The 57,671-nt window shown below is 70.8% G+C and carries 49 protein-coding genes and 1 pseudogene (1 of these 50 cut by a window edge); 39 read left to right on the top strand and 11 right to left on the bottom strand.

Going from position 1 to position 57,671, the window contains the following annotated elements; genetic code table 11:
• Position 1: 1 nt before the first annotated feature.
• From ACFZBB_RS02720 to ACFZBB_RS02710, 3 genes are all read left to right on the top strand, one after another.
• Complete coding sequence (locus ACFZBB_RS02720; protein ID WP_188280320.1) at positions 2–1,291, top strand: citrate synthase; 1,290 nt, start codon at positions 2–4, stop codon at positions 1,289–1,291.
• A 425-nt stretch (positions 1,292–1,716) separates the two neighbouring features.
• Positions 1,717–2,463, top strand: coding sequence for an SDR family oxidoreductase (locus tag ACFZBB_RS02715; protein WP_355337035.1), 747 nt, complete (start codon positions 1,717–1,719; stop codon positions 2,461–2,463).
• A gap of 234 nt (positions 2,464–2,697) precedes the next feature.
• The gene (locus tag ACFZBB_RS02710) at positions 2,698–3,579 is read left to right on the top strand and encodes a VTT domain-containing protein (protein ID WP_391117049.1); all 882 of its coding nucleotides are present in this window, start codon (positions 2,698–2,700) and stop codon (positions 3,577–3,579) included.
• Between the two features lie 27 nt (positions 3,580–3,606).
• Here the strand turns inward: ACFZBB_RS02710 and ACFZBB_RS02705 are convergent, their stop codons facing one another.
• Positions 3,607–4,320, bottom strand: a complete 714-nt coding sequence (locus ACFZBB_RS02705) for a TetR family transcriptional regulator (protein WP_391117047.1) — start codon at positions 4,318–4,320, stop codon at positions 3,607–3,609.
• 115 nt (positions 4,321–4,435) lie between these two features.
• On the opposite strand from ACFZBB_RS02705, the gene ACFZBB_RS02700 reads away from it, so the two are divergent.
• Positions 4,436–6,658 carry an MMPL family transporter gene (locus ACFZBB_RS02700; protein ID WP_391117045.1) on the top strand — a complete coding sequence of 741 codons (2,223 nt, stop codon included), beginning with the start codon at positions 4,436–4,438 and terminating at the stop codon, positions 6,656–6,658.
• Between the two features lie 3 nt (positions 6,659–6,661).
• Here the strand turns inward: ACFZBB_RS02700 and ACFZBB_RS02695 are convergent, their stop codons facing one another.
• Positions 6,662–6,865, bottom strand: a complete 204-nt coding sequence (locus ACFZBB_RS02695) for an AlpA family transcriptional regulator (protein WP_188280324.1) — start codon at positions 6,863–6,865, stop codon at positions 6,662–6,664.
• A gap of 294 nt (positions 6,866–7,159) precedes the next feature.
• Between ACFZBB_RS02695 and ACFZBB_RS02690 the strand changes: the two genes are divergently transcribed.
• From ACFZBB_RS02690 to ACFZBB_RS02680, 3 genes are read left to right on the top strand one after another with little or no spacing between them, the layout of a single operon-like run.
• Positions 7,160–7,744, top strand: a complete 585-nt coding sequence (locus tag ACFZBB_RS02690) for an ECF RNA polymerase sigma factor SigK (protein ID WP_391117043.1) — start codon at positions 7,160–7,162, stop codon at positions 7,742–7,744.
• Positions 7,741–8,511 (top strand): anti-sigma factor domain-containing protein, encoded by a 771-nt coding sequence (locus tag ACFZBB_RS02685; RefSeq protein ID WP_391117041.1) that lies wholly within the window; start codon positions 7,741–7,743, stop codon positions 8,509–8,511. Before ACFZBB_RS02690 ends, ACFZBB_RS02685 begins: the two co-directional genes overlap by 4 nt.
• Entirely contained in the window at positions 8,504–9,904 is a 1,401-nt protein-coding gene (locus ACFZBB_RS02680) for an FAD-binding domain-containing protein (RefSeq protein ID WP_391117039.1), read from the top strand. The genes ACFZBB_RS02685 and ACFZBB_RS02680 overlap by 8 nt, the downstream gene beginning before the upstream one ends.
• A 317-nt stretch (positions 9,905–10,221) precedes the next feature.
• On the opposite strand, the pseudogene ACFZBB_RS02675 reads toward ACFZBB_RS02680, so the two are convergent.
• Positions 10,222–11,087: pseudogene (locus ACFZBB_RS02675) on the bottom strand (FAD-dependent oxidoreductase); the annotation flags it as partial.
• A gap of 13 nt (positions 11,088–11,100) precedes the next feature.
• Positions 11,101–11,271 (bottom strand): hypothetical protein, encoded by a 171-nt coding sequence (locus ACFZBB_RS02670; protein ID WP_391117037.1) that lies wholly within the window; start codon positions 11,269–11,271, stop codon positions 11,101–11,103.
• 77 nt (positions 11,272–11,348) lie between these two features.
• On the opposite strand from ACFZBB_RS02670, the gene ACFZBB_RS02665 reads away from it, so the two are divergent.
• Both ACFZBB_RS02665 and ACFZBB_RS02660 read left to right on the top strand, forming a co-directional pair.
• Positions 11,349–13,118 carry a molybdopterin-dependent oxidoreductase gene (locus ACFZBB_RS02665; protein ID WP_391117034.1) on the top strand — a complete coding sequence of 590 codons (1,770 nt, stop codon included), beginning with the start codon at positions 11,349–11,351 and terminating at the stop codon, positions 13,116–13,118.
• 168 nt (positions 13,119–13,286) lie between these two features.
• Complete coding sequence (locus ACFZBB_RS02660) at positions 13,287–13,952, top strand: fasciclin domain-containing protein (RefSeq protein ID WP_391117032.1); 666 nt, start codon at positions 13,287–13,289, stop codon at positions 13,950–13,952.
• 24 nt (positions 13,953–13,976) lie between these two features.
• Here ACFZBB_RS02660 and ACFZBB_RS02655 read toward each other — a convergent pair whose 3' ends face one another.
• The 4 genes from ACFZBB_RS02655 to ACFZBB_RS02640 form a co-directional block, all read right to left on the bottom strand.
• Positions 13,977–14,822, bottom strand: a complete 846-nt coding sequence (locus ACFZBB_RS02655; protein WP_391117030.1) for a ketose-bisphosphate aldolase — start codon at positions 14,820–14,822, stop codon at positions 13,977–13,979.
• Between the two features lie 101 nt (positions 14,823–14,923).
• Positions 14,924–15,865, bottom strand: a complete 942-nt coding sequence (locus tag ACFZBB_RS02650) for an SIS domain-containing protein (RefSeq protein WP_391117028.1) — start codon at positions 15,863–15,865, stop codon at positions 14,924–14,926.
• Between the two features lie 394 nt (positions 15,866–16,259).
• On the bottom strand, positions 16,260–16,472 hold the full coding sequence (locus ACFZBB_RS02645) for a MerR family transcriptional regulator (RefSeq protein ID WP_188280336.1): 213 nt from the start codon (positions 16,470–16,472) through the stop codon (positions 16,260–16,262).
• A complete protein-coding gene (locus ACFZBB_RS02640) occupies positions 16,469–17,044 on the bottom strand; it encodes a hypothetical protein (RefSeq protein ID WP_391117026.1) in 576 nt (191 codons plus the stop codon). The genes ACFZBB_RS02645 and ACFZBB_RS02640 overlap by 4 nt, the downstream gene beginning before the upstream one ends.
• Positions 17,045–18,621: 1,577 nt before the next feature.
• Here ACFZBB_RS02640 and fabD point away from each other — a divergent pair.
• The 20 genes from fabD to ACFZBB_RS02540 all read left to right on the top strand — a co-directional run bounded on the left by fabD (position 18,622) and on the right by ACFZBB_RS02540 (position 41,315).
• Complete coding sequence (gene fabD, locus ACFZBB_RS02635; RefSeq protein ID WP_391117022.1) at positions 18,622–19,578, top strand: ACP S-malonyltransferase; 957 nt, start codon at positions 18,622–18,624, stop codon at positions 19,576–19,578.
• A 78-nt stretch (positions 19,579–19,656) separates the two neighbouring features.
• Positions 19,657–20,454, top strand: a complete 798-nt coding sequence (locus ACFZBB_RS02630; RefSeq protein ID WP_355337063.1) for a response regulator transcription factor — start codon at positions 19,657–19,659, stop codon at positions 20,452–20,454.
• Positions 20,451–21,353, top strand: coding sequence for a hypothetical protein (locus ACFZBB_RS02625; protein ID WP_391117020.1), 903 nt, complete (start codon positions 20,451–20,453; stop codon positions 21,351–21,353). Before ACFZBB_RS02630 ends, ACFZBB_RS02625 begins: the two co-directional genes overlap by 4 nt.
• 62 nt (positions 21,354–21,415) lie before the next feature.
• On the top strand, positions 21,416–21,745 hold the full coding sequence (locus tag ACFZBB_RS02620; RefSeq protein WP_355337067.1) for a TcmI family type II polyketide cyclase: 330 nt from the start codon (positions 21,416–21,418) through the stop codon (positions 21,743–21,745).
• A gap of 61 nt (positions 21,746–21,806) precedes the next feature.
• Positions 21,807–23,063, top strand: a complete 1,257-nt coding sequence (locus ACFZBB_RS02615) for a beta-ketoacyl synthase (protein ID WP_188280342.1) — start codon at positions 21,807–21,809, stop codon at positions 23,061–23,063.
• Positions 23,060–24,349 carry a beta-ketoacyl synthase N-terminal-like domain-containing protein gene (locus ACFZBB_RS02610; RefSeq protein WP_391117018.1) on the top strand — a complete coding sequence of 430 codons (1,290 nt, stop codon included), beginning with the start codon at positions 23,060–23,062 and terminating at the stop codon, positions 24,347–24,349. Before ACFZBB_RS02615 ends, ACFZBB_RS02610 begins: the two co-directional genes overlap by 4 nt.
• 44 nt (positions 24,350–24,393) lie before the next feature.
• Positions 24,394–24,663, top strand: a complete 270-nt coding sequence (locus ACFZBB_RS02605; protein ID WP_355337071.1) for an acyl carrier protein — start codon at positions 24,394–24,396, stop codon at positions 24,661–24,663.
• Between the two features lie 207 nt (positions 24,664–24,870).
• Entirely contained in the window at positions 24,871–25,656 is a 786-nt protein-coding gene (gene fabG, locus ACFZBB_RS02600; RefSeq protein WP_188280345.1) for a 3-oxoacyl-ACP reductase FabG, read from the top strand.
• Between the two features lie 54 nt (positions 25,657–25,710).
• Complete coding sequence (locus tag ACFZBB_RS02595; protein WP_355337074.1) at positions 25,711–26,658, top strand: aromatase/cyclase; 948 nt, start codon at positions 25,711–25,713, stop codon at positions 26,656–26,658.
• A 1-nt stretch (position 26,659) separates the two neighbouring features.
• Entirely contained in the window at positions 26,660–29,938 is a 3,279-nt protein-coding gene (locus ACFZBB_RS02590; protein ID WP_391117016.1) for an FAD-dependent monooxygenase, read from the top strand.
• 79 nt (positions 29,939–30,017) lie between these two features.
• Positions 30,018–30,698, top strand: a complete 681-nt coding sequence (locus ACFZBB_RS02585) for a nitroreductase/quinone reductase family protein (RefSeq protein WP_391117013.1) — start codon at positions 30,018–30,020, stop codon at positions 30,696–30,698.
• Entirely contained in the window at positions 30,695–30,937 is a 243-nt protein-coding gene (locus tag ACFZBB_RS02580; RefSeq protein ID WP_355337080.1) for a hypothetical protein, read from the top strand. Before ACFZBB_RS02585 ends, ACFZBB_RS02580 begins: the two co-directional genes overlap by 4 nt.
• 49 nt (positions 30,938–30,986) lie before the next feature.
• Positions 30,987–31,802: a dienelactone hydrolase family protein gene (locus ACFZBB_RS02575; protein ID WP_391117011.1), complete on the top strand. Its 816-nt coding sequence runs from the start codon at positions 30,987–30,989 to the stop codon at positions 31,800–31,802.
• 174 nt (positions 31,803–31,976) lie between these two features.
• Complete coding sequence (locus ACFZBB_RS02570) at positions 31,977–33,638, top strand: DHA2 family efflux MFS transporter permease subunit (protein ID WP_391117009.1); 1,662 nt, start codon at positions 31,977–31,979, stop codon at positions 33,636–33,638.
• A gap of 421 nt (positions 33,639–34,059) precedes the next feature.
• Positions 34,060–35,757 carry a tryptophan 7-halogenase gene (locus ACFZBB_RS02565; RefSeq protein WP_391117007.1) on the top strand — a complete coding sequence of 566 codons (1,698 nt, stop codon included), beginning with the start codon at positions 34,060–34,062 and terminating at the stop codon, positions 35,755–35,757.
• A 43-nt stretch (positions 35,758–35,800) separates the two neighbouring features.
• A complete protein-coding gene (locus ACFZBB_RS02560) occupies positions 35,801–37,309 on the top strand; it encodes an FAD-binding protein (RefSeq protein ID WP_391117005.1) in 1,509 nt (502 codons plus the stop codon).
• 139 nt (positions 37,310–37,448) lie between these two features.
• Positions 37,449–38,807 carry a cation:proton antiporter gene (locus tag ACFZBB_RS02555; RefSeq protein ID WP_391117003.1) on the top strand — a complete coding sequence of 453 codons (1,359 nt, stop codon included), beginning with the start codon at positions 37,449–37,451 and terminating at the stop codon, positions 38,805–38,807.
• A complete protein-coding gene (locus ACFZBB_RS02550) occupies positions 38,804–39,352 on the top strand; it encodes a flavin reductase (protein WP_391117001.1) in 549 nt (182 codons plus the stop codon). Before ACFZBB_RS02555 ends, ACFZBB_RS02550 begins: the two co-directional genes overlap by 4 nt.
• Before the next feature lie 65 nt (positions 39,353–39,417).
• Positions 39,418–39,792, top strand: a complete 375-nt coding sequence (locus tag ACFZBB_RS02545) for an antibiotic biosynthesis monooxygenase (RefSeq protein WP_391116998.1) — start codon at positions 39,418–39,420, stop codon at positions 39,790–39,792.
• Positions 39,793–39,839: 47 nt separating this feature from the next.
• On the top strand, positions 39,840–41,315 hold the full coding sequence (locus tag ACFZBB_RS02540) for a cation:proton antiporter (RefSeq protein ID WP_391116996.1): 1,476 nt from the start codon (positions 39,840–39,842) through the stop codon (positions 41,313–41,315).
• 38 nt (positions 41,316–41,353) lie between these two features.
• Here the strand turns inward: ACFZBB_RS02540 and sigJ are convergent, their stop codons facing one another.
• The gene (sigJ, locus tag ACFZBB_RS02535; RefSeq protein WP_391116994.1) at positions 41,354–42,418 is read right to left on the bottom strand and encodes an RNA polymerase sigma factor SigJ; all 1,065 of its coding nucleotides are present in this window, start codon (positions 42,416–42,418) and stop codon (positions 41,354–41,356) included.
• 171 nt (positions 42,419–42,589) lie between these two features.
• Between sigJ and ACFZBB_RS02530 the strand changes: the two genes are divergently transcribed.
• Complete coding sequence (locus tag ACFZBB_RS02530; protein WP_391116992.1) at positions 42,590–43,003, top strand: nitroreductase family deazaflavin-dependent oxidoreductase; 414 nt, start codon at positions 42,590–42,592, stop codon at positions 43,001–43,003.
• Positions 43,004–43,042: 39 nt separating this feature from the next.
• Positions 43,043–43,402, top strand: coding sequence for a hypothetical protein (locus ACFZBB_RS02525; RefSeq protein WP_391116990.1), 360 nt, complete (start codon positions 43,043–43,045; stop codon positions 43,400–43,402).
• A 43-nt stretch (positions 43,403–43,445) separates the two neighbouring features.
• On the opposite strand, the gene ACFZBB_RS02520 is transcribed toward ACFZBB_RS02525, so the two are convergent.
• A complete protein-coding gene (locus ACFZBB_RS02520; protein ID WP_355337104.1) occupies positions 43,446–43,937 on the bottom strand; it encodes a MarR family transcriptional regulator in 492 nt (163 codons plus the stop codon).
• A gap of 574 nt (positions 43,938–44,511) precedes the next feature.
• On the opposite strand from ACFZBB_RS02520, the gene pstC reads away from it, so the two are divergent.
• From pstC to ACFZBB_RS02485, 7 genes are all read left to right on the top strand, one after another.
• Positions 44,512–45,537 (top strand): phosphate ABC transporter permease subunit PstC, encoded by a 1,026-nt coding sequence (gene pstC / locus ACFZBB_RS02515; protein WP_355337106.1) that lies wholly within the window; start codon positions 44,512–44,514, stop codon positions 45,535–45,537.
• Between the two features lie 4 nt (positions 45,538–45,541).
• On the top strand, positions 45,542–46,828 hold the full coding sequence (gene pstA, locus ACFZBB_RS02510) for a phosphate ABC transporter permease PstA (RefSeq protein WP_391116988.1): 1,287 nt from the start codon (positions 45,542–45,544) through the stop codon (positions 46,826–46,828).
• Positions 46,828–48,624 (top strand): substrate-binding domain-containing protein, encoded by a 1,797-nt coding sequence (locus tag ACFZBB_RS02505; RefSeq protein WP_391116986.1) that lies wholly within the window; start codon positions 46,828–46,830, stop codon positions 48,622–48,624. Before pstA ends, ACFZBB_RS02505 begins: the two co-directional genes overlap by 1 nt.
• The gene (locus ACFZBB_RS02500; protein WP_391116984.1) at positions 48,621–51,377 is read left to right on the top strand and encodes a hypothetical protein; all 2,757 of its coding nucleotides are present in this window, start codon (positions 48,621–48,623) and stop codon (positions 51,375–51,377) included. The genes ACFZBB_RS02505 and ACFZBB_RS02500 overlap by 4 nt, the downstream gene beginning before the upstream one ends.
• Before the next feature lie 193 nt (positions 51,378–51,570).
• On the top strand, positions 51,571–53,823 hold the full coding sequence (locus tag ACFZBB_RS02495) for an Ig-like domain repeat protein (protein ID WP_391116982.1): 2,253 nt from the start codon (positions 51,571–51,573) through the stop codon (positions 53,821–53,823).
• Between the two features lie 284 nt (positions 53,824–54,107).
• Positions 54,108–55,106, top strand: a complete 999-nt coding sequence (locus ACFZBB_RS02490) for a sortase domain-bontaining protein (RefSeq protein WP_391116980.1) — start codon at positions 54,108–54,110, stop codon at positions 55,104–55,106.
• A gap of 109 nt (positions 55,107–55,215) precedes the next feature.
• Positions 55,216–56,007, top strand: a complete 792-nt coding sequence (locus ACFZBB_RS02485; protein WP_391117504.1) for an ATP-binding cassette domain-containing protein — start codon at positions 55,216–55,218, stop codon at positions 56,005–56,007.
• A 21-nt stretch (positions 56,008–56,028) separates the two neighbouring features.
• On the opposite strand, the gene ACFZBB_RS02480 is transcribed toward ACFZBB_RS02485, so the two are convergent.
• On the bottom strand, positions 56,029–56,880 hold the full coding sequence (locus tag ACFZBB_RS02480; protein WP_391117501.1) for a sigma-70 family RNA polymerase sigma factor: 852 nt from the start codon (positions 56,878–56,880) through the stop codon (positions 56,029–56,031).
• Positions 56,881–57,236: 356 nt separating this feature from the next.
• Here ACFZBB_RS02480 and ACFZBB_RS02475 point away from each other — a divergent pair, with 356 nt between their 5' ends.
• Positions 57,237–57,671: the 5' portion of a carboxymuconolactone decarboxylase family protein gene (locus ACFZBB_RS02475; RefSeq protein WP_391116978.1), read on the top strand. Its footprint extends 18 nt past the window's final position; the window shows 435 of its 453 coding nt (coding positions 1–435); the start codon lies at positions 57,237–57,239; its stop codon lies off the right edge, out of view.

Here is a 57,671-nt window from a genome sequence, read left to right as displayed (position 1 = left end):
CGTGAGCGACAAGTCTGTAGTACTGCGGTATGGGGACGGCGAGTACAGCTACCCGGTGGTTGACAGCACCGTCGGTGACAACGGCTTCGACATCGGCAAGCTGCGCGCCGACACCGGGCTGGTCACCCTGGACAGCGGTTACGGCAACACTGCGGCCTACAAGTCCGCGATCACCTTCCTCGATGGTGAGGAAGGCATCCTGCGCTACCGCGGTTACCCGATCGAGCAGCTCGCCGAGCGCGGAAGCTTCCTGGAGACCGCCTACCTGCTGATCAACGGCGAACTGCCGACGGTCGACGAGCTGGCGGAGTTCAAGGGTGAGATCACCCAGCACACCCTTTTGCACGAGGACGTCAAACGGTTCTACGACGGCTTCCCCCGTGACGCCCACCCGATGGCGATGCTGTCGTCCGTGGTGAGCGCGCTGTCGACCTTCTACCAGGACAGCCACAACCCGTTCGATCCCGAGCAGCGCCACCTCTCCACGATCCGGCTGCTCGCCAAGCTGCCGACCATCGCGGCGTACGCGTACAAGAAGTCCGTCGGTCAGCCGGTGGTCTACCCGCGCAACGACCTCGGCTATGTCGAGAACTTCCTGCGCATGACGTTCTCCGTGCCGGCCGAGGAGTACGAGCTCGACCCGGTCGTGGTCAGCGCCCTCGACAAGCTCTTCATCCTGCACGCCGACCACGAGCAGAACTGTTCGACGTCGACGGTCCGGCTGGTCGGCTCCTCGCAGGCGAACCAGTTCGCCTCGATCTCGGCCGGTATCAGCGCGCTGTGGGGCCCGCTGCACGGCGGCGCCAACCAGTCGGTGCTGGAGATGCTGGAGGGCATCCAGGCTGACGGCGGCGACGTGGACGCCTTCATCCGCAAGGTGAAGAACAAGGAAGACGGTGTGAAGCTCATGGGCTTCGGACATCGCGTCTACAAGAACTTCGACCCCCGGGCGAAGATCATCAAGTCGGCGGCGCACGACGTCCTGTCGGCGCTCGGCAAGTCCGACGAGCTGTTGGACATCGCGCTCAAGCTCGAAGAGCACGCGCTCGGCGACGACTACTTCGTCTCGCGCAAGCTGTACCCGAACGTGGACTTCTACACCGGCCTGATCTACCGGGCCATGGGCTTCCCGACCAGCATGTTCACCGTGCTGTTCGCCATCGGGCGGCTGCCCGGCTGGATCGCCCAGTGGCACGAGATGATCAAGGAGCCCGGCTCCCGCATCGGCCGTCCGCGGCAGATCTACACGGGCGTCGAGATCCGCGACTACGTGCCCGTCGAGGGCCGCTGAACCACGGGCTGAGCCTGGCCGCACCACGCATGAAGAAGCGCCCCGCGCTGGATCCCCCCACGGGTCCGGCACGGGGCGCTCCCGTTCCCGGAACGGATCCCCCCACGGGTCCGACCGGGCGTCTTTCGGCGGCTGCGCCGTGCCGGGACGACTGCGGCCCGGGAGGGCCGCTCAAAGCTCCCCGGACATCGCCCCGGCGACGCATTCCCGGGCCGTCCCCCAAGACAGCCCGTTCCGCAGCCCCCCACCGGCTCCGCCGGGAGCGCGGTGCTCAAGACATAAGACCCACGAACCACCGTAATGGTTACGTTCCAAGCCCTGTGATCTACGTCTCTTCGAATGGGGGCGTTTTCGCAGGCTACCCCGCTCGCGGGCGGTATGGGGCGATCCCGTAGCGTGCTGTCTCCTCATGAGGGGCGGAGTACATGGCACAGAACGGGACAGCGGGCCGCAGCGTCGTCGTGACCGGCGGGGGTACGGGCATCGGTCGGGCGATCTCGATCCGCTTCGCCGAGGAGGGCCACCACGTCACGATCGTCGGCCGTCGCCGTGAGGTCCTGCACGCCACCGCGGAGGAGCTTCGCCGGGAGCGCGGGCTGGACGTCACCCCGGTCGCCTGCGACCTGGCCGACCCCGACGATGTCGAGGCGGCGCTCCGGCACCTGCCCGAGCAGGTCGACGTCCTGGTGAACAACGCGGGCAGCCGGGAGCTGGCGATCGGCGCGGGCCCGCACGGTGTGCTCGCCCGCTGGCGCGGCGACTTCGAGCGCAATGTGCTGACCGCGGTGCTGCTGACCGAATCGCTGCGGGACCGCTTCACCGACAGCGGCCGGGTGGTCACGGTCACCTCGGTGGCCGCGCTGCGCGGCGGCGGCTCCTACGGGGCCTCCAAGGCCGCCCTGCACGCCTGGAACCACTCGCTGGCCGCCCAGCTCGGCCCGCAGGGCGTCACGTGCAACATCGTGGCGCCCGGCACCGTGGCGGGCACCGAATTCTTCGGCTCGCGGCTCAACGACGCCGAGCTGACCCGGCGGGCCGGGCGCACGCTCGTGGGCCGGGTCGGCCATCCCGCCGATGTGGCGGCGGCCGTGCTTTTCCTCGCGTCCCCCGAGGCCGGCTTCATCACCGGCGAGATCCTTCAGTGCAACGGCGGCGAACTGCTCGGCCGGTGACCCGGTGACCCGGTGACCGGGTGGTCCCTGTGCTCCGGAGGTCCGGTGCTTCGGGGCATTCCGCGTTCCGTGACAGGCGCGCCCGTACTCCCTGAGGAGTAGCCCGACTGGACCCTCAGGATGAATTCTCCCGGGAGCCCCCGAGGAATCCCCTGATCCACGGGAAACCCCCTTGCCCCGTCCCACCGGCCGCTGTCAGTTTTGAAGCCCGGGGGCGGGAAGAGGGGCGGTGGAATGGACGTTGCACTGAACGTGTCGTCACTGGACTTCACCTCGGGTCTCGCTGAGTACCTGCGAGGTGGACACGTCTTCTGGGCATACGCGGTACTGGCCCTCACCACGGCCCCGCCGCTCGTGCCCAACGCCGTGCTGCTCGTGACCGGCGGAGTGATGGCGGCCGAGGGGCGGCTGGACCTCGCCCTCGTGCTGCTGGTGGTGGCGGGCAGCGCGGTCCTCGGCGACATGCTGATCCACCGCACCGGCCGGGCGCTCAGCGGCCGGGTGCTGGCCCGCATGGAGCGCAACGAGCGCCGGGCGGCGCTGCTCAGATGGGCCGCCCTGCGGATACAGCGGCATGGTGTGCCCTTTGTGATCGGTGTGCGCTTTCTGCCCAGCGGCCGAGTGATAGGCGGTCTCGCGGCGGGCGTCGTGCGCTATCCCGCCCGGCGTTACGCGGTGGGCGCGGGCGTCGCGGAGGCCGTCTGGGCCAGCTATTCCGTCGGAGCCGGTTATTTCAGCGGAAAAGCCGCTTCCAACTCCTTCTTCGCCCTCTCCTTGGGGCTCGGTATATCGATGCTCGTCGCCGGTATCGGCACGCTGGTGCAGTGGATCTCGCGGGCGCGTGAGCGCCGTGATCCGCGCCTGGTGGGGGAGCGCGAGGCGAGCCGGCCTCCCTCGATGGTGGTACGGGCGTCCTTCGCGGGTGACGCGGCGGCCATACCGGGACCCTCCGGCGGTGGTGGTACGGGGTCGGCCGGTGGCCTGCCCGCGGGACCAGGGGCAGCGGCCACCACCACATCTGCATCCGTCACAGGCGCCACTGTCGCGCGCACAAGTCCGCCACCGGGCAGGGACCGGGGCGGATTTCCCTGTTTCTCGGCCGGCCGCGGCAAGTAACCGTCGGCGGCGTCCCCGGACCCGGAGTCAGCGCGCGGCGGTATCCGTGCTGTTTTCGGGGCTCTTGCCCAGGGCGGCGCCCTTGTCCGGGGCGGCGGCCGTGCCCTGACCGGTGACCGCGCCGGTGCCCAGGTAGGGCGCCAGATAGCGGTAGAGCATCCCCTTCATCTCCCGCGCGTACGCGTCCCGTTCCTCGCCCTCGTGCTGGACGACGAGGTCGAGTCCTGCCTTGAACATCGCGAAGGACATCTGCGCCACAAGCGTGCGTTCCGCTGTGGACAGCGTCGGCTGACGGACGCCGAGCAGTTCGGTGAGGCGCGCGAGCAGTGACGCGTGCAGCTCGTCGTGGCCCTCGGCGACCTTGCCGGGAGTGTCCGGGCCCTTGATCAGGGCGAGGAAGGCCGGGTTGGCGCAGTTGAACTCGATGAAGGGACCGGCGACGGCGTCGATCATCTCGTCCAGCGGCAGCAGGGCGTTCTCGACGGTGAAGACCCGGCCGTGGGTGGCTTCCATCTCCTTGGTGAGCTGGCTGCCCAACTCGACGGCGATGGCCTCCTTGTTCGGGAAGAACTGGTAGAGCGTGCCCGGCGACACTCCTGCCTCGCGGGCGATCGCGTTGGTGCTGGACGCCGTGTAGCCCAGCGCGCAGAACACGCTGGCGGCGGCCTGGAGGAGCTGTGTGACACGCCGCTCGCCGCGGGCCTGCCGACGGCGCGGCTGCCGCTCTTCCGCCTCGGACACGGTGACTCCCCAGGGGTATTGACAAATGCGAGCGGTCACTCGCATTCTTGAAACGCGAGCGACAGTTCGCATTTGCGATTCTACGTCGCACTACGGGGAGAGGACACCTTTTGTCATGGCTGATGTCAACCACGACTCCGAGGTCGGGGGCTGGACGCGGGCCGTCACGGCCCGGCCCAGGCTGACGCTGCTGCTCGCCCTCCTCTTCACCGCGCTCGCGGTCGTCGCCGGGCGAGGCGTGGCCGACCGGCTGGCGAGCGGCGGCTGGGAAGCGCCCGACTCCGAGTCCTCGTACGCGACCGCGGCGCTCGCTGACCACTTCCCCGCCTCCCAACCCAATCTGGTCCTGCTGGTCGACGCCAAGGGCGCGGGAGTCGACAGCCCCGCCGTGGCTGCGAAGGGGCAGGAGCTGGCCCGCAAGCTCGCCGCCGATCCGGCGGTCACCGGCGTCACCTCCTACTGGGGCACCCACGCGCCGGTGCTGCGCGCCAAGGTCGACGGCTCGGCGATGATCACCGCCCGCCTCAAGGGCGACGACGACGCGGTGGCCGCCGCCGTCAAACGGATCGCCCCCGCCTACCGCGGGGAGCACGGACCGGTCGACGTGAGCGTCGGCGGCTCGGCCGCCGTCCGGCACGAGTTGCAGAGCACCATCCAGGACGACCTGGTCAAGGCCGAGATGATCGCCCTGCCCGTCACCCTGATACTGCTCGTCATGGTCTTCGGCAGTGCTATCGCCGCACTGCTGCCACTGGGCGTCGGCATCATCGCGATCCTCGGCACCAACGCGGTGCTGCGCGCCATCACCTCGTTCACCGACGTCTCGGTCTTCGCACAGAATCTCACCACCGCGCTCGGCCTCGGCCTCGCGATCGACTACGCCCTGTTCATCGTCCGCAGATTCCGCGAGGAGCTGGCGACCGGACTCACCTCGCGCGCGGCGGTCGGCGTGACCCTGCGCACCGCGGGCCGCACCGTCCTCTTCTCGGCCCTGACCGTCGCCGCCTCGCTCGCCGCGATGCTCGTCTTCCCGCAGTACTTCCTGCGGTCCTTCGCCTACGCGGGGATCGCCGTGGTGCTGCTGGCCGCCGCCGCGGCGTTGATCGCGCTGCCCGCCTGCCTGGTCCTGCTCGGAGACCGGGTCAACGCGCTGGATCTGCGCAAGGCGCTGCGCCGCAGGCCCGCGAGCGACCCCGGCGCGGGATACGCCGCCTTCGCCCGGCTGGTGATGCGCAGGGCGCCGCTCTTCGCGATCGGCGCGGTCGCGGGCCTGCTGCTGCTCGGACTGCCCTTCCTCCAAGTGCGCTTCGGCGCCGCGGACGACCGGCAGTTGCCTTCGGCCGCCGAGTCCCATGTGGTGCAGCAGCACATCCGCCAGGAGTTCCCCGGCAGTCCCGACGGCGCCATCACCGTGCTGGCCGAAGGCGCCGACCGGTCCCAACTGGCCGGATACGAGAAGCGGGTGGCCGCCCTGCCCGGCGTGGTCCGGGTCGAGGGGCCGGTCGTCGCCCAGGACTCAGGCGCCGCCTATATGACGGTGCTGTCCACGAGCGAGGCGGTGGACGCCGGCGCCCAGCACCTGGTCGGCGCGATCCGCGCCGTGCCCACGGACTTCAAGGCCTCGGTGACCGGCCAGGCCGCCGTCCTGGTGGACACCAAGGACACCATCGGCCAACGGCTGCCATGGGCGGCCGGGATCATCGCCCTGGTCACCTTGCTGCTGGTCTTCCTGCTCACCGGCAGCGTGATCATCCCGCTCCAGGCGGTGCTGCTCAACGCGCTGAGTCTCACCGCGATGTTCGGCGCGGTGGTGTGGGTCTTCCAGGACGGCCATCTGTCCGGACTGCTGGGCTTCACGGCCACCGGCAGCATCGAGACGACCCTGCCGGTGCTGATGTTCTGCGTGGCCTTCGGACTCTCCATGGACTACGGGGTGTTCCTGCTCTCGCGGATCAAGGAGGAGTACGACCGGGGCGGCGACCACCAGGCCTCCATCGAGTTCGGGCTCAAGCGGACCGGCGGACTGATCACGGCGGCGGCGGTGATCCTGGCCGTGGTGATGGTCGCGATCGGCACCTCGCGGGTGGCCAACACCAAGATGCTGGGGCTCGGCATCGCGCTCGCGGTGCTCATGGACGCGATGGTGGTGCGCACCCTGCTGGTCCCCGCGGTGATGCGGCTGACCGGGCGGGCCACATGGTGGGCGCCGCCGATGCTGCGCCGCTTCCACGACCGGTTCGGCATATCGGAGGGCGGCGGCCAGGCGGCGCCGGAGGGCACGAAGGCCCCGCACTCCTCGCAGGAGGGGCGGGACCCCGAGCCGGCCACGCGGAACTGAGGCTCAGTCCGGATCCCGGCGGCCGCGGTTTCCCGGCCGCCGGGCACTCCAGGCCCTGACGGTATCGGCGTACCAGAAGGGCTTGCCGCCCTCGACGACATCGGGCGGCGGGAGATGTCCGTGCTTCCGGTAGGAGCGGACAGTGTCGACCTGTACGCGGATGTGCGCGGCGATCTCGGCGTACGACCACAGGGTCCGGTCGGTCATCCCAGGTACCTCCGTACGGCGGGGCTGCTGTTGATCAGCACCTTCGTCTGGCCAACGACAGGTGAGCGTCACCGCATGGGCTTGTTGATCTTCTGTGACACGGAACCCGCGTAACGGTGACAAACGTGGCGAACGGGTAACGACCGCGCAGGTCGTCCGGACCGTCGCGGTGAAAGGGGGCACGATGGCGGGCTGAGACCGGAGGGATTCCGCGAGCGGGCAATCCGCCCACCCCTCGGCTCCGAATACCGGTCGGAGACTTGCGCGGGTGAGTCGGGACGGGATGGATCGCAGATGAGGGAAGCCGTACGGCTGGACGGCGTCGCAGGCGTCGGCCCCGACCTCCAGGAGTTGCTGGTCGCGGTCGCCCGCGGCGACGAGGCGGCGTTCGCCAGGGTCTACGACGCGGTGGCCGGGCCCGTGCTGGGGCTGGTGCGCTCGGTGCTGCGCGACCCCGCGCAGTCGGAGGAGGTCGCCCAGGAGGTGCTGGTCGAGGTCTGGCAGACCGCGACCCGCTTCCAGGCATCCCGTGGCAGCGCCATGACCTGGGTGATGACGCTGGCCCACCGTCGCGCGGTGGACCGGGTGCGTTCCGCGCAGGCGTCCTCCGACCGGGAGCACAAGGCCGCGCTGCTTGAGCACACCCCCGCCTTCGACGAGGTCGCGGAACAGGTCGAGTCACGGCTGGAGCGCGAGCAGGTGCGACGCTGTATGCGGACGCTCACCGAATTGCAGCGCCAGTCGGTGACACTCGCCTACTACCAGGGATTCACCTACCGGGAGGTCGCCGAGTTGCTCGCGGCTCCGCTGGGGACCGTCAAGACCCGACTGCGGGACGGACTCATCCGCCTGCGCGACTGCTTGGGAGTGAGCGCATGACGACCGCCGATCTGCATACCCTCACCGGTGCGTACGCGGTGCACGCGCTGCCCGACGGCGAGCGGGAGGAATTCGAACGGCACATCGCCGACTGCTCGGCCTGTGCGCAGGAGGTCCGCGAGCTGTCCGCGACGGCCACCCGGCTGGCGCTGGCCGCGTCGGCCGTGCCGCCGCCGCACATGCGCGAGCAGGTGCTGCGCCGGGTCGCCGCCGTGCGGCAGGAGCCGCCGGTCGTCACGCGGCAGGAGGGGCGCGGTCTCGCCGGATGGATGGCCGGGGCGCGGCGGCTGCCGCGTTACGCGCTGGCCGCGTGCATGGCAGGAGTGGTCGGGCTCGGCGGGGTGGCCGTCTGGCAGCACCAGGCCGCCGACGACGCGAGGCAGCGGGCGAACCAGGCCGAGCAGCGGGCGGGCGAGCTCTCCCAGGTGCTCTCGGCACCCGACGCGGCGAGCACCACACGGAAGCTCAGCACCGGCACGACCGCGACCGTGGTGGTCTCCCGCAGCCTGGGCAAGGCGGCCTTCCTGGCCGCCGGTATGCCGACGCCGGCGGCCGGGAAGACGTACGAGCTGTGGTTCGACGACGGCGGGAAGATGCGGCCGGCGGGTCTGATGGACCCGTCAGCCACCGACCAGGCCGTGGTGCTGGACGGGCGGATCGACAACGCCTCCGGGGTGGGCGTGACGGTCGAACCGGCCGGCGGCTCGCAGCAGCCCACGAGTGCCCCGCTGGCCCTGGTGACGTTCCCGGCGGCGGCCCGTGCCTGAGACGTCGCGGACCGGGTCGTCCATCGCGCTGTTCACCGCGGACCTGCGGTTGCACGACAACCCCGTGCTGGCCGCGGCGGTGGCGGCGGCCGAGAGCGTGGTCCCGCTGTTCGTGGTGGACGAGGGCATCGCGCGGGCCGGATTCGCGGTGCCCAACAGGGCGGCGTTCCTCGCCGACTGCCTGGCCGACCTGGACGCGGGCCTGCGGGCCCGCGGCGGGCGGCTGGTCGTGCGGCGCGGCGACGTCGTCGAGGAGGTCGTCCGGGCCGTCGGCGACAGCGGGGCGCGGCAGGTGCACATCGCGGCCGGGGTGAGCGGTTACGCCCTGCGCCGCGAGGACCGGCTGCGCAAGGCCCTGGCGGAGGCGGGCTGCGAAGTGGTGGTGCACGAGGCCGTGGTCACCGCAGCCCCGCCCGGCGCCGTCACCCCCGTGGGCCGCGACCACTTCGCCGTCTTCACACCGTACTTCCGGCGCTGGGACGCCGAGCCCCAGCGCCGCGTGCTGGACGCGCCGCGCAAGGTCACCGTGCCCGAGGACCTGAAGTCCGCCGCGCTGCCCCCCGCCACCGAGCTGACCGGGCCAGGCGGCGGGCAGCCGTCGCCTGGCCTGCCGCCCGGCGGGGAGACGGCGGCCCGCAAGCTGGCGGGCAGTTGGTGGCGCTCGGGCCTGGAGGGTTACGCGGACCAGCACGACGACCTGGCGGGCGACGCGACCTCCCGGCTCTCGCCGTATCTGCACTTCGGGTGCGTGTCCGCGACCGAACTCGTCCACCGGGCGCGGTCGGTGAGCGGCCGGGGCGCGGAGGCGTTCATCCGGCAGCTGGCCTGGCGCGACTTCCACCATCAGGTGCTCGCCGCGCGGCCGGACGCGGCGCACCGCGACTACCGCTCCCGGCACGACCGTTGGCGCACCGCGCCCGAGGAGGTCACCGCCTGGCGCGAGGGCCGCACCGGCTACCCCATCGTGGACGCCGCGATGCGCCAACTGCTGCACGAGGGCTGGATGCACAACAGGGGCAGGCTGCTCGTGGCGAGCTTCCTGACCAAGACGCTGTACGTGGACTGGCGGATCGGCGCCCGGCACTTCCTGGACCTGCTGGTCGACGGCGACATTCCCAACAACCAGCTCAACTGGCAGTGGTCGGCGGGCACCGGCACCGACACCCGGCCCAACCGGGTGCTCAACCCGCTGCTCCAGGCGGCCCGTTTCGACCCGGACGGCGACTACGTACGGCGCTGGGTTCCGGAACTGGCCGAGTTGGAGGGGGCGGCGGTGCACCAGCCGTGGAAGCTGTCGGGTCTGGAACGGGCGCGGTTCGACTACCCGGACCCGATCGTGGCCCTCAGCGAGGGGCACGCCCGCTTCTCGCGGGCCCGCGGCCTGGACGACTGACCGCGGACGCGCGAACCGACCGAACCCACCGAACCCACCGAACCGAGCCGAACCGGCCCACTCACCACGACCGGTGCCCCCAGCGGCCCGGCTGCCGCCGATTACGTCCGCCCGTCAACACCGCCCTTTCGCGGCGGCCACGGAAAGAAACCACTCGTCCGGGCGACGTATGCGGCATAGCCGGGCCGCTGCGCCATGTGCCGTTCCAGCAGCGGCTTCCCGCTGCCCCGCAGGAGCAGGAAGCTGATGGTCAGTGGCCCGAGTACGGCCAGCACGACCGCGCCCGCCGCCGACGACCAGCGGGCGCCGCCGGGGACGCGGCGCAGCGCGGTCACCCGGCTGGAGGTGTGCACGGCGGACACCTCCTTGCCCACCCGCTCGACGTACGTACGGGAGCCGCCGGTGATCGTGCGCCAGTTAGGGGAGTCGCCGACGCTGAGCAGGCCGTGGTGGTCGAGGAAGCGGAAGAGGGAGCGGGCCGGGAAGTCCAGCGCGGTCGCGGGGGAGCAGGACCAGACGGCGGACACCAGCGGGGTCATGAAGTGCTGGACGAAGTAGGGGGAGTAGTGGCCGTCTGCGAGGAATTTCCGCAACGTGCGGTCGGTGGCGGCAGCGCGAGAGCCCGAGTCCGTTCCCGTATCCGAGCCCGTATCCGCAGACGAACCCGAGCCCGCACCCGTATCCGAACCCGAACCGGCATAAGGGCCCGTTCCCGTATCCGAACCCGCACCCGCTTCGCCGCTCTCCGCGAGCAGGCGGCGGGCCCCGTGGTGGAAGGCGGTGACCTCGGTCAGCCTCCGCAGATAGCGGCCCCGCAGCGCGTTGCGCGGCTGCGGGAAGAGCTCGCGCGGACCGCGGGCCCCGGCGTACTCCAGGCCGCAGCCTCGCACCGCCCCGACATGCTCATCTCGGACTCCTGCGTGGCGATGTCCAGCTCGCGCAGCAGCCGCAGCAGATTCGGACAGGTGCGGGCGTTGTGCACGATGAAGCCGGTGTCGACGCTCAGGGACCGGCGGTCGGGGTCGGCCACGTCGTGGGTGTCCGCGTGCCCGCCGAGCCGGTCGTCCGCCTCGTACAGGGACTCGTACAGGGACACGTCGCTCGCGCGGTGCAGCACATGGGCGGCGGTAAGGCCCGCCACTCCGCTGCCTGTCACCGCGATCCGACGTCGTTCGGCCGTCATGCGATCCCCTCGGTCAGTGCTCGATGTCCAGTGACACCCCGTGGTGCCCGGTGGCGCCCCGTGCCCGGTCGGTGTCCGGCGCGGCCGGGACGGCGACCGGCACCGGTGCGCCCTCACTGATCATTCGTGGCCGCCGCCGTCGCGGATTGGTGCGGGAGCGGAACGTTCCGGCGGTGATCTTCACGGCCCCCACCTGCGGCGGAACCCGTCGGTCCGGGGGACGCGGAATCCCGGACCAATCCGCCGGGCGAGTGGCCACGAATGCGGGATGTGACCGACCAGGAGACCATCAGCCCCGACCGTGCGCTGGAGCCACATCAGCCACACGGCCCGAGTGCTGCCAGCCGGCTGCTGAGGGTCGTACTCGGCGCACTGAGCGGTCTGTTGGCCGCGGCTGTGTCACTCGGTTTCGCCGAACTCGTCGCCGTGGCGGCCCGTCCCGAGGCCAGTCCGGTGACGGCGGTCGGCGGCGCGGTCATCGACCGCACACCGGCGTCCCTGAAGGACTACGCGGTACGGAACTTCGGCACCAACGACAAGCTGGTGCTGCAACTGGGCATCGTCGCGATCCTGGCCCTCTTCGCCTTCGTGCTCGGCGTGTTCGCGCTGCGCTTCCGGCGCACGGGCTGCGCGGGCGTGCTGGCCTTCGGCGTCATCGGGGCGGTCGCCGCCTGGAGCCGTCCCGACTACCACCGGCTGGACGCGCTGCCGTCGATCGTCGGCGCGCTGCTCGGAGCGGCGGCGCTGTGGCTGCTGACGCAGCGGCTCACGCTCCGCGCCGCACCGGCCGCGCGCGTTCCGGAACAGGCCGCCGCGCCGGAGACACCGACCGCTCCGTCCGCAGTGGAGCGCGCCGCGGAGGACGACGAGGACACCGTCGAGACCCCTCTGCCGCGGACGGAAACGCCCGCCCCAGAGGCCGGGCCCACCTCCCGCCCCGCGTTCGACCGCCGTGGCTTCGTGCTGGCCGCTGCCGCCACGGCGGCCGCGTCCGCGGGTGCGGGAGCCCTGGGCCGTACCCTCAACAACCGTCGCGGCGCCGTCGCGGTGGCCTCACGGAAGGCCATCGCGCTGCCCGCCCCCGCCTCCCGCGCCGCGGCCGTCCCGCGCGGCGCGGACCTGGGAATCCCCGGGCTGAGCGAATTCACCACGCCGAACGCGAAGTTCTACCGCGTCGACACCGCCCTGGTCGTGCCGAAGATCGACGCCACCACCTGGCGGCTGCGCATCCACGGCATGGGCGTGGGCAAGGAGTTGACGCTCTCCTACGACGACCTGCTGCGCCGTGACCTGATCGAGCGGGACATCACGCTGACCTGCGTGTCCAACCAGGTCGGCGGACCGTACGTCGGCAACGCCCGCTGGATCGGCGTCCGGCTGGCCGATCTGCTGCGCGAGGCGGGGGTACGGCCCCCGTCGCGCGGCGGCAGGGCCGACCAGTTGGTGGCGCACTCGGTGGACGGCATGGCCATCGGCTCACCGGTGGAGACCGTGCTCGACGGCCGTGACGCGATGCTCGCGCTCGGCATGAACGGCGAGCCGCTGCCCTTCGCGCACGGCTTCCCCGTCCGCATGCTGGTGCCCGGCCTGTACGGCTATGTGTCGGCCTGCAAGTGGCTGCGCGAACTCGAACTGACCACCTTCGACTCCTACGACGCCTACTGGGTCAAACGGAGCTGGTCGCGCGAGGCGCCGGTCAAGACCGAGTCGCGGATCGACACCCCGAAGCCCTTCGCCAGCCCCAAGGCGGGCAGGGTGCCGGTGGCCGGGGTGGCGTGGGCGCAGCACCGGGGCATCGACCGGGTGCAGGTACGGGTCGACGGCGGGCGGTGGCAGACCGCCCGGCTCGCGGACGAGGACAGCACCGACACCTGGCGGCAGTGGCTGTGGGAGTGGGACGCCACGCCCGGCAGCCACACGCTGGAGGTCCGCGCGACGGACCGTGACGGCTACACGCAGACCGACCACCGCGTCGGCACCGTCCCGAACGGCGCGACCGGCTGGCACTCGGTGGTGGTCAGCGTCGACTGACCCGTCGGCGCGCCGACCATCCGCCCCCCGACGCCCCGTCCGCCCGCGAGCGCGCCGACCACTGGCAGGGCCGCCCTCGAGTGGCCCGCCGCCCCCCCAACTCCCCGCCACAGACGACTTGTCCGCACACACATTTCGCATAGACCGCACATATAGAGGAGAAAAACCATGTTCAACCTCCGCGCCCGCCGCATCGCCGTCGCCGTGACGGCCGCCGCCGTCCTGCCGCTGGCCCTCAGCGCCTGTTCGAGCGACGACAACCAGAAGGACGACTCGGCGGCGGCGAGCCCGTCCACCTCGGCGAGCGATTCGGCGATGGCGCCCACCAGCGACGCGCCGAGTGACGCCTCGACGAAGGACGCGCCCTTCGGTCCCGGCTGCGCCACCGTGCCCAAGAACGGCGCGGGCAGCTTCGACGGCATGTCCAAGGACCCGGTGGCGACCGCCGCCTCGCACAACCCGGCGCTGTCGACGCTGGTCGCCGCCGTCCAGAAGGCCGGTCTTGTCGACACCCTGAACAACGCCCAGAACATCACCGTCTTCGCGCCGACCAACGACGCCTTCGCGAAGATCCCGAAAGCCGACCTCGACAAGGTCCTCGCCGACAAGGCGACGCTCACCAAGATCCTCACCTACCACGTGGTCGGTGAGCCGGTGAAGGCGCCCGAGGGCCTGTCCAAGGGCACCTACACCACGCTGGAGAAGGGCACCCTGACGACCTCGGGCTCCGGCGAGGCGTACAAGGTCAATGACACGGCGAACGTGGTCTGCGGCAACGTCACCACCGCCAACGCCACCGTGCAGATCATCGACACGGTGCTGATGCCCAAGTAGCCGTTGGGGGTCAGGCGTTACAAATCACTCCGGACGGCCCGCGACGACGCGCAGCAGGTGTTCCGCCACGGCGGACATCGCGTCGCGGGCCGGCCGCAGATAGCGCCGCGGGTCGACGACGGCCGGGTCGGCCGCCAGGTGGTCCCGTACCGCCCCGGTGAAGGCGATGTTCAGCGCCGTGCCGATGTTGACCTTCACCATCCCGGCGGCGACGGCCCGCCGCAGCTCGTCGTCCGGCACACCGGACGAGCCGTGCAGCACCAGCGGTACGGGTACGGCCGTGCGCAGCGCGGCTATCAGTTCGTGGTCGAGGCGCGCGGAGCGGTCGGTCATCGCGTGCGAGCTGCCGACCGCGACGGCGAGTGCGTCCACCCCGGTCGCGGCGGTGAAGGCGGCGGCCTCGGCGGGGTCGGTCCGCACGCCGGGCGCGTGGGCGCCGTCCTTGCCCCCGACCTCGCCCAACTCGGCCTCGACCCAGGCGCCCTGGCCGTGCGCCCACTCCACCATCCGCGCGGTGGCGCGCAGATTCTCCTCGTACGGCAGCTTCGACGCGTCGAACATCACCGAGGACGCCCCGGCCGCCACGCCCGCCCGCAGCAGTTCCTCGCTCTCCACGTGGTCCAGGTGCAGGGCGACCGGCACCGCCGCGCCCCGCGCGACCGCCGCCGCCCCCGCCAGCACCGGCTCGACCCGGCCGCCGTGGAAGGCCACCGCGTTCTCGCTGATCTGGAGGATCACCGGCAGCCCGGCGGCCTGCGCGGCGGAGGTGATCGCCTCCGCGTGCTCCAGCGTGATCACATTGAACGCGGCGACCCCGTGGCCCGCGGCCCGGGCGGCGGTGACGAGTTCTGCGGTGGAGACGGCAGGCATGGGATTCCTCGGGGTACGTACGGCGGTGCCGGTTTCACGGGTGCGGGCGGGGGCACGGGCGGCGGGCCGCCGAACAGCGGAGCGCCGCGCGGGTGTTGGCGTCAGGCCAGGACGACGGAACGCGTCAGATTGCGCGGCCGGTCCGGGTCGTACCCCTTGTTCTCCGCGATGGCCACCGCGAGCCGCTGGACCCGCACCAGGTCGGCCAGCGGGTCGAGCACGGGCGCGCCCGTACCGCCGACCGCGCTCGTACCGCCGTCGGCGGGCGCGGCGGAACCGGCCTCGAGAAGGCCGCCGACGCCCGCGACGTTGTCGGCCAGGCCCTCGGGCAGGGCGCCGAAGGCCCACACCACGCGGCCGGGGCCGGTGATGCTGATCGGGCCGTGCCGGTACTCCATCGCCGGGTAGCTCTCGGTCCAGGCGCCCGCGGCCTCGCGCATCTTCAGCGCGGCCTCCTGCGCCAGGCCGTAGGTCCAGCCGGTGCCGAGGAAGGTGAACTGCTCGGCGGCCGTGACGGTGGTGGGCAGTTCCTGGGCGAGCGCCAGCCGCGCGTCGGCGACGGCCGCGGTCAGGTCGTGGCCGAGGTGGGCGCGCAGCAGCGCGAGCGCGGTGGTGGCGAACCGGGTCTGCACCACCGACTGTTCGTCGGCGAAGTCCAGCACCACGACCTCGTCGGCGGCCTCCATCACCGGGGTGTGCGGGTCGGCGGTGATCGCCGTGACCGCGACGCCCGCCGTACGCAGTCGCTCGCTCGCCCGCAGCACCTCGGTGGTGGTGCCGGAGCGGGTGATCGTCAGCACGCGGTCGTAGCCGCGGCCGAACGGGAACTCCGAGGCCGCGAAGGCGTCGGTCTCGCCGTGGCCGCCCTGTTCGCGCAGCGCCGCGTAGGACTGGGCCATGAACCAGGAAGTGCCGCAGCCGATCACCGCCACCCGCTCACCGTCGCGCGGCAGCTTCTCGGCCTCGGCGGGAGCGAGATCGGCCGCCCGCTGCCAGCACTCGGGCTGGGAGGCGGTCTCGGTGGTGGTGAGGGACGCGGACATCGGGGCTCCTCGTGCGGTGTGCGAGATACGGCGTGCGAGATGCGACGCGCGGTGCGGATGCGCGATCCTGCTCGAAACGAGCAGCTATCGAGCATAAATGTACACAGAGGAGAGGGCTGGCGGAAGGTCCACGACTGCGCTAAGGGCGCACGCGGGCGGCGCGACCGCCGCGGGCGGCCGAATGAGGCGCGCGTCACAGTTCCCGTACCGGATGTCACATCGGGTCGCGCGGTCCGGCTCTTTGGTACGAGGGCGCGAACGGCAGCCGGACCCGATGAGGGCCGAACGGTGAGAACGAGAAGAACGAGGAGGAAACCCTGCCCGAGAGAAAGCTCCGCACGACAGGCAGGGCTCTTCGTCCCCTGTCAATTGCTTTACGCGAGGCCCGAAGCGCTCACGTGGATTCCTTCAGAGCCGCCGCTTCCGTTTTTGCGGCCACACGTTCGAGTAGCTCGTCGAGATCGTATTGCGCACGTCCGGGACTGCCGTAGCGGGTGATCTTGCCGCGGCTGGCCCATTTCCTGATCGTCGCCTCGGAGACTCCGGCGGCGAGTGCGGCGAGTTGAGTCGGAACAAGCCGACTTCTATTGCGCGGTGGCGGATTCATGCGGCGTCCTCCGGGCGCTGGGATTGTGCTGCCGCTCCCGCAGTGCCGCGCGCGAACTGCCGCGTCTGCTGCATCTGCCGGGATAGCAGAAGCCATTGGTGGGGCTGCCAACTGTGTCCTGCGGTACAGCTCACTTCTCGGGTACGCCGGCCGTCGGGCGACGACGGCGCCGTGGTCATCGCCGCGCTGCAACCGGAATGGATGCATTGGCCGAGATCCATGCGCAACGCGGGCTGGGTGTAGGCGGACCGGCGCGCGCGGTGCGTTATCTCGGAGATCTCCTCCGCGAAGTCCGCGGCGGTCGGGTGCGCGAGCAGCCAGTTGAGGTGGCGGACGAGGAAGTCGGCCATCTCCTCCGGCTGCCTGCGGACCGGCTTGCGGACGGCGCGCTCCTCGGCGACCATCGCCGCCCACGAGGCCAGGAAGCCGACGATGCCGGACCGGGCGGTGATCGCCGCCTCGTCCAGCCGTATTCCGGTCGACTGCCTGCTGCCGCTGACCCGTTGGAGGGTCGGGTTGCGGCGCGGATGGAGCACCGACTCGCAGTCGTCGTAGATCTCCGGCAGCTCCATCAGATTCGCCTTGAGATCGTGGTAGCACGAGGTGCACAGACGCAGCCCCGGGGCCGCTGTGCGGCGCGGTCGCGACCCGTGCGGCACGTTGCCGCATTTTTGGCCCACACATGGAGATGAATTCATTTGGTCACCCGTTGGTCATGATGTCGGAAGGTGGCTGTCGCAGTGCGAACTCGTCGATCGACTCGATGACCGAGGGGAGTGCGCCCTGTTCAGGACATGCCGAAAGTCGTCGTTGGTGCAGGTGAGCGACGTCCCGTCGGAACATGGCCGTGCATCGGCTGCCTCCGACGGAATGGCGCACCGTCAGCGGCGACCGCTGGATCCGGAACCTGTCGACGTACTCCAGGCGCAAGGGAACTACTCAGTGGAACGCCTGGACCATCTCAACGCAGTGCTGAACGCAGTGCAGAACGGTCGGCGAGGGCCGGGCCGACCGGATGTACCGCGAGCAGCGGTGCTCGCGGGCTCCACAGACCAGTGGGGCCCATGGGGCACGCCGGATCATGGAGGTGTGCGTCGTGAGTGGATCGCACCGGGGCGGGATGATGTGGGGCGCGCGTGTGCCGTGGCGTCGCCTGAGCGGGACGTCATCGTCCGTGCCACGCGGGACGGGGCCCGCCGCGCCGTCGGATCAACGGCCGAATCAACCGTCGAGTCGCCGGAGCGTGCGCGGACCTGGCCGGCCTCCGCGTCCGAGCAGTGGCTCGGGCGGAGACGGATGACGGTGCCCTGGGCCGTGCCCGGGACCGTTCGTGGAGCTGGATCCCCGCCGGTCGCCCGAGGGTGACCTGGAGAAACGCTCCCGCAGCGCCATGAGGTGGCCGGCTCATCCACCGTGCCTGAAGCACCCCGGCACGAGACCGAGGTTACCGGCGATCGGAAACGCCGTGGTGGCCGTGATGAGTCCAGTTGGGCCTGTCGCGTTAAATCCGTGTTCATAACGATCCGGAACCCCCGCTCCCGAGTCATGTACGGCTTACAGCATACGGATGTTCGCGTTTGGCAGGCGACGATACAGGCAAACGCAGGAGCCGTCCACACCTGATCTACCTGCGACGATCACGCTCCACGCGGCCCTGACCGGCGGCTCATTGACGAGAATGTCGCCGCGTAAAATGTGACTACACGCTAGCGTGACGCCGTCGTGAACCCGCGAACAATCACCATCTGACAGAGCGTCAGACGAGATGGTCATTCGGGTCCGGAGTGTTCCGAAATGCTCGATGTTGAGGCGATGCTATGAGGATCACCGAACTTCATCGGTGTCACGCAAATTCGAGGGGTACTGCAACCATTTTTCGCGACCGCATACTCCCGACCCGTCGATGAACTGCGCAAACAGCCCGCTGACCAAGTGAAGTTGACATCGACAGCCAGAGACTGTCACGATACTTCCGGCGGCCGAGGTATGCCCGGATCCGGGCAGCAGTGAGACCCCGGACGCCGCAATCACACTCAGATCACCGAGCCCCGCGTGCGCTGTGCCGCCGCGGGGCTTCGTCATGGGCGGCCACGCCGTCTCCGACCGCCCGCCACCGGCACCGCGAAAGGCCGAAAGGAGCCTGCGGCGCATGGACAGGATCGGTTTTGTCTTCCCCGGCCAGGGTTCGCAGAAGGTGGGAATGGGGCTCGACCTCGCCGGAGAGCATCCGGATCTGGTCGGCCCCTACTACCGCACCGCGGACGAGATTCTCGGCCTTCCACTGTCCCGGCTGTGCTGGGAGGGACCCGCCGAGGTCCTCCGGGACACCTCGATCACCCAGCCCGCGATCTTCCTGACCAGCCTGTGCACCTGGCAGAGCCTGCGTCCGCGCGGTCTCGCCCCCGACATCGTCGCGGGCCACAGCCTCGGCGAATACACCGCGCTGGTCGCCGCGGGCGTCCTCGAATGGACCGACGCGCTCCGACTCGTACGGCTGCGCGGCCAGTTGATGGCCGCGGTCAACGCACGCGTGCCCGGCGCCATGGCGGCCGTACTCGGCCTGCCGCTCGAGGACGTCGAGGCCATCTGCGCACAGGCCGTCACCGGCACCGGCCAGATCGTCGAGATCGCCAACGACAACGAACCGGCGCAGGCGGTCGTCTCGGGCCAGGCCGAAGCCGTCCAATGGGTGATGGCCGCCGCCAGGGACGCCGGCGCGCGCCGGGCGGTCCCCCTCGAAGTCGGCGCGCCTTTCCATTGCAGTCTCATGAGCGAGATCGAGGACGAATTCGCGGCGGCCCTGGACGCGGTGGAATTCCGCGATCCGGTGGTCGAGACGGTCTCGTCCGTCACCGCGGCGCCGGTCACCACCGCCGCCGAGGCGCGTACCGCGCTCAAACGCCAGCTCACCGGCCGGGTCCGCTGGACCGAGACCGTGGCCGGAATGTCGGCCGCGGGCGTGGACCGCTTCATCGAGATCGGACCCGGAAAGGTACTCGGCGGCCTGTGCCGCCGGATCGCCCCGACATCACGGGTGTTCGCGACATTCGATTCACGGCAGTGTGCCTCGACTCTCGATGCGCTCGCATTCGCAGCCGGAGGTTGACCGGAGGCTCGCAAGCAGTCCAAGGAACCGATCAGGCCCAGGTCGCAGTCGGACCTGAGCGTCACAAAGGGCGGACCCATGAGCCGGATAGACCTTCTGAAGCCTCATATACCAGCCCCACGTGCGTCCGCAAACGTCAATCGCACCGAGATACGTACCGCATCGCCGGTACGGGGAGTGCCGGGGCCGTCCGTGAGCTGGCGGGTACTTGTGGTGGAACCTCATGCAGACGACGCCGAATCCCTGGTCAGGGGGTTACGGCGGCACGGACACGAGGTCGCGTCGGTCGGCACGGGCGGCGCGGCACTCCAGACGTACGAGGACGCGGACCTGGTCCTGCTCGACCTCGACCTGCCCGACCTGGACGGACTCGAGGTCTGCCGGAGCATCCGGTCGGTCTGCGACGTGGCGGTCATCGCCGTCACCGCACGCGGCACCGAACTCGACCGGGTGCTCGGCCTCCAGGCAGGCGCCGACGACTACCTCGTCAAGCCGTACGGCTTCCGCGAGTTGATGGCGCGGATGGACGCGGTCATGCGCCGCGCCCGCCCGGAACCCGCCTCCGCGCGGGTCATCTCCTGCGGACCGCTGCGGATCGACGCCGGATCGCGCGAAGTGCGGCTCGGCGGACGGCATATAGATGTGACCCGTAAGGAATTCGACGTGCTCTACCTGCTGGCCTCGCACCCGGACATCGTCATCACCCGGAAGCGGCTCATGCAGCAGGTGTGGGGTGACTCGTGGTCCCGGCGGACCGTCGACACCCATGTCAGCAGCCTCCGGACGAAGCTGGGCGCCAAGGAGTGGATCGTCACCGTCCGCGGTGTCGGATTCCGGCTCGGTCTGGGGCTCGAACGGTCCGGGTCCTCCGCATGAGCCGCGCGGCCGTGCGGTGCGAGGGACACGAATGCGGTACGCGGCAGGCCGAGCCCCGCGACGGGGGCCGGCACCCCGGCCGTCCGGTCGGCGGGAACCGGCTGTGCGCCGCCTGCCACCGCCGGCTGACCACCGGCATCGGCATGCTCCCCGAGCTGTACCGGGACTGCGAGCGGGTGCTGGGCGGCGCCGCGGCCAAGGGGCTGCGCGAACGCACCAGCGGCGGCCCGCTGCCCGGCATGCCGTTCAACCCGGCGGCGGCCGAGACGCGCGCCGCGATCCTCGGGGTGCTCGGCTCCTGGAGCGGCCTGATCGCCCAGCAGCGCGGGCTCGTACCGCCCGAGCGGTCCATCGGCACCCTGTCGGTGTTCCTGCTGCGGCACGCCGACTGGCTGGCCGGGCACCCGGCCGTCGCCGAGGCCACCCGCGAGGTGGCCCGGCTGGTCAGCAGGGCCCGCCGTGTCGCCCACCCCGAGCAGATCCGCCGGATCGCGCTCGGCGACTGCGTCGAACCCGGCTGCGAGGGGCGGCTGTCCGCCGTCGTACGCGTCGGGGCGACCGCCGCGCACCCGGCCGTGCAGTGCGACGCCCAGCCACGGCACACCTGGGCCGGGCACCAACTCACCCATCTGCGCCGCCTGATGCCCGCCGAGGACACGGCCCCGGGCCCAGCGGCCGACACCTCCGCCGGCCCCGTCGCCCCCGTCGTCGCCGAGCGCTGGCTCACCGCCGCCGACATCTCGCGGCTGTGGAGCACCCCGGTCGGCACAGTCTACCGGCTGGCCAGCGAGCAGAGCTGGCGCCGAAGGCACGGCTCGGGCCGCACCTACTACTCGGAGGCCGACGCACACGCGTGCTTCAGCCGCCGCGCCGAGCGATCTGCCGAACGATCCCGCTAGGACGGCCTGTTTCGACGACCAGCGGACGACCCCTCCATCACTCCCATCACCAGGAGCGAACGATGCACAGCACGTTGATAGTCGCGCGCATGCTGCCGCAGTCCGCGGAGGACGTGGCCCGGATCTTCGGGGAATTCGACCAGACCGGGATGCCCGACCTGATGGGCACCCGCCGACGGGAGCTCTTCTCCTACAACGGCCTCTACTTCCACCTCCAGGACTTCGACACGGAGGCCGGTAACACGACCATCGAACAGACCAAGGACCACCCGCTCTTTGTACAGGTCAGCGCCGACCTGAAGCCGCACATCGAGGCCTACAACCCGGCGACCTGGCGGTCGCCGAAGGACGCGATGGCCACGCGTTTCTATCACTGGGCCAAGTCCGAGTGACGGACCTGATCTCAAGCCTGTCCTCAAGAATTCACGAAATTCCGAAGGGAGCGGCGTCCACATGGGACGGCGAGTGGTGATAACCGGCATTGGGGTCGTGGCGCCGGGGGGTGTCGGCGTGAAGGACTTCTGGAGTCTGCTGAGCGACGGCCGAACCGCGACCAGAGGCATCACGTTTTTTGATCCCGCCCCGTTCCGTTCCCGCGTCGCGGCCGAGGTCGATTTCGACCCGGAGGCACTGGGACTGAGCCCGCAGGAGATCCGCCGCATGGACCGCGCCGCGCAGTTCGCGGTGGTCACGGCCGCGGAGGCGCTCGCGGGCAGCGGACTGGAGATGTCCGACCTGGACCCGTACCGGACCGGGGTGACCGTCGGCAGCGCCGTCGGCGCGACGATGGGCCTGGACCAGGAGTACCGCGTCACCAGTGACGGCGGGCGTCTCGACCTCAACGACCACCGGTACGCGGTACCGCATCTGTACGACTTCTTCGTGCCCAGCTCCTTCGCGAGCGAAGTGGCCTGGTCCACCGGGGCCGAGGGCCCGGCGACGGTGGTCTCCACCGGCTGCACCTCCGGCCTGGACTCGGTGGGCTACGCGACCGAGCTGATCCGCGAGGGCAGCGTCGACGTGATGATCGCGGGCGCCACCGACGCCCCGATCTCCCCGATCACCGTGGCGTGCTTCGACGCCATCAAGGCCACCACCTCGCGCAACGACGACCCCGAGCACGCCTCGCGGCCGTTCGACAACTCCCGCAACGGCTTCGTCCTCGGCGAGGGTTCCGCGATGTTCGTGCTGGAGGAGTACGAGGCGGCCAAGGCGCGCGGCGCGCACATCTACTGCGAGATCGCCGGGTACGCCACCCGCTCCAACGCCTTCCACATGACGGGTCTGCGGCCCGAGGGCCTGGAGATGGCCGAGGCCATCAGGACGGCCCTGGACGAGGCGCGGATGAACCCCGACGAGATCGACTACGTCAACGCGCACGGCTCGGGTACCAAGCAGAACGACCGCCACGAGACCGCCGCCGTCAAGCGGACGCTGGGCGACCACGCGTACCGGACGCCGATGAGCTCCATCAAGTCGATGGTCGGGCACTCGCTCGGCGCGATCGGCTCGATCGAGATCGCCGCGTCCGCGCTGGCCATCGAGAACAATCTCGTCCCGCCGACGGCCAATCTGCACGAGCCGGACCCGCAGTGCGACCTGGACTACGTACCGCTCAAGGCCAGGGAGTGGACCACCGACGCCGTGCTCAGCGTCGGCAGCGGCTTCGGCGGCTTCCAGAGCGCGATGGTGCTGCGGAGGGCGGCATGACCACTTCCGAAGGCACGACCACTTCCGCGGGCACGGCCGCTTCCGCAAGTACGGCCGCCTCCTCTGGCACCGCCAGTTCCGTCGTCGTCACCGGTATCGGCGTCACCGCGCCCAACGGCCTGGGCACCGAGGAGTTCTGGGCCGCGACCCTCGCGGGGAAGAACGGCATCGGACCCGTCCAGCGGTTCGACGCCACCGGCTACCCCGCCAAACTCGCCGGTGAGGTACCGGGCTTCGTCGCCACGGACTACCTGCCGAGCCGGCTGATCCCGCAGACCGACCACATGACCAGGCTCGCCCTGGTCGCGGCCGACTGGGCGCTGGCCGACGCGGGCGTGAAGCTCGACGAGTGGAAACAGTTCGACATGGGCGTCATCACCGCCAGCTCCTCCGGCGGTTTCGAATTCGGCCAGAACGAACTGCAGAAACTGTGGTCCAAGGGCGGCCAGCACGTCAGCGCGTACCAGTCCTTCGCCTGGTTCTACGCGGTCAACACCGGCCAGATCTCCATCCGCAACGGCATGCAGGGCCCCAGCGGGGTCGTCGTCTCCGACCAGGCGGGCGGCCTCGACGCGCTCGCGCAGGCCAGGCGGCAGATCCGCAAGGGCACCCGGCTGATCGTCTCCGGCGGCGTCGACGGCTCGATCTGCCCCTGGGGCTGGATCGCGCAGGTCGCCGCGGGACGGCTCACCGACAGCGACGACCCGGACAAGGCGTACCGGCCCTTCGCCGCGGACGCCGACGGCTATGTGCCCGGCGAGGGCGGCGCGTTGCTGATCCTGGAGGACGCCGGGTCCGCGCGGGAGCGCGGCGCCAAGGTCTACGGGGAGATCGCCGGATACGCCTCGACCTTCGACCCCAGGCCCGGCAGCGACCGGGAGCCCGGCCTCCGGCGGGCCGTCGAGGCGGCGCTGGCCGACGCGGGCCTGACGGCGGGCGACATCGACGTCGTCTTCGCCGACGCGGCGGCCGTCCCCGAACTGGATCGCGCGGAGGCCGACGCGATCACCGCGGTCTTCGGACCGCGCGGCGTGCCGGTCACCGCGCCCAAGACGATGACCGGACGGCTCTACTCAGGAGCCGCGTCGCTCGACACGGCCGCCGCGCTGCTGTCGATCAGGGACGGGGTCATCCCGCCCACCACCCATGTCGCCCCCGCCCCCGAGTACGACCTCGACCTGGTGGTCGACCGGCCCAGGACCGCGCCGGTCAACGCCGCGCTGGTGCTGGCCAGGGGCTACGGCGGCTTCAACTCGGCGATGGTCGTGCGCGGAGCAGCCCGGTGACGGGCCCGCGCACCGCCGTCGCCACACCTCAGGAAGGGACCGAGATGGCCGGACCGGAACTCACGATCGAAGACCTCAAGCGCATCCTCCGGGAAGCCGCGGGCGAGAGCGAGGGCATCGACCTGGACGGCGACATCCTCGACCAGACCTTCGAGGACCTCGGCTACGACTCGCTGGCGCTGCTGGAGACCGGCAGCCGGATCGAGCGCGAGCACGGGATCGAGCTGGAGGACACCTCCATCACCGTCGTCGAGACGCCGCGGGCGCTGCTCGCCGTCGTCAACGAGCAACTCGCCGCGGAACACGCGGCCTGACGCTCCCCCCACCCGGTGCCGCCGCCGTGCTCCCGAGGCGCGGCGGCGGCACCGTCCAGCCCACACGTACAGCGCACACGCCCGGACCACACGCCCGGACCACACGCCCAGACCACACGTACAGCGCACATGAACCCAGCACTTGAAGAGCGCACGTGAACGCAGCACATGTACGCAGCCGAGCGGTACCGAGTCGGAGGAGCAGTCATGTCGGCAGAGGGACAGCGGGTCGCTCTCGTCACCGGGGCCACCAGCGGAATCGGGCTCGCCGTCACCAGGGCGCTGGCCGCACAGGGACACCAGGTGTTCATCTGCGCGCGGACGCCCGAGAGCGTGGAAGTGACCGTCAAGGAACTACGGGACGAGGGCCTGGACGTCGACGGCACCGCCTGCGACGTCAAGTCGGGCGACGACATCAAGGCGTTCGTGCTCGCCGCCGTGGAGCGGTACGGGCCGGTCGACGTCCTGGTCAACAACGCGGGCCGCAGCGGCGGCGGCGTCACCGCCGACATCGACGACGAGCTGTGGTTCGACGTCGTCAACACCAACCTCAACAGCGTCTTCCTGATGACGCGCGAGGTGCTCAACACCGGCGGCATGCGGTACCGCGACCGCGGCCGGATCATCAACATCGCCTCCACCGCGGGCAAGCAGGGCGTGGTGCTCGGCGCCCCGTACTCCGCCTCCAAGCACGGCGTCGTCGGCTTCACCAAGGCCCTGGGCAACGAGCTGGCGCCGACCGGCATCACGGTCAACGCGGTCTGCCCCGGCTACGTCGAGACGCCGATGGCCGCGCGGGTCCGGCAGGGCTACGCGGCGGCCTACTCGACCACCGAGGGCGAGATCCTCCAGAAGTTCCAGTCCAAGATCCCGCTCGGCCGCTACTCCACGCCCGAGGAGGTCGCGGGCCTGGTCGGCTACCTGGCCACCGACACCGCGGCGTCGATCACCGCGCAGGCCATCAACGTGTGCGGCGGCCTCGGCAACTTCTGATCCGCCGCCACCGACCCCGTCCTACGACGTCCGACTCGCGTGAGGGGAACGAGAATGACGCAGACTGGCCACCGCGAGGTGGAGCACGAGATCACGGTGAACGCCCCGGCCGCCGCGGTGTACCGGCTGATCGCCGAGGTGGAGAACTGGCCGCGGATCTTCCCGCCGACCGTTTTCGTCGACCATGTGGAGCGCTCGGAGAACGAGGAGCGCATCCGCATCTGGGCCACCGCCAACGGCGCGGCCAAGAACTGGACGTCGCGCCGCGTCCTGGACCCGCGGGCACTGCGGATCGAATTCCGCCAGGAGGTCTCGGCGCCGCCGGTCGCGGCGATGGGCGGCACCTGGGTGATCGAGCCCGTGTCCGACACCGAGTCGCGGGTGCGGCTGCTGCACGACTACCGCGCCATCGACGACAAGCCGGACGATCTCGCCTGGATCGACGAGGCCGTGGACCGCAACAGCCGCTCCGAGCTGGCCGCGCTCAAGACCAACGTCGAACTGGTCGTCGGCTCCGCCGACGAACTCCTGCTGTCCTTCGCCGACACCGTCCACATCGACGGATCGGCCAAGGACGTCTACGACTTCATCAACGAGGCGCAGCTCTGGAAGGAGCGGCTGCCGCACGTGGCGCGGGTCTCGCTGGAGGAGGAGACGCCGGGACTGCAGATCCTGGAGATGGACACCCTCACCAAGGACGGCTCCTCGCACACCACCAAGTCGGTGCGCGTGACCTTCCCGCACAGCAGGATCGTCTACAAGCAGATCACCCTGCCCGCGCTGATGACGTTGCACACCGGTTACTGGCTGTTCGAGGAGGAGGGCGACGGCGTCGCCGCCACCTCCCAGCACACCGTGGTGATCAACACCGCGAACATCACCAAGATCCTCGGCCCGGACGCCGGGGTCGCCGAGGCGCGCGCCTTCGTGCAGAACGCGCTGAGCACCAACAGCCGGGCCACCCTGGGCCACGCCAAGGACTACGCCGAGGGCCGGCGCTGAGATGGACACCGACGTCATCATCGTCGGCGCGGGGCCTGTCGGCCTGATGCTGGCCGGTGAACTCCGGCTCGGCGGAGCCCGGGTGACGGTTCTGGAGCGGCTCGCCGCCCCCACCACCGAGTCCCGGGCGTCGACCCTGCACGCCCGCACCATGGAACTCCTCGACCAGCGCGGCCTGTTGGAGACACTGGGTACGCCGCCCAACGAGCCGATGGGCCACTTCGGCGGTCTGCCGCTCGACCTGAGCGAGCCGACCACCCGCTACCCCGGCCAGTGGAAGGTCCCGCAGGCCCGGGTCGAGGAGCTGCTCGCGGAGTGGGCCACGGGGCTGGGCGCGGAGGTCAGGCGCGAGCACGAACTGCTCGGCCTGACCACGGGCGTCGGCGGCGACGAAGGTGACGTGGGCGCGGAAGGCGTGGAGGTCGAGGTCGCCACCCCGGACGGTGTCACCCGTCTCACCGCCGGCTATCTGGTCGGCTGTGACGGCGAGGAGAGCACCGTACGGCGGCTGGCGGGCTTCGACTTCCCCGGCTCCGACGCCACCAAGGAGCTGCTGCGCTGCGACGTGCTGGGGCTCGACATCCCCAACCGCCGCTTCCAGCGGCTCCCGAACGGGGTGGCCATCGCGGCCACCCGCGACGGCGTCACCCGCGTCATGGTGCACGAGTTCGGCCGCGAGGTGCGGCCGAGGACCGCGGCACCCGAATACGCCGAGATCGCCGCCGTGTGGGCCAGGGTCACCGGCGAGGACATCACCCACGGCACCCCGACCTGGCTGAACGCCTTCGGCAACACCACCCGTCAGGCGGCCTCGTACCGCCGGGGCCGGGTGCTGCTCGCCGGGGACGCCGCCCACCGGCAGATGCCGGTCGGCGGCCAGGCGCTCAACCTCGGCCTCCAGGACGCGGCCAACCTCGGCTGGAAGCTCGCCGCGCGGGCCACCGGGCGCGCGCCCGACGGGCTGCTGGACACGTACCACACCGAGCGGCACGCGGTCGGGCGGCGGGTGCTGGCCAACATCGAGGCGCAGACCGTCATTCTCTTCGGCGGCCCCGGGACCGAGGCGGTCCGCGGCACCGCCGCCGAACTCCTCACCCGCACCTCGGTCGTCCGCGGCCACCTCGCCGGCATGATCAGCGGCCTCGACATCCGCTACGGCGACACCGACGCCGACACTCACACCGACACGGCCGGTGAGTTGACCGGCCGCCGCGTGCCCCACATCGCGCTGACGACCGCGGACGGGCCGACCGGCACCACCGAGCTGCTGCGGCCCGGCCGCGGCGTGCTGCTCGACCTGTCGGGCGACACCAGGCGCCGGGCCCCGCTGGGCAGGGCCGCCGAGGGCTGGACGGGCCGGGTCGACGTGGTGTCGGCGCGCCCGGTGCCCGGCACGCTCCTCGACGGGCAGAAGACCGTACTGCTGCGGCCCGACGGACACATCGCCTGGTCGGCGCGGCGCGCGGTCGACCCGGCTCCGGCGCTCCGGCGCTGGTTCGGCGCCGAGGACGTCCCCAAGGTCCCCGTCACGCCGATCGCGGCTCCACAGACGGCCGTTGCGGAGACGGCGGCGCCCAAGGCAACTGTCCCGAAGGCAGCCGCACCGAAACCGGCCGCTCCGAAGCCGCCCGTCCGCACCTGCGACGTCCTGATCGTCGGCGCGGGTCTGGCCGGTTCGGTGAGCGCGGCGATCCTCGCCCGGCAGGGCAAGAGCGTCGTGCTGGTCGACTCCCAGACGCATCCGCGGATGGCGATCGGCGAGTCGATGACCCCGCAGCTCATCGAGTGGCTGCACATCCTCGCCGTACGGTTCGACCTGCCCGAACTGCTGCATCTGCTGGACCACCGGTCGGTCACCGAGCACATCGGCCCGACCCACGGCAAGAAGCAGAGCTTCGGCTTCGTCAAGCACGACAAGGGCCAGGAACCGGACCCGCGGGAGACGACGATGTTCGTCATCCCCAAGGCGCTCACCCAGGCCAGCCACCTGTTCCGGCAGGACACCGACGCGTACTACTTCCACGTCGCGGCCAAGTACGGTGCCACGACGCGGCAGCACTGGCGGCTGTCGGACCTGGACTTCGACGACGACGGCGTCACCGTCACCGGGCAGAACGGCGAGGTCTTCAGGGCCCGCTACCTCATCGACGCCAGCGGCCACCGGTCGCTGCTCGCCGAGAAGTTCGGCCTGCGGGAGCAGCCCGCGCGCTTCAAGCACCACTCGCGGTCGCTGTTCACGCACTACATCGGCGTCAAGCCGTTCGACGACGTCAGCCACCACCCGGAGAGCCTGCGACCGCCCAAGAACGCGCCCTGGAGCGGCGGTACGCTCCACCACCTGATCGAGCGCGGCTGGTTCTGGATCATCCCGTTCAACAACCACAAGGGCGCTGCCAATCCGGTCACCAGCGTCGGCCTCACCATGGACGAGCGGGTCTACCCGCGGCCCCGTGACATCAGCCCCGAGCAGGAGTTCACCCGCTTCCTCGACCAGTACCCGGCGGTGAAGCGGCAGTTCGAGGGCGCCACGCGGGTCCGCGAATGGGTCTCCACCGACCGGCTCCAGTACAGCTCGAAGGAGTCGATCGGCTACCGCTGGTGCCTGATGTCGCACGCGGCCGGCTTCCTCGATCCGCTGTTCTCACGCGGCCTGTCCAACACCTTCGAGGTCGTCCACTCGCTCATGACCCGGCTGCTGCCCGCCCTGGACGACGACGACTTCGCGGTCGAACGCTTCGGTTACGTCGACCGGTTGGAGCGCGGCCTGCTGCACTACAACGACGAGCTGGTGAACAGCGCGTACATCTCCTTCGGCCACTTCCGGTTGTGGAACGCGGTGTTCCGGGTCTGGGGCGGTTTCGCCACTCCCGGTGTGATGCGGCTGGCCCGCGCGCGGATCAACTTCACGCTCACCGGCGACCCCGCGCACCTGGACGCGCTGGAGGACGCGCCGTATCCGGGCCTGTGGTGGCCGGAGTCCGCCGTCCGGGAGATCGTCGACCTCACCGCGGAGACCTGCGAGAAGTACGAGGCCGGGCAGATCGACGGCGACCGCGCCGCGGACATCATCTTCGACCGGCTCCGCCGCTGCGAGCTGCTGAACCCGGCCTTCGGCTGGCGCGACCCCGAGGACACCCGGCTGATCACCCCGACCACGGCGACGATGGCGAAGTTCATGTACTGGGCCGTCCGCAAGGCCCCGCCGCAGATGCGGGACCTCGGCTCCGCCCTGCTGTCCGGCACGGTCCGCGCGGGCGTCAAGGGCAAGAAAGTCCTCTGAACAGACGGCCTTGCGACGAAGAGACGCGTTCCGACACAGAAGTCCTCTGAACACCGGATCTCGCGAAAGGGCACCACACATGCAGACCACCCCGAAGCCCATGGAGGACTCGATGGCCGAGCCGATGGGTGACACCTCGGTGATCCAGGACACCGAGGCGCTGTCGTCCTTCAGGACGACGCGTCCTGACCAGGGTCTGGACGCGGGTCCGATCACGCGGGCCTTCATGCGTGTCAACGTCTACATCTACTCCAAGCCGCCGAAGAAGGTGCAGAAGTCGCTCAGCAAGGGCGCGCTCAACGTGCACATCTGGCTGTACGAGCGGTCCAACGGCCGCATCGGCGGCAAGATGGGCAACCTCGACGCGCTGCTGCTGCACACGCTGGGCCGCAAGACCGGCAAGGAGCGTGTCGTGCCGGTCGGTTACATCTACGAGCGCGGCTTCTTCTACGCGGTCGCCGTGCCCGGCCACTTCGACATCCCCGGCGGCCCCAAGGGCCTGCACCCGGCCTGGTACCTCAACTTGAAGGCCACGCCCGAGGTGACCATCAACATCGGCCGCGAGCAGATCGTCGCCCTCGCCGAGACCCTGTCGGGCCCCGAGCGGGACCGGATCTGGGCGAAGTACTCCGAAGTCCTGCCGTTCATCAACGAGTTCCAGAACCGGGCCAGCCGCCTGCTCCCGGTGGTGAAGTTCACCCCGAAGGACATGCTGGCGGCGGTGTCGCCGTCGGACGGCGAGACGGACGCCGTACGGTGAGCGCCGCCGGGCCGCGGGCGGGTCGGTCCGGGCCGCCCGCCGCGCGGGGAGCGAGCCCGCTGCGGACGGCGGTCACGGTCGGTACGCTGGCCGCCAACTTCCTCGCGGTCACCAAGAAGATCCGCAGGGCGAACGGGTCGCCGCACGCCATCGACCACATCGACCTGATCGCGAGCATCACCACCTTTGTCGTCCTCGCCGTCCGGGCGCGGCAGGGACGGGAGTCCGGGGGCGGCTGACCGCCCGTCCGCCACCCGGACCGCAGAACCGTCTGAAGGAGAACCCCTCGTGACCGGTACCGCCCCGACCTCTGATCTCACCGGCTGGCGCGCGGCCCCGTTCACGGGAGCCGGGCTCACCCACGACGTGTACGAGAAGGGCGCGGGGCCGGGAGTGGTGCTCGTCCCGGAGATTCCGGGCATGACGCCCGAGGTGCTGGGCCTGGCCGACCACCTGGTCGACCAGGGCTTCGCCGTGGCGATGCCGTCGCTGTTCGGACGGCCCGGCCGTAAGAACTCCACGCCCTACACGCTGTCCACCGTTGCCAAGCTGTGCGTGTCCGCCGAATTCCGGGCCTTCGCCGTCGACGCGCGGCGGCCGGTCGCGGACTACCTCAGGGCGCTGGTACGGGATCTGGCCGCGCGTACCCCCGGGCCCGGTGTCGGCATCGTCGGCATGTGCTTCACCGGCGGGTTCGCGCTGGCCGCCGCGGTGGAGGACGTGGTGCTCGCGCCGGTCGTCGCCCAGCCCGCGGTGCCGTTCCCGGTCAGCGCCAAGCGGTCCGCGGACCCCGGCCTCTCGCAGGGCGAGCTGGACACGGTGGTGAGCCGTACCAAGAACAGCGGACTGTGCGTGCTGGGCATGCGCTTCAGCGGGGACAGCGCGTCCCCGCGGGCCAGGTTCGACACCCTGCGGCGCAGTCTCGGCGACGCCTTCGAGGTGATCGAACTTGACTCCTCGAAGGGCAACGAGGGCGGCTTCCCCAAGGGAGCCCACCCCGTACTGACCGAGGAGATGCGCGAGATCCCCGGACACCCGGCGTACGCCGCGCGGGAGCGGGTCGTGAGCTTCCTGCGGGAGCGGCTGGTGCCCGCGGCCCCCTAGGGCCCGTCCGGCGGACCGGCCCCTGCGGCCGGGACTCGCGGACCTCCTCGGTGACGGTTGCGTCTCGACCGTCCCACCGATGTCACACCCACGGCCCCCGCTCACCTCTTGGGGGGCAAGGGGCTGTGGGTCGTGCAACGCCGTGCGGCCCGACGCGCGCGGCAAGGAGGAACCGTGAACAAATGGCGTGGTAATCCGTGGGTCATTCTGGCGATCCTGTCCTTCGGATTCTTCATGACCCTGCTCGACCTGACGATCGTGAACATCGCGATCCCCGACATGGTGGACAGCCTCGACGCGTCCCTCGACCAGATCCTGTGGGTCGTCAACGCGTACACCCTCGGGCTCGCCGTCCTGCTGATCACCGCCGGCCGGCTCGGTGACCTCGTCGGCAAGAAGAACCTGTTCATCGCGGGTGTGGGGCTGTTCACCCTGGCGAGTCTCGCCTGCGGACTCGCCCAGTCCCCGACCCAGCTCATCATCTTCCGGGCGATCCAGGGCATCGGCGCGGCACTGCTGCTGCCGCAGACCCTGTCCATGATCGCGGACGTGTTCCCCGACGAGAAGCGCGGTGTCGCGCTCGGCATCTGGGGCACGGTCGCGGGCCTGGCGTCGGTCGCGGGACCGAGCCTGGGCGGCCTGCTGGTCACCAAGCTCAACTGGCGCTGGATCTTCTACGTCAACGTGCCGATCGGTGTGCTGGCGATCATCGCCTCGCTCATGTTCATGCCGTCCGCGGCGCGTACGGTGCGGCACCGCTTCGACATCCCCGGCGTCGTCCTGACCACCATCGCCCTGTTCCTGCTCGCCTTCGGTCTGATCGAGGGCCAGAAGTACAGTTGGAACGGCGCGATCTGGGGCACGATCGCGGCCGGTGTCGTGGTGCTGGCGATCTTCCTGGTCTACCAGCGCGGCCAGCAGGACAACGAGCCGCTGGTGCCGTTCGTCCTGTTCAAGGACCGTAACTTCTCGGTGGTCAACTTCGTCGGTATCGCCGTCTCGTTCGGCGTCGTCGGCCTGCTGCTTCCGCTGACCATCTACCTCCAGTCGGTGCTCGGCTTCAGCGCGCTGAAGGCCGGTGGCGTGCTGGTGCCGATGGCGGTCGGCTCGATGCTCACCGCCGGGCCCTCCGGTGTGCTGGCCGAGAAGTTCGGCGGCAAGTACATCCTGATGGGCGGTCTGCTGGCGTACATCGGCGGTGTCTTCTGGATCGTGCGGACCGTCGAGGTCGGCCAGAGCTGGACCGGGCTGATCGCGCCGGTCGTGATCGTCGGCGCCGGTATGGGCTGCACCTTCACGCCGATGGCCACCGAGGTCATGCGCAATGTGCCGCCCAAGCTCACCGGCGCCGCGTCCGGCGTCAACAACGCGCTGCGGCAGGTCGGTTCCGTCATGGCGGGCGCCGTCATCGGCGCGGTGCTCCAGAACCAGCTCGCCTCCTCCCTCAAGGACCAGGCGGCGCAGCGCGCGGGCGCCGTACCGTCCGACTACCGCGCCGATTTCCTGAAGAACTTCGACAACGCGGGCAAGCACCTCGAGGTCGGCGGCCAGTCGAGCAGCGCCATGAAGTTCCCGTCGAACGTGCCCGCCGACATCGCCCACCGCATCCAGGACACCGCCGCGGCGGTCTTCGGGCACGGCTTCGTCGACGCCATGAAGCCGACCATGTACGTGCCGATGGCCGTGCTGTTCGTCGGTGTGATCGCCTGCCTGATCATCGTCGGGCCGAAGAAGTCGGCCGCGCCGGAGCCGGGTGCGGCCGTTCCCGGTCAGACGGACGGCGCGGGGTCTCCCGCGGCGGATTCGGCGGCCGATTCCGGAGCCGCCCACCGGTAGGCCGTCCCTCGGTAAAGCCGTCCATCGGCAAGCTCCCGCGGTTCTCCGAGTAGCCCTTCAGGGAGGGGAGAGTTGCCCTTTAGGGAGGGGTCGGGGGAGTCCGCACAATAACACCGGCGGCACTCGCGTCACTTCCGGTGCACCATTACCGGGGTTGACACCGGGTGTCGCCGCGTGTCACGCTTTATTGGGCAGTAGCAGTATGCCCAATTGCGGTTTGACGCCGGCGGACCACCGCCGCGACGCCGCCGCGTCCCACATCTTGGTCACCTCTTCTCGATCGCCGGGCCGACCCATCGGGGTCGGCCCGGCGATTGTTTTGCACGCCCTTTTTCAGATGCCCGCGTGTGCCCTGGGAATTCGGCCACACACCCGTCGTTGATTCTCCGCGCCGTCCGCGCAGGAGAGAGAGGGGCGCTCCGTGCCCAGCAAAGCCAAGGAATCCGTTCCGGTGAACAGCGCCTCCAAGACGCAGAACTGCGACGTCCTGATCATCGGGTCGGGCCTCGCGGGTTCGGTGAGCGCGGCGATCCTCGCCCGGCAGGGCAAGAACGTGGTCATGGTGGACGCCGCGACCCATCCCCGGATGGCGATCGGCGAGTCGATGACCCCGCAACTCATCGAGTGGCTGCACATCCTGGCGGTGCGCTTCGACGTACCGGAGATCAAGCACCTGCTGGACGTCAAGGCCGTCACCAAGAACATCGGCCCGACCCACGGCAAGAAGCAGAGCTTCGGTTTCATCAAGCACGAGAAGGGCCAGGAGCCCGACCCGCGCGACGCCACGATGTTCGTCATTCCCAAGGCGCTCACCGAGGCCGGCCACCTGTTCCGGCAGGACACCGATATGTACTTCTTCAACGTGGCGGCCAAGTACGGCACCACGACGCGGCAGAACTGGCGGGTCGCCGACCTGGACTTCGACGACTTCGGAGTGACGGTCACGGGGCAGAACGGCGAGGTCTTCCGGGCCCGTTACCTGATCGACGCGAGCGGCTTCCGCTCCCTGCTGGCCGAGAAGTTCGACCTGCGCGAGAAGCCCGCGCGCTTCAAGCACCACTCCCGGTCGATGTTCACCCACTACATCGGCATCAAGCCGTTCGACGAGGTCAGCCACCACCCGGAGAGCCTGCGCCCGCCGGCCAGCGCGCCCTGGCACGGCGGCACGCTGCACCACATGATCGAGCGCGGCTGGTTCTGGATCATCCCGTTCAACAACCACAAGGACTCCAAGAACCCGATCACCAGCATCGGGCTCACCATGGACGAGCGGACCTATCCCAAGCCGAAGGACCGCACCCCCGAGGAGGAGTTCCAAGGCTTCCTGGACCAGTACCCGGCGGTGAAGCGGCAGTTCGAGGGCGCCACGCGGGTCCGCGAGTGGGTCTCCACCGACCGGCTCCAGTACAGCTCCAGCCAGTCGATCGGCTACCGCTGGTGCCTGATGTCGCACGCGGCGGGCTTCCTCGATCCGCTGTTCTCGCGCGGTCTGTCCAACACCTTCGAGGTCGTCTACGCCCTGTGCTCCCGGCTGCTGCCCGCCCTGGACGACGACGACTTCGCCAACGAGCGATTCCAGTACGTCGAGGACGTCGAGCGCGGCCTGCTCCACTTCAACGACGAACTGGTGAACAGCTCGTACATCTCCTTCAGCCACTTCCCGCTGTGGAACGCGGTGTTCCGCGTCTGGGGCTCCTATCTCACGCCCGGCGCGCTGCGGTTGATCCGGGCGCGGGCGCGGTATGAGGAGAGCGGCGACGTGAAATGGCTGGACGATTTGGAGAAGACCCCCAATCCGGGTCTTTGGTGGCCGAACAGCCCGGATTTCAAGCAAACCGTCGAAATCATGGCGGAGGCGTGCGAGAAGTACGAGGCCGGTGACATCGACGGCGACGCGGCGGCCGAACTGATCATGGACAGTCTTCGTGCTTCGGATGAACTCAACCCCGTTTTCGGATGGGAGGACCCAGAAATCAAATTCGTGTACCCGACCACCGCGATGATGGCTAAGTTCATGTACTGGGCCAACTTCAAGGCTCCGGGCGAGATGCGCGAACTGGGTCGCGACATGGTAAGCGGAATTGTGCGGTCCGGTCTGCGTGGGCAGAAGTTCGTCTGACCCCGCCCGGCAATTTCCATCTGACCGAAAGTTGAACAGCACCATGATCAGTCGCAGAAAAGTCCTCGGTGCGGGCGCGACCGCGGTGGCTCTGTCAGGACTTGGGGCCACCGCCGGTTTCGCCGGCAGCGGGGCACCCTGGAGTCAGTTGCGCGCGCACCTCCAGGGCCGGCTCGTCCTGCCGACCGACTCCGGTTACACGACGGCGAAGCAACTCGACCTGCAACAGTTCGACGTGATCAACCCGCAGGCCGTCGCCTACTGCGTCAGCGCCGCCGATGTGGCGCTGACCCTGAAATTCGCGCAGGACAACTGCATACCCTTCGCCGTGCGCAGCGGAGGGCACAGCGGCGGCGGGTACTCCACGAGCACCGGCCTGGTGATCGACGTCTCCGGGCTCAACTCCATATCCGTCGGCCAGAACACGGTGACCGTCGGCACCGGCGTCCAGGGCGTCGACGCCATCGACGCGCTCGCGCCGCACGGCAAGGCCATCATCGGCGGCTACTGCCCGACGGTCGCCGTCGGCGGCTTCTACCAGGGCGGCGGCCTGGGCGTGCTCACCCGCTCCTACGGCGTCGGCTCCGACCGGATCGCCTCGGCGAAGGTGGTGCTCGCCAACGGCGACGTCGTCACCGCCTCACCGACCCAGAACCGGGACCTCTACTGGGGCATACGCGGCGGTGGCGGCGGCAACTTCGGCGTCGTCACCTCGTACGACATCACCACCGTCGACGTCTCGCAGCTCGCCGTGGTCAATCTGAACTGGACCTTCGACAAGGCCGCCGACGTCCTGGACGGGTACGCGCGCTGGTCCGTCAACGCGCCGCGCACGCTCAGCGGCGGCGCCTTCCTCCAGCTCTTCGACGCCTCGCCGGGCGCGCCGGTCAACGTCATGGTCTTCGTCGCCTCCACCGGCACCACGGCCGAACTCACCAGCGAGGTGGCGCGATTGGTGGCGCTGACCGGGGCACCGGCCAGCCAGACGCCCGCGAGCGTCGTGCCGTACCAGCCGCTCATGATGGGCTTCTTCCGGTGCGCGGCCGATGTGACCGCCTGCCACCGGGCCGACACCACGCCCGGCGGCACGCTTCCCCGGTCGGCGTTCGGCCTCCAGCGCAGCCGGTTCTTCAACCGGCTGCCGTCGCGCAGCGTGTGGGACAACGCGGCGGCGCTCTTCGAGACCCTGCGGGTGCCCGGCCAGGCGCACCTCATGGAAGTGCTTCCGCTGGGCGGGGCGGTGCGGGATTTACGCCGTACCGACACCGCGTTCGTCCACCGCGACGCGCTGTTCACGGTGAACTTCCTCGTCGACATCGGGTCCCCGGACGCCGCCGACTCCGCGGGCAGGGCGGCGGGTCAGGCGTTCGTCGACAACGGCTTCCGCGTCATCGACCGGCAGTCCTCCGGTGAGACCTACCAGAACTTCATCGACCCGGAACTGCCCGACTGGCGGCAGGCGTACTACGCCGAGAACTACCCGCGGCTGTCCGCCGTGAAGCACCGCTACGACCCGCACGGCGCCTTCAGGTTCGCCCAGAGCATCCGCTAGGGGCCTGACGGCGACACAGCGACATCCCTCTCACGACAGCGGGGTGGCCACGGACTTCCGTGCCACCCCGCTGTCGTGTGTCCGGACGCGTACGCCCTTGGCCCGACCTCCCAGCCGCTCCTGTCCCCGGAGGACTGCGATGAGAAGCATCGCGTTGCACAGCCTCGCGCCGCACAACGACCTGCAAGTCGCCACGATGCTGGCGGGCATCGCCTTCGTCCTGCTGGTCGGAGTGCTGCTCGGCACTCTCGCCAAGCGGGTCCGCCAGCCCGCGGTGATCGGCGAGATCCTCGCCGGTATCGCGCTCGGCCCCAGCCTGCTCGGGCTGCTGCCCGGCGACCTGTCGCACAAGCTGTTCCCCGCCGACGTACGGCCGCTGCTGTCCGCGGTCTCCAACGTGGGCCTGATGCTCTTCATGTTCATGGTGGGCTGGGAGTTCGAGAAGCGGATGCTGCGTCCGCACCGCGGTCTGGCCGCGTCGGTCTCGCTCTCCTCGGTCGCCTGCGCCTTCGGACTCGGCGTCGCGGTGGCCGCGCTGCTCTACCCGCACCACAACACGGTGGCCGGGCACCACATCTCCTTCGTCACCTTCTCCACGTTCATGGGCGCGGCCATGTCGGTGACGGCCTTCCCCGTACTCGCCCGGATCCTCACCGACAACCGGCTCACCCACTCGCGGGTCGGCACCCTCGCCCTGGCGAGCGCCGCCGTGGACGACATCCTCGCCTGGTGCATGCTGGCGTACGTCTCCGCGCTGGTCACCTCCAGCGGCGCCGGTGACCTCTTCCAGGTGCTCGGCCTGAGCGCGGCCTACGTGCTCGGCATGTTCGTCCTCGTGCGGCCCGCGCTGGCCGCGGTGGTCAGGTTCTTCAGCGAACGCCAGCAGTGGCGGGCCCTGTTGGTGGTCATGGCGGCCGGTACCTTCCTGTCGTCCTACCTGACCACCTGGATCGGCATCCACGGCATCTTCGGCGCCTTCCTCTTCGGCTTCATCATGCCGCGCGAGCCCGCGCTCCAGCTCGCCGAGCACCTGCGCAAGCCGCTCGACCACGTCAGCCTGATCCTGCTGCCGGTGTTCTTCATCGTCACCGGCCTCGGCGTCGACATCAACGGCCTGCACGCCCGGCAGTACCTGGAGCTGGCCGCGATCCTGGTCGTCGCCTGCACGGGCAAGCTGCTCGGCGCGATGGTGCCCGCCCGGCTGTTCGGCCTGTCCTGGCGGGAGTCCAGGGCGCTCGGCCTGCTGATGAACACCCGAGGGCTGACCGAGCTGATCATCCTCAACACCGCCGTCCAACTCGGCGTCCTGGACAGCCAGATGTTCACCATGATGGTGATCATGGCGCTGGTCACGACCGCGCTGGCCGGTCCGCTGCTGCCCAAGAGCAGCGAGCTGATGGCCACTTCGACGGTGGGCGTCGAGGTCGGCGAGGCGGAGGCGGCGGGCAAGGCCGAAGCGGGGGCCGGGGCAGCCGCGGGCGAGAAGGGGCGCTCGTGAACGCGCCCTCCGATCAGGTGCTGCACCAGCCGGAGCCGGTGGAGGGCAGGCTGCTGCGCAATGTGTGCGGCCTGTTCGTCACCGGCGTCACCGTCATCACCAGCGGCGCGGAAGGGCGTTCGGAGGGGACGACGGTCAACTCGTTCACCTCCGTCTCGCTCGACCCGCCGCTCGTGCTGTTCTGCCTGCACAAGGAGTCGCGGCTGCGCGCGGTCATCGACGAGGCCGGCTCCTTCGTGGTGAATTTCCTGTCGGGGCCGCAGGAGCCGCTGGCCCGCGCCTTCGCGGGCAAGGACACCTCGGCCGTCAAGGACGTGCCCCACCACCACTCGGCCGAGGGCATGCCGGTGCTCAGCGAGGCACTGGCCTTCCTGGCCTGCCGCCTGGACAAGGAGTTCGACGGCGGCGACCACACCATCTTCGTCGGCCGCGTCGTCGAACTCGGCGTGCCCCGCGAGTACCAGGAACCGCTCATCTTCTTCCGCGGCTCCCTGGGCGCGCTGGAGGAGGAGCCGCGGGGAGCGCACCCCATCTTCGACGGCTGAGCGGGCCCGCACGTCAGCCATCCACGTCACGTCACGCACCGCCCATGACGACGAGAGGACACACCATGGCGTTCGAATTCGAGGCCGTCGACCCGAAGGTCTCCTTCGAGACCCAGCTCCAGCAGGAGGACTCGGGCACCGTCGTACTCATCAACACCCTTGTCGTGCCCGAGGGGCAGATGGACAAGACCCTGGAGAGCTGGGCGCTCGACGCCGCCTACATGAAGTCCTGTGACGGCTGCATCTCCACCCAGCTCCACCGCGGCACCGCGGGCAGCAACACCCTGGTGAACATCGCGATCTGGGAGTCGACCTCCTCGCTGCTCGCGGCCTTCATGTCGGCCGAGTTCCAGGAGAAGGCCGGCGCCTACCCCGACGGTCTGCTCGCGCGGCCGTTCATCGCGGAGAAGGTCGCCGTCCAGGGGATCTGCGTGGCCTAGGGACTGTCCGCCGACCCGGCCACCGCGCATCAGTGAGGAGCTCTTCGATGAATGCGATCAGCATCGCCGCGGAAACCGTCGATCCCCTTCCGCAGCACACACTGCTGGTGTTCCTGCTCCAGATCGGCGCCCTGCTCGTCCTGGCCCTCGTGCTGGGACGGCTGGCGAGCAGGCTCGGCATGCCGACCGTCGTCGGAGAACTGGCCTCGGGTGTCTTACTCGGGCCCTCGCTCCTGCTGCACGTGGCGCCGGGCCTGTCCGGCTGGCTCTTCCCCCGCGACCCCACCCAGATGCACCTGCTGGACGCCGTCGGGCAGCTCGGCGTGCTGCTGCTCGTCGGCTTCACCGGCATGCACCTGGACCTGAAGGTGGTCCGCAGGCAGGGCGGCAAGGCGGCGGGCGTCAGCGCCGCCGCCCTGCTGCTGCCCTTGGCGCTCGGCGTGTGGCTCGGTTACGCGCTGCCGGGTGAACTGCGGCCGGGCGACGCCGATCCGGCGGTCTTCGCCTGGTTCGTCGGCGTCGCCATGTGCGTCAGCTCGATCCCGGTGATCGGCCGGGTGCTGGTCGACATGAAGCTGATCCACCGCAATGTCGGCCAGATGATCCTGGTCGTCGGCACCATCGACGACGCCGTGGGCTGGCTGCTGGTCTCCGTCGTCACCGCGATGGCCACCACCGGAGTCGGCGCGGGCGAGATCGCCACCCCGCTGTGGCACCTCGCCGTCGTCATCGTCGTCCTGCTGACCGGCGGCCGGTGGCTGGTCGGCCGGGTGCTGCGCTGGGCCGAGCGCTCCGGTTCGCGCGGCGTGACCATCTCCGCCACCGTCATCCTGCTCGTACTGGCGGGCGCGGGCGCCCAGGCGCTCGGTTTCGAGGCGGTGTTCGGCGCCTTCCTGTGCGGCATCCTGATCGGCTCGCGCGGTACGGACGCGCAGGCACGGCAGTTGGAGCCGCTGAACGCCACCGTGCTGTCCTTCCTGTCCCCGCTGTTCTTCGCGCTCGCCGGGCTGCGGATCGACCTGACGTCGCTGACGCGTCCGAAGATCGCGCTGTGGGGACTGGCCGCGCTGGCGATCGCCGTCGCCGGGAAATTCCTCGGCGCCTTCATCGGCAGCGCCTTCAGCCGCCTCACCCGCTGGGAGGCCCTGGCGCTCGGCGCCGGGATCAACGCGCGCGGGGTGATCCAGGTGGTCATCGCCGTGGTCGGCGTACGGCTCGGCCTGCTGACCACCGCGATGTACAGCATCATCGTGCTGATCGCGATCCTCACCCCGCTGATGGCGCCGCCGATCCTGCGGGTCGCGATGAAGCGGATCGAGAGCACGGCGGACGAGGAACTGCGCGAGCAGCGGGTACTGGCCCTGCAAGGGGTTCCGGAGGGACGTACGGACGGGCGTCCTGACGAACTCGCGGACGGTCTGACCGACGGACCCACCGACGGGTTCGCGGACGCCGGAAAATCCGATCCGGCGGCCGATACCCCCGTCACCCAGGAACGCGGCGTCCCGGTCCACCCCACGTGACATGCCCCACGTGGGGAGGACCGGGACAGCCGCTCGGCTCAGCCCGCCCGCGGACCGGACTCGTCGAGGCCGTCGTCGCCGGGTTCGATCGCCTTCCTCGGCTCGGCGGCCTCGATCTGTCCCGCGGTCGTGTCCTCGTCCCCGTCGTCCAGACCGTCCAGCCGTACGCGGGAGAGCTTGTCCGGGTTGGTGACCAGATAGATGTCGGTGACCTGGTCGTTGCTCGGATTGAGGTCCATGACCATGACCGCGTAGGGGGAGTCGCCGGAGAAGACCACGGCGGACGGGTCGCCGTTGACGTGCCGGTAGCGGATGTCGAGGGCTTCCGGCAGCCGGCTGGTGGCGTAACCGTTCAGCAGCCGGGCGACCTTGTCGCGGCCCGTGACCGGGCGCAGCGCGGAGCGGACCTTGCCGCCGCCGTCGGTCCACATCGTCACGTCCGGCGCGAGCAGGCTCATCAGGTCGGCTATGTCGCCGCCGAGCGCGGCGGCGACGAACCGCTCGGTGACCTGCTGCTGGAGGTGCGGATCGGCCTGGTAGCGGGGCCGCCTGGCCTGGACGTGTTCGCGGGCCCGGTGGGCGAGTTGCCGGATCGCGGACGGGCTGCGGCCGAGAATTTCGGAGATCTCGGTATGCGCGTAACCGAACACCTCGTGCAACACGAACACCGCGCGTTCCAGCGGGGTCAGCGTCTCCAGAATGACCAACAGTGCCATGGACACGGATTCGTTGCGCAGCGCGGATTCCGCGGCGTCCGTCGCCTGCGCCGCCTGCGGGGTGTTGCGCGCTTCCGGAATCTGCGTGATCAACGGTTCCGGCAGCCAGGGTCCGATGTACGTCTCGCGGCGGCGGCTGATCGTCGCCTGCCGGGCGAGCGCCTGGTTGACCGCGATCCGCACCAGGTACGCGCGCGGGTTGTCGATCTCCTCGGCGTGCGGCTGGCGGACTCTCCGCGCCCAGGCCAGCCAGGTCTCCTGAAGGACGTCCTCGGTGTCCGAGACGCTGCCGAGCAGGTTGTAGACCACCGAGAACAGTAACTCCCGATGACCCACGAACACCCGTGTGGCGGTGTCGTCGGGCAGCTCCGCCGGGTTGTCGGACATGGTGGGCCTCCCAGTGTGACGCGCGCTCCTGTCACCTGAGATGAATGGCCCCCGCCCGAGTGTGACATCGGCCGGGAAAGATGTTGCGCTATTACGGACCGCTGTCGTTTTTCTTCTCTCTTTTCTCCGTTCTTTTTCCCCGTGCGAGTCCCTCAAAGAAGGAGCACAGTCATGTCCGTTAAGCGGCGGCTGGCGCGCGTGAACAAGTATTTCGGCAATCGGATCGTCGGCCGGATCCTCCCCGCCATGCCGGGGTTCGGCGCGGTCTACCACAAGGGCCGCAAGTCCGGCCGGGAGTACCGCACGCCGGTCAAGGTCTTCAAGAAGAACGGCCACTTCATCCTGTCCCTCCCGTACGGCGCGGAGTCCGACTGGGTCAAGAACGTGGTGGCCGCGGGCGGTTGTGAGATCAAGACCCGCGGCAAGCGCGTCCCGGTGGTCGCGCCGCAGGTGTACATCGACGACAACCCCGACATCCCCGCCGTCCTGCGCTGGGCGCTCCAGCGGCTGCGTATCGACGAGTTCATCTCGCTGAAGATCGTCGAGACCACGGCGGAGACCGGGGTCACGGCCGAGCGCGTCTGAGCACGATCGGTGAAGACGCGTGAGGAGGAGTGATCGCGCATGCCCGCACCGAATTGGCGCGCCTTCGGCCGGGCCGCCGCCCGGTTCTGCGGGGACCGGCTGCTGCGGGCCCTGATCTCGCTGGGCTCGACGACCGTCGGCGTCTCGTCGTCCGAGTGGTGGCGCGGGCGCGGCGAGTACTGGTGGGAGGGCGCGGCGCCCACCGAGGGCTCAGGCCCGCGCGCGGTCGCCGCGGCGGCCCGTCGGAAGCCCGGCGGCCTCGACGATCCCGGCGTGCTGCGCAAGCTGCGCGCGCTGCGCGGCAGCCAGGACCTGCCGGGTCCCGGCGACCCGTACGACGGCTGTCTGGACGCGGCGCCGCGCTGGCACCCGGAGCGCCGCGCGGCCGGCGGCAGGTGAGGTGAGGCGAGGTGAGGACGACCGGCGGCCGGCCGTCAGCCCGTCAGCGGTCGGCGAGTTCGTCGGTCGCCTCACGTCCCGCCCGCGCCGCGCGGGACAGGAAGTCGGCGATCAGCACCAGTTCGGCGTCGTCGTAGTCCGCGCAGATCACGTCCATCGACTTGTTGAGCCCGGCGAACATCTCGGCCGTCTCGGTCTCGCGCTCCTTGATGACCTGGACGAGGACCGCCCGCCGGTCGCTGGGGTTGGGCGTACGGACCACCCAGCCGCCGCGCTCCAGCCGGTCGAGCACGCCGGTCAGCGTGGCCGGGTGCAGGCCCGCGTGCTTCGACAGCGCGGTCGGTCCGATCGGTCCGAAGCGGCTGACCAGGTCCAGGCACTCCAAGTCGGCGTCGCGCAGGCCGAGATGAGTGCCGACCCGGTGGTTCAGCAACGCCATTTGGACGGAGAGATCGCGCAGCGCGTCCTTGATCCTCGTGTTCAGTCGCCTCCGCCGCCGTATTGTCGACGCGGCTCCGGGCAGTGTGGAATCCATACGCAACGTTCCTCGCATCGATAGCACGCGGAGATATGAAACTACCCCAACACCCGATTCGGGCCGCTGGTCGACCGCTGGAGCCTTCGGCCCCGGTCGGGCGGCGAATATCGGCGGGGTTCAGGCGGACACCCTCTCACAGGTCCTTTACAAACTCGTAGGGCTCTCCCCGAATCCTCCGCGCCTCGCGCGGTGCCCGTTGTCGGTAGCAGGCGTGCGCCTCCCGGCAACCGTGGGCTCGTGCCCCAACGTGGCCGGATCGAGCCGCCTGTCGCTCGTCACCCTCCGTGCTCACCTCGCCCGCCAACACCATCGGTCCCGCCCGTATCGCGCGCGGAGCGCCCTCTCAACACCCCTTCTGGGCAGGCAAGTTGCTAGGTGCATAAGGCAACTGGGCGGGAGATGGGTAGTTTTGTCGGACATTGGACAACCTCCACAGGCCACCCACAACTTCTCACTATCTGTTGTTCATTTTCTCCTCAGGTGAACAGTGTCATTCGGCCATTGAGGCCCCGTTCACTCCTCGCAGCGCGACGCCATTCGGCGCGCGGGAGCGCTGGGGGGAGAACGACACGTGACATCCACACAAGTGGTGTCCCGCACGCCCGAGTCGGTCGGGGGCGACGACGCCCCCCGGCGGCTGCGGGCGGCCAAGGGGATCGGGGACCGGATATTCCGCGGGCAGCTCACGGCCGCCGGTGTCGCCGTACTGGCGATCATGGCGGCGGTCGGCCTGTTCCTGCTGCTCCGGGCGAGCCAGGCGCTGCGGGTACGCGGCTTCGCGTTCCTGACGACCGCGCAGTGGCAGCCCGACGTCCACAACTTCGGCATCGCCGCCGTCCTCACCGGGACCGTGCTGATCGCCGCCGTGGCCGTCTGCTTCGCGCTGCCGCTCGCGGTCGGCACCGCGCTGTTCATCTCGGAGATCGCGCCGCGCCGCGTGCGCCGCACCCTGGTCGCGATGGTCGACCTGATGGCCGCCGTGCCGTCCGTCGTCTACGGCCTGTGGGGCCTGTTCTTCTTCCAGGGCCATGTGATCGGCCTGTCCCGCTGGCTGTCCACCTGGTTCCACTGGGTGCCCTTCCTGCGCGTGGACGGCGTCGAGCCGGGCGAACCCCTCTCCTCCGCCAGCGTGTACACCGCCTCCACCTTCATCGCCGGAATCGTCGTCGCGATGATGGTGGCCCCCATCATGTGCTCGGTCATGCGCGAGGTCTTCGCGCAAGCCCCGGCCGGTGAACGGGAGGGCGCCTACGCGCTCGGCTCCACCCGCTGGGGCATGATCCGCTCGGTGGTGCTGCCGTACGGCCTGGGTGGCGTGATCGGCGGCACGATGCTGGGGCTCGGCCGGGCGCTGGGCGAGACCATCGCGGTCTACCTGATCATCTCCCCGGTCTTCCAGATCCAGCCCCACATCCTCCAGACCGGCTCGAACTCCGTCTCCTCACTGATCGCCCTGCACTACGGCGACTCCTCGGACTTCGGCATGTCGGCGCTGATGGCCGCGGGCCTTGCCCTCTTCCTGCTCACCCTGGTCGTCAACTTCACCGCGTCCACGATCGTCGCGCGGTCCCGCTCCGGCTCGCTGAGCGAGGGGTGACGACATGACGGACCTTCTGGCCAAGCCCGCCGCCGCCCCAACGGCCGCCGCCGACGCGCCCGCCGCCACCACCGTCGTCGTACGGCAGCCGGCCGACGTCCCGGACGCCGCGCAGCGGCGGCGCGCCCTGGGCGGCGTCGTCCGCGGCGCGGTGCTCAACATCCTCGGCGCCGCCGCCACCGGCCTGTGCACCGCCCTCCTCCTCTTCGGCCGACTGGCCCCGCTCTCCGGCCCGCTGGGCTTCGCGGCCGTCACCTACCTGGTCTTCCTCGCCGCGTACGCCCTGCTGTGCTCGCTGGAGCACGACGGCCCCGCGGTCCGCGACCGGCTCATGACCGTCGTCCTCTGGTCCGCCGCGGGACTGCTGTTCTCGGCCCTGGTCCTCGTCGTCGGCTTCACGCTGTGGCGGGGGCGCGAGGCGCTGCCGCACGGCAACTTCTTCACGCAGGACATGCAGCTCGCGGGCCCGCTCGACCCGATCACGGTCGGCGGCATCACCCACGCGATGCTCGGCAGCCTGATCATGATCGCCATCGCCCTGGCCGTCACCATCCCGCTGGGCATCGCCTGCGCGGTCTACCTCAACCAGACCCGCGGCCGGTTCGCGCGCTTCGTGCGGACCATCGTCGAGGCGATGACCGCCCTGCCCTCCATCGTGGCGGGGCTGTTCATCTACGCCACCTGGATCCTGATCCTGCACTTTCCCAAGTCCGGTCTCGCGGCCGGACTCGCGATCAGCGTGATGATGCTGCCGATCATCATCCGGGCCTCGGACGTCGTCCTGCGCCTGGTCCCCGGCAATCTCACCGAGGCCGCGGAAGCGCTCGGCGCCCCCCGCTGGCGCACCGTCTGGCACGTGGTGCTGCCCACCGCGCGCTCCGGGCTCGCCACCGCCGTCATCCTCGGCACCGCGCGCGGCATCGGCGAGACCTCGCCCGTCCTGCTCACCGCCGGATACGCCACCGCGGTCAACGCCGACCCCACCAACGGCCCGATGCTGTCGCTGCCGCTGGCCGTGTTCACCTTCGTCAAATCCCCGGAGCCGGCCATGGTGGCCCGCGGATTCGGCGCGGCGGCCGTGCTGATGCTGCTGGTCCTGGTGCTCTTCACCATCGCCCGGCTGATCGGCGGGCGCGGCCCCGGCCAGCTCTCCAAGCGCCAGGGCCGCCGCGCCGCCCGCGCCTCCCGCCGCGACGTCGAGCGCTTCGACGACCTGCGCGCCCCCCGCCCCTCGCTGTTCGCTCCCGCCGCAGACCCGGCCGGATCCCCGCTTCCCGGAGAGAACTCCTGATGCCCCGCCGCACCTCAGCCCCGGCCGCCCTGCTCATGGCCCTGCTCGCCCTGCTGGTCACCTCGGTGTTCGGCCCCGGCGTCCAGCGCGCCGCCGCGGCCGACAGCTACGTCCCGCTGTCCGGCGCCGGATCGACCTGGGCGTTCAACGCCGTCGACCAGTGGCGGCGCAACGTCAAGCAGTACGGGATGGAGATCCAGTACGCGCAGACCGGCTCCTCCGACGGCCGGCACCAGTTCCTCAACGGGACGGTGGACTTCGCGGTCTCCGACATCCCCTTTCAGACCAACCCCACCGACGGCTCCGCGCCCGAGCACCCGACCAACGGCAGTTACGCGTACATGCCGATCGTGGCCGGCGGCACGGTGTTCATGTACAACCTCAAGGTCAACGGGGCGCGGCTGACCAATCTGCGGCTGTCCGGCGAGAACGTCACCAAGATCTTCACCGGCGCCATCACCAACTGGTCCGACCCGGCCATCGCCGCCGACAACCCCGGCCTGCGACTGCCCGCCAAGAAGATCGTGCCGGTGGTCCGTTCCGACGGCTCGGGCTCCAGCGCCCAGTTCACGCTGTGGATGGCCAAGCAGCACACCGCGCTGTGGAACACCTACTGCGCCAAGGTGGGCCGCGCGGGCGCCTGCGGCTCGACGTCCTACTACCCGCCGGTGCCCGGCATGATCTCCCAGGCGGGCGACCTCGGCGTGGCGGGCTACGTCGCCCAGGACTACGGCGACGGCGCGATCGGTTACGTCAACTACTCCTACGCCAAGAACGCGCACTTCCCCGTCGCGAAGGTGCTCAACCACGCGGGCTACTACACCGAGCCGACGCCCGCCAACGTCGCGGTGTCGCTGGTCAAGGCGCGGATCAACACCGAGAAGAACTCGCCCGACTACCTCACCCAGGACCTCAGCGGCGTCTACACCGACACCGACAAGCGCAACTATCCGCTGTCCAGCTACTCGTACATGATCCTGCCGCTCAAGGTGCAGGGGCAGTTCACCCAGGCCAAGGGCACCACGCTGGCGGCCTTCTCGTACTACTTCATGTGCCAGGGCCAGCAGTACGCGCCCAAGCTCGGCTACTCGCCGCTGCCGATCAACCTGGTGCAGGCGGGCTTCGACCAGATCCGCCGCATCCCGGGCGCGCAGACCCAGACCATCAACGTCAAGGGTTGCCACAACCCGACCTTCAGCACCGACGGCACCAACACCCTCGCCAAGTCGGCGCCCTTCCCGCAGGACTGCGACAAGCAGGGCGCCGCGCCCTGCACCACCGGCAGCGGCGGCGCGTCCACCGGCGGCTCCGGCGGTTCGTCCGGCGGCTCCAACGGCGGCGGTACGAGCGGCGGTTCGGGTAACGGCACGGGCGGATCGGGCAACGGCGGTACGGGCAGCGGCGGTTCGGGCGGCGGCTCCGGCGGTACGGGGAATGGCGGCGCCGGCGGCTCGGGCAGTGGGGGCGGCGGCAACAGCTCGGGCGCCGTCGACCCGGACACCGGCCTGCCCGTCGACGCGTCCAACGGCGGCTCCCCGGACGGCGGTTCGTCCGGCGGCGGCTCGGGCGACGGCGGTGCGAACGGCGGCGGCAACGGCAATCAGGTCGTGCTCGCGCAGCCGGTCGCCGTCGGCGGCCACAACGGCTGGGGCGGCACCCAGACCCTGATGCTCCTCGCGGCGCTGCTCGTCGTCGGGCTGGTCCTGGCACCGGCCGCGACCTCCCGCGCCCTGAGCGGCCGCAAGGCCCCGGCCGACCGCACCGCCTCGACCGACCGCAAGGAGGACACGCCGTGACGACCCCGCGACAGTCCCTCGGCCGCCGGCTCGTCCGGCGCCTGCTCACCGGCGCCCTGCTCGGCGCCGTCCTCGGCGCGGCGGCGGCCCAGGCGGCCCCCGCCCTGCTGACCGACCTGCGGCCGGTCGCCGCGCAGTCGGCCGCATCGGTGCGGGCGGCCCAGCCGAGCCCTTCCGCCCAGTCGTCCGCCGTGACCGTCTCCGGCCGCGGCGAATTCGCCGACATGCGCTTCAGCGTCAGCCAGACCCGCGACCTCGCCAACCAGGCGATCAGCGTGTCCTGGACCGGCGGGGTGCCCACCACCTTCGCCGGCACCCAGTTCAACACCGACTTCGTCCAGATCATGCAGTGCTGGGGCGAGGACGACGGCGCCGTCCCCGGCAACCCGGGACCGCCGCGCACCCAGTGCCAGTTCGGCGCATCGCCCACCACCGGCCGGAACACCTGGCCCGGCAACCAGGCGGACGACACCCGGCAGGTCTCGTACAGCGCGGACCCCGGCAGCTACGGCGAGGACGACAAGTACGGCGCGGGCCGCCCCTTCGGCCGCGGCGAGGTGCCGTTCAAGTCCATCGACGGCACCGTCGTCACCAGTGACACCCAGAACAACCGCTTCTACAGCTACAACACCACCAACGAGATCGACTTCGGCCGCACCGGGGCCGACGGCACCGGGCAGGAGTACGTCGAGGCGCAGACCAAGGAGGAGGCCCCGCACCTGGGCTGCGGCGCCCCGGTCAAGCACCCCGACGGCAGCGTCACCGGCCGCTCCTGCTGGCTGGTGATCGTCCCGCAGGGCCACCTGGACCTGGACGGCAAGCCCTACCAGGACCGCACCCAGGTCAACGCGGGCTCCCCGGTGTCCTCCACGAACTGGCGCAACCGCATCGCGGTCCGGCTCGACTTCCAGCCGGTCGGCGCGACCTGCGCGATGGGCGCGCGGGAAGTCGACACCACCGGCAGCGAGCTGGTCTCCGACGCGATGGGAAGCTGGCAGGCCAAGCTCTGCGGCACCGGCACGGTCTTCGGCTACACCACCGTCGGCGACTCCGAGGCGCGCGGCCAGCTCACCGACTCCGGCGACAGCCTGGTCTTCACCACCCTGCCGGTCACCGGCGAGACCCGGCCCGCCGACACCATCACCTACGCGCCGGTCGCGCTGTCCGCCGCCGTGATCGGCTTCAGCATCGAGCGCCAGCCCCGCTCCGACGCGCCCGCCGACGTCAAGAAACGCGCGGGCACCCGGGTCGGCTCACTGGACCTCACCCCGCGGCTGGTCGCCAAACTGCTCACCGAGTCGTACCGCAACTCGCCCTGGGGCGCGGTCCGTACGACATACGACGACGGCGGACCCCGGCTGACCGCGGCCAAGGGCTACGACTGGGCGCTGCACAATCCGGGCGGACTGCTCACCGACCCCGAATTCCTCGCGTACAACAAGGAGTTCGCGGACCTCTCGGTCGCCTCCAACCCGAGCACCGACACCGACCTGATCACCGCCTTCGGCCACAGCGACCTGGCCAGGCAGGTGTGGACCTGGGTGCTGGCCGACCGGCAGGCCCGGCAGTTCCTCGCGGGAGTGCCGGACGACTGGGGGATGCGCGTCAACCCCTTCTTCAGCTCCAACGGCGACCTCAACCCCACCGGTTACGCCTTCTCCGCCGACCGCGACGACTTCCCCAAGAACGACAACTGGGAGACCGTCCCGCCCGGCAGCGGCGCCCCGGACAGCCAGAAGCAGAAGATGACGGACTTCCACCCGTACGTGGACGACCTCTACACCGGCGCGCTGCGCACCCGCCGCGGCGACCAGCTCTGGAAGTCCAACTGGGACCCGCTGGCCACCCCGCCGGTCTGGAAGACGCCGGGCCCGCAGGTCGCCGGGCAGCGCTTCATGCTCACCATCACCGACGCGGCCTCCGCCGCCCGCTTCGGCCTCCAGACCGCCCGGCTCCGCAACCCCGCGGGCGAGTTCACGGCACCGACCAGGGCCGCTCTGGTGGCCGCGGCCGACAAGGCGAAGGCCGCCGACGGCGTACGGCGGATCGACCCGACCGTGAACGCCAAGGGCGTCTACCCGCTGAGCATGCTGGTCTACGGCGCCGCCCGCCCGGCCGAACTGGCGCCCACCGCGCGCAAGCAGTACGCGGACCTGCTGCGGTACGCCTCCGGCGGCGGCCAGGTGCCCGGCACCGCCCCCGGCACGCTGCCGGTCGGCTACGCGCCGCTGCCGTCCGCGCTGCGGGCCGAGGCGGCCAAGGCGGCGACCGCCCTGGAGACCTGGAAGCCGGCCCCCGGCCCCGGCGGCTCCGGCGCCCCGCAGACGGAGCCGGGCGCCGCGGACGGCGGCACCGGCTCCGGCGGCGGCACGGGCGGTGACGGCGGCGGCAGCGGTACGGCCGGCGGCTCCGACGGCGGGAGCGGCGGCGCGGACGGCGGCACCGGCGGCCACACCGCCCCCGGCGGCAAGCCCGGCGCGTCGCCCAGCCCCACCGCCGCGACCGGTTCCCCGGCGACCGTGCCGGTCGCGGGCGGCATCACACCCTCCGACCCCGGTTCCGCGCTGCGCTTCGCGGTGCCGATCGGGGCCGGCCTCGGGCTGCTCGCCGCGCTGGGAGCGCCCTTCGCCGCCGGTACCCGGCTGCCGCTGCGGCTGAGCCTGCCCGGCGGACGCTCCCTCACCATCCCGCGGCCGACGGTCCCCGCCCGGCTGCGCGGCCCGCGTTCGCCACGTCGGCGACCGGGCGGCTGAACCGGCCCGCGTCCGCCACGTCGGCGACCGGGCGGCTGAACCGGCCCGCGGGCCGGGCCACCCACCAGACACGTCGTTCGCCCCGAGTCTCAGTCGGGGCGAACGACGGGCTCCACCCTGCCAGACCGGCCATCCGGCTCCGGCGGGTCCCCACCCGTCACGCAGTACGAGTCCCCGATCAGGAGACAGAGATATGCGCACCAAGCGCCCCATCGCCACGATCGCGGCGGTCATGACCGCCGCCATCGCGGCCGGTACCCTCACGGTCGCCGCGCCGGCCTTCGCCGACCCCGCGCCCGGCACCTTCGGCACGTACGTGGGCGTCGGTTCCGACACGACGCAGGACGTGCTGAACGCGCTGGCCAGCACGGCGCTGCCGGACGTCGCGTCGTACGACGCCACGGGCTCCGCCACCGTCAAGACCCGTGCGAACGGCGTGACCTTCACCCGTCCGAACGGCTCGGGCGCGGGACAGAAGGCGCTCAGCGCCTCGCTGATCGGGGACACCGACCCGGGCGGCACCGTGAACATCGCGGGCCAGGTGGACTTCGCGCGCTCCTCCGGCGCCCCCTCCACCGCGGGCACCACCCTCACGTACATCCCGTTCGGCCGGGACGCGGTCGGTTACGTCGCCAAGGGCGACTTCCTGAAGAACCTGACGCGCACCCAGCTCAACGAGATCTACTCCGGCACGGTCACCACCGTCGCGGGCCACCCCGTGCGGCCGTTCATCCCGCAGTCGAGCTCCGGCACGCGGAAGTTCTTCCTGAGCGCCATCGGCGTCGTCAACCTCGGCAGCAACGTCAAGGGCACCGACGACAACGGCAAGACGGTCGAGGAGAACCAGGCCAACGACGTCATCCTCAAGGACGGCGACCTCGTCCCCTTCTCCGCCGCGAGCTGGATCGCGCAGAACAACCACACCGCCCCCGACCGCAGCACCGCCGCCGCGCAGAACGGCGCCTTCATCGGCGCCCTCGACCTCGGCGCGGGCACCCCGGTCAGCCCCGTGGTCAAGGGCGCGGACGACAAGCTGTCCCCGTTCGGCGGCTACTACGACGACCCGACCTTCGGCCGCGACGTCTACAACGTGGTGCCCACCCGCGCCATCGACACCTCCAGCGCCTTCTTCGACAAGGGCCTGTACGACACCTTCGTGAGCGCCGGCGCGCACAAGGCGGCCATCGCGTCCGACGTGGCCGAGAAGACCATCGCCGCGTTCGGCTTCCAGAACGAGCCCTACAACGGCAGCATCGACACCTCCGTCCGCGGTCACGCCAAGGCGGGCGGCCTGGAGACCAACAGCTCCTCGCTGATCAAGCCCGCCGCGGTCGGCGCGCTGGCCGCCACCGCCCCGGCCCCGCGCCAGCTCACGCTGAGCTGGACCGCGCCGGCCGACCCGGCGCTGCCGGTCACCGACTACCGCGTGCGGATCACCGACAGCGCGGGCGACGTCGCCTTCAGCACCGACCTCAAGGCCCCGGCCACCTCGGTGACCGCGACTCTGGCCCCCGGCGCGTACACCGCCGAGGTCTACGCCTCCAACCTGGTCGGCGACGGCCCGAGCGTGACGGTGGCCGGCACGGTCAGCGAGGTCCCGAAGGGCGCCTCGAAGATCACCCCCGCGCTCTCCCCGGCGGCCGTCCCCTACGGCACCGCCGCCAAGCTCTCCGTCGCCGTCAGCGGCCCGTCCGCCGCCACCGGCAAGGTCACCGTCAAGGACGGCGCGGCCACCCTCGGCACGCTGACCCTGGACGCGGCGGGGAAGGCGTCGCTGACGCTCCCCAAGACCCTCGCGGTCGGCGCCCACACCCTGTCCCTGTCCTACGCCGGTGACAGCAAGCTCAACGCCTCCGCCGCCACCGCCAAGGTCACCGTGGCCAAGGCCGCCGCCCGCGTCGCCGTCGGCGTCTCCCCCGCGAAGCCGGCCTACGGCACCTCCGGACGGCTCTCCGTCGCCGTGACCGGCCCGGCCACCGCCACCGGCAAGGTCGTCGTCAAGGAGGGCAGGACCACGCTCGGCACGGTCGGCCTGGACAAGACCGGCCGCGCGTGGCTGACGCTGCCCAGGACGCTGAAGGTCGGCACGCACGCCCTGTCTCTGTCCTACGCGGGTGACAGCCGCCTCAACACCGCCGCCGCCACCTACAAGGTCACGGTCGTCAAGGCCGCGCCGCGCATCGCGACGAAGGCCCCGGCCAGCGTCAAGACCTCGGCCCGCGGCAAGGTGACCGTCGCCGTCGCCGCCAACGGCGTCACCCCCACCGGCTTCGTCCGGATCTACGACGGCAAGAAGGTCGTCGGCACCGCCACCCTGAAGAACGGCAAGGCCGTCGTCACGCTGGCCAAGCTCACCAAGAAGGGCAAGCACGTCCTGACGCTGCGGTACTCGGGTTCGGCCACCGTGAACACCGGCAGCAAGTCGTTCGCCGTCACCGCGAAGTGACCCCGGCTCCCGCCCCGGCGGACGGCACCCCTCCGCCGGGGCGGGAGACCCGCGCACGGGTGCCGCGCCAGCGGTTGCCCGCGGGGACCGGCTGAGGCGGCTGGCCGCCGCCCGCTTTCGGTATCGCCGGGTGCGCCCCGGCCATGTGAACTGCCGTGACCCCATGGACCTTTCGCCCCGCACACCGCCGTCGAGCCCCGCACAGTCCCATCCGCCCCGTACACCACCGTCCAGCCCCGTACACCCCCCATCCAGCCCTGGACATCCCGAGGAGGCAGGCCGCCGTGACGGTCACCGACCAGACTCCGCCGCAGGCGGCGCGTTCCGCCGAGGCACCGGCCGAGACGCCCGAGAAGGTGACGCGGGCCGAGGCGCCCGGCGGCGCGCCCGCCGAGGAGCCCGCCGCGGTCGCCGCCCCGGCCCCCCGGCCCCGGCGGCCCGCGGTCCGTCAGCTCGCCGCAGGCGCGCTGCTCGCGCTCGCCGTGCTGCTGCTCGGCCTGGCCGCCAACCTCGTCGTCCTCAGCGGGGTGCAGCACAGGTCCGCGCAGCAGGACCGGTTCGACGCGCTGCGCGCCAGCCTCGCCGAAGGCACCGTGCCGGTCGGCCAGACCGACGAGCGGGGCCGGCTGCTCGCGCCCGGCACACCGCTCGCGCTGTTGGAGATCCCCCGGCTGCGCCTGCGTGAGGTCGTGTCGGAGGGCACCTCGGCCGACGTGCTCACCGGCGGCGTCGGCCACCGCCGCGACACCCCGCTGCCCGGCCAGTCCGGCAGCAGCGTGCTGATGGGCAGGGCGGCGGCGTACGGCGGACCGTTCGGCACGCTCGACCGGCTGCGGCCGGGCGACACCTTCACCGTCACCACTGGACAGGGCCGCCACCGGTTCCGGGTGCTCGACGCCCGCCGTGCGGGCGACCCGGCCCCGGCGCAGCCCGCCGCGGGAGGCGGCCGGTTGGTGCTGGTCACCGCCGACGGCCCCGCGTATCTGCCCAGCGGTGTGCTGCGCGTGGACGCCGACCTGGTGTCGAAGACCGCCGACACACCCGACGCCGTCATCCGGCCCGGCTCCGTCCCGGCCGACGAGCAGCCGATGGGCACGTCCACCAGCGAGCTGTGGAAGCTGGTGATGTGGCTCCAGGCGCTGCTCGCGGCGTCCGTCGCGGCCGTGTGGGCCTGGCACCGCTGGGGCCGCCACCAGACGTGGATCGTCTTCCTGCCGCTGACCGCCGTCGTCGGCTTCCAGGTCGCCGACCAGGTCACCGGCCTGCTCCCCAACCTCCTCTGACCCGCCCACCGTCCGCCCCGTACTGCCCGAGGTGCCCGCCGTGACCGACATCGCCACCCCCGAAGAGACCACCGTCGCCCTGCCCGCGACCGTCCCGCCCGGGACCGCCGTGCCGCGCGGACCGGGCGCCGCCACCCTGGACGCGCTGGGCATCTCCGCCTGGTTCGGCACGCACAAGGTCCTCGACCGGGTCTCGCTGACCATGCCCGCCGGCCGCGTGACCGCCCTGATCGGCCCGTCCGGCTGCGGAAAGTCCACCTTCCTGCGGACCCTGAACCGGATGCACGAGATGATCCCCGGCGCCGCCATGGGCGGCGAGGTCCTGCTCGACGGCGACGACATCTACGCGGCGGGCCGCCCGCTCACCGAGGCCCGGCGGCACATCGGCATGGTGTTCCAGAAGCCGAACCCGTTCCCCGCCATGAGCATCTACGACAACGTGCTGGCCGGACTGCGGCTGACCGGCACCCGCGCCTCGCGGCAGACCAAGGACCTGCTGGTCGAGGAGTGCCTGTCGCGCGCGGGCCTGTGGAAGGAGGTCAGGGACCGGCTGCGGCAACCCGGCGGTGCCCTGTCCGGCGGCCAGCAGCAACGGCTGTGCATCGCCCGCTCGCTGGCGATCCGCCCCCGCGTGCTCCTGATGGACGAGCCCTGCTCCGCCCTCGACCCGACGTCCACGCGCCGCGTCGAGGAGACCATCAGGGAACTGGCCGACGAGGTCACCGTCGTCATCGTCACCCACAACATGCAGCAGGCCGCCCGCGTCTCCCAGAACACCGCCTTCTTCCTCGCCGAACAGGGCACCCCCGGCGGCATCGTCGAACACGGCCCCACCGAGGCGATGTTCGCCAACCCCCAGGACACCCGCACCGCCGACTACGTCAACGGCCGCTTCGGCTGACCGACCGCGCCGCCGGGCGACTCAGCCGTCGAGGACCACGATGTCCAGCTCCCTCAGCCTGCCGGGCTCGGCGACCAGGTCGATGGCGGTGATCCTGCCGTCCTCGACCGTGAAGGCGAAGGCCACGACCGTACGTTTCCCCGGCTGCCACACCGCTCCGACCGAACTGTCGACGAGCGCGATCCGCGCCGCCTCCGCCCCGCCGGAGAAGACGCCCGCGATCCCTCGGGCGCCGCGGGTGACCGGTGCGGCGCCGATCCGCACCGCCGTGTCGTCGGCGCGCATCGCGGCGTCCGGGGCCAGCAGCGCCACCAACCGCTCGAACTCGCCCTCGCGGGCGGCACTGAGGAAGGCCCCCACCACCTCGCGCTGCCGGCGCAGGTCGGGCAGCGGCGAGGCGTCGTGCACGCGGCGGCGGGCGCGGCTCGCCAGTTGACGGGTGGCGGCCTGACCGCGGCCGACGATCGAGGCGATGTCCTCGTACGGCACGGCGAACATGTCGTGCAGCACGAACGCCAGCCGCTCGTCCGGCGTGAGCGTGTCGAGCACCACCAGGAGCGCGAGACCGACCGAGTCGGCGAGCACGGCCGCCTGCTCGGGGTCGTACGCCTCGTCGTCGCCGGTGACCGCAGCGGCGTCGGCCTGCTCGCCCGCCAGTTCCTGGCGCCGGCTCCGGGCGCGCAGGATGTCGAGACAGATCCGGCCGACGACGGTGGTGAGCCAGCCGTCCAGGTTCTCCACGGCCGCAGCGTCGCTGCGGTCCAGCCTGATCCAGGCTTCCTGCACGGCGTCCTCGGCCTCGTCGAAGGAACCGAGCACGCGGTGCGCGGTGGCCAGCAGCCGCGCCCGTCGCTCCTCGAACGCGCGCGCCAGGGACTCGGGCGTCGGTGTTCCGCCCGTCCGTGTTCCGCCCGTCCGTGACGCGCCCGTCCGTGACGCGCCCAGGCGCGACGCGCTCGTCCGTGATTCGCTCTCGTGGGTGACCACGATGCCCCCTTTCGCGTGACCGGTTCCGGGCGGTCGCCGGTCACCGCCTTGTGCTGTCGGCCGTCATCACCATGGCCGCTTTCCTCACCATGACGAACGGGACCTTCCGCGTGTGACGGTCCGACCGCCGGTGACCATGGCGCGTCGAGACGCGACGTCCGTCACAGTCGCCCGGTGCCGATCGTCAGGGAAGTGACCCGCCCGTCCGGCGGAGTCACCCGTTGTCCGGGAAAGGAAAGACGATGGAAGCACGCATGGCGAATCCGGCGGCAATCCTCGATGCCACCACGCCGATTCAGGGGTTGTACAAAGCTGCCTATTCCGGCGGTGTCCCCAAGACCACGCTCGACCTGGTCCACTTGCGGGCGAGCCAGATCAACGGCTGCGCCCCGTGCGTGGACTCCGGTGCCCGCGGCGCCCGCAAGAGCGGCGAGAGCGAGGAGCGGCTGTTCGCCGTCGCCGCGTGGCGCGAGGCGCCGTATTTCAGCGACGCCGAGCGGGCCGCCCTGGCCCTGGCCGAGGCGGCGACCAGGCTGGCCGACCGCAGCGACCCGGTGCCCGACGAGATCTGGGACCGGGCGGCCGCCCACTACGACGAGAAGGGCCTCGCGGCCCTGACCCTGATGATCGCCCTGACCAATTTCTTCAACCGGCTGAACGTGACCAGCCGGCAGATC

The organism is Streptomyces sp. NPDC008139 (assembly GCF_042957025.1).
GTDB lineage: Bacteria > Actinomycetota > Actinomycetes > Streptomycetales > Streptomycetaceae > Actinacidiphila.
The sequence above is the reverse complement of the archived record's forward strand: the minus strand, read 5'-3'. Positions and strand labels throughout refer to the sequence as shown.

Excerpts from the sequence above, each read along its gene's own strand:
- ACFZBB_RS02625 (WP_391117020.1), top strand. The coding sequence starts at position 20,451 with ATGAGCCGCGCGGCCGTGCGGTGCGAGGGACACGAATGCGGTACGCGG.
- ACFZBB_RS02685 (WP_391117041.1), top strand. The coding sequence starts at position 7,741 with ATGACGACCGCCGATCTGCATACCCTCACCGGTGCGTACGCGGTGCAC.
- ACFZBB_RS02605 (WP_355337071.1), top strand. The coding sequence starts at position 24,394 with ATGGCCGGACCGGAACTCACGATCGAAGACCTCAAGCGCATCCTCCGG.
- ACFZBB_RS02710 (WP_391117049.1), top strand. The coding sequence starts at position 2,698 with ATGGACGTTGCACTGAACGTGTCGTCACTGGACTTCACCTCGGGTCTC.
- ACFZBB_RS02610 (WP_391117018.1), top strand. The coding sequence starts at position 23,060 with ATGACCACTTCCGAAGGCACGACCACTTCCGCGGGCACGGCCGCTTCC.
- pstA (WP_391116988.1), top strand. The coding sequence starts at position 45,542 with ATGACGGACCTTCTGGCCAAGCCCGCCGCCGCCCCAACGGCCGCCGCC.
- ACFZBB_RS02715 (WP_355337035.1), top strand. The coding sequence starts at position 1,717 with ATGGCACAGAACGGGACAGCGGGCCGCAGCGTCGTCGTGACCGGCGGG.
- ACFZBB_RS02645 (WP_188280336.1), bottom strand. The coding sequence starts at position 16,472 with ATGAATCCGCCACCGCGCAATAGAAGTCGGCTTGTTCCGACTCAACTC.
- ACFZBB_RS02630 (WP_355337063.1), top strand. The coding sequence starts at position 19,657 with ATGAGCCGGATAGACCTTCTGAAGCCTCATATACCAGCCCCACGTGCG.
- sigJ (WP_391116994.1), bottom strand. The coding sequence starts at position 42,418 with ATGTCCGACAACCCGGCGGAGCTGCCCGACGACACCGCCACACGGGTG.
- ACFZBB_RS02530 (WP_391116992.1), top strand. The coding sequence starts at position 42,590 with ATGTCCGTTAAGCGGCGGCTGGCGCGCGTGAACAAGTATTTCGGCAAT.
- ACFZBB_RS02520 (WP_355337104.1), bottom strand. The coding sequence starts at position 43,937 with ATGGATTCCACACTGCCCGGAGCCGCGTCGACAATACGGCGGCGGAGG.
- ACFZBB_RS02690 (WP_391117043.1), top strand. The coding sequence starts at position 7,160 with ATGAGGGAAGCCGTACGGCTGGACGGCGTCGCAGGCGTCGGCCCCGAC.
- ACFZBB_RS02655 (WP_391117030.1), bottom strand. The coding sequence starts at position 14,822 with ATGCCTGCCGTCTCCACCGCAGAACTCGTCACCGCCGCCCGGGCCGCG.
- ACFZBB_RS02695 (WP_188280324.1), bottom strand. The coding sequence starts at position 6,865 with ATGACCGACCGGACCCTGTGGTCGTACGCCGAGATCGCCGCGCACATC.
- ACFZBB_RS02620 (WP_355337067.1), top strand. The coding sequence starts at position 21,416 with ATGCACAGCACGTTGATAGTCGCGCGCATGCTGCCGCAGTCCGCGGAG.
- ACFZBB_RS02555 (WP_391117003.1), top strand. The coding sequence starts at position 37,449 with ATGAGAAGCATCGCGTTGCACAGCCTCGCGCCGCACAACGACCTGCAA.
- ACFZBB_RS02700 (WP_391117045.1), top strand. The coding sequence starts at position 4,436 with ATGGCTGATGTCAACCACGACTCCGAGGTCGGGGGCTGGACGCGGGCC.
- ACFZBB_RS02650 (WP_391117028.1), bottom strand. The coding sequence starts at position 15,865 with ATGTCCGCGTCCCTCACCACCACCGAGACCGCCTCCCAGCCCGAGTGC.
- ACFZBB_RS02505 (WP_391116986.1), top strand. The coding sequence starts at position 46,828 with ATGCCCCGCCGCACCTCAGCCCCGGCCGCCCTGCTCATGGCCCTGCTC.
- ACFZBB_RS02590 (WP_391117016.1), top strand. The coding sequence starts at position 26,660 with ATGGACACCGACGTCATCATCGTCGGCGCGGGGCCTGTCGGCCTGATG.
- ACFZBB_RS02495 (WP_391116982.1), top strand. The coding sequence starts at position 51,571 with ATGCGCACCAAGCGCCCCATCGCCACGATCGCGGCGGTCATGACCGCC.
- ACFZBB_RS02540 (WP_391116996.1), top strand. The coding sequence starts at position 39,840 with ATGAATGCGATCAGCATCGCCGCGGAAACCGTCGATCCCCTTCCGCAG.
- ACFZBB_RS02615 (WP_188280342.1), top strand. The coding sequence starts at position 21,807 with ATGGGACGGCGAGTGGTGATAACCGGCATTGGGGTCGTGGCGCCGGGG.
- ACFZBB_RS02525 (WP_391116990.1), top strand. The coding sequence starts at position 43,043 with ATGCCCGCACCGAATTGGCGCGCCTTCGGCCGGGCCGCCGCCCGGTTC.
- ACFZBB_RS02660 (WP_391117032.1), top strand. The coding sequence starts at position 13,287 with ATGTTCAACCTCCGCGCCCGCCGCATCGCCGTCGCCGTGACGGCCGCC.
- fabD (WP_391117022.1), top strand. The coding sequence starts at position 18,622 with ATGGACAGGATCGGTTTTGTCTTCCCCGGCCAGGGTTCGCAGAAGGTG.
- fabG (WP_188280345.1), top strand. The coding sequence starts at position 24,871 with ATGTCGGCAGAGGGACAGCGGGTCGCTCTCGTCACCGGGGCCACCAGC.
- ACFZBB_RS02595 (WP_355337074.1), top strand. The coding sequence starts at position 25,711 with ATGACGCAGACTGGCCACCGCGAGGTGGAGCACGAGATCACGGTGAAC.
- ACFZBB_RS02665 (WP_391117034.1), top strand. The coding sequence starts at position 11,349 with ATGCGGGATGTGACCGACCAGGAGACCATCAGCCCCGACCGTGCGCTG.
- ACFZBB_RS02585 (WP_391117013.1), top strand. The coding sequence starts at position 30,018 with ATGCAGACCACCCCGAAGCCCATGGAGGACTCGATGGCCGAGCCGATG.
- ACFZBB_RS02545 (WP_391116998.1), top strand. The coding sequence starts at position 39,418 with ATGGCGTTCGAATTCGAGGCCGTCGACCCGAAGGTCTCCTTCGAGACC.
- ACFZBB_RS02560 (WP_391117005.1), top strand. The coding sequence starts at position 35,801 with ATGATCAGTCGCAGAAAAGTCCTCGGTGCGGGCGCGACCGCGGTGGCT.
- ACFZBB_RS02640 (WP_391117026.1), bottom strand. The coding sequence starts at position 17,044 with ATGGAGCTGCCGGAGATCTACGACGACTGCGAGTCGGTGCTCCATCCG.